The 57,671-nt window shown below is 60.6% G+C and carries 47 protein-coding genes and 1 pseudogene (1 of these 48 running past the window's edge); 27 read left to right on the top strand and 21 right to left on the bottom strand.

What is annotated here, in order from left to right; all coding sequences use genetic code 11:
* From PMI29_RS11790 to PMI29_RS11810, 5 genes are all read right to left on the bottom strand, one after another.
* Positions 1-1,398, bottom strand: the 5' portion of a protein-coding gene (locus PMI29_RS11790; protein WP_007999550.1) for an efflux transporter outer membrane subunit. 72 nt of this gene lie to the left of the window's left edge; 1,398 of the gene's 1,470 nt are visible here — the first part of the coding sequence; the start codon lies at positions 1,396-1,398; the stop codon falls past the left edge of the window.
* Positions 1,395-1,868: a MarR family winged helix-turn-helix transcriptional regulator gene (locus PMI29_RS11795; RefSeq protein WP_007999548.1), complete on the bottom strand. Its 474-nt coding sequence runs from the start codon at positions 1,866-1,868 to the stop codon at positions 1,395-1,397. Before PMI29_RS11795 ends, PMI29_RS11790 begins: the two co-directional genes overlap by 4 nt.
* A gap of 239 nt (positions 1,869-2,107) precedes the next feature.
* Complete coding sequence (locus PMI29_RS11800; protein WP_007999546.1) at positions 2,108-5,779, bottom strand: translocation/assembly module TamB domain-containing protein; 3,672 nt, start codon at positions 5,777-5,779, stop codon at positions 2,108-2,110.
* Positions 5,776-7,503, bottom strand: a complete 1,728-nt coding sequence (locus PMI29_RS11805; protein WP_033052487.1) for an autotransporter assembly complex protein TamA — start codon at positions 7,501-7,503, stop codon at positions 5,776-5,778. Before PMI29_RS11805 ends, PMI29_RS11800 begins: the two co-directional genes overlap by 4 nt.
* Before the next feature lie 65 nt (positions 7,504-7,568).
* Positions 7,569-8,219, bottom strand: coding sequence for a GNAT family N-acetyltransferase (locus PMI29_RS11810; protein WP_007999542.1), 651 nt, complete (start codon positions 8,217-8,219; stop codon positions 7,569-7,571).
* 310 nt (positions 8,220-8,529) lie between these two features.
* On the opposite strand from PMI29_RS11810, the gene xthA reads away from it, so the two are divergent.
* Entirely contained in the window at positions 8,530-9,342 is an 813-nt protein-coding gene (gene xthA, locus PMI29_RS11815; protein WP_007999540.1) for an exodeoxyribonuclease III, read from the top strand.
* A gap of 189 nt (positions 9,343-9,531) precedes the next feature.
* On the top strand, positions 9,532-10,872 hold the full coding sequence (locus PMI29_RS11820; RefSeq protein ID WP_007999539.1) for a phosphate ABC transporter substrate-binding/OmpA family protein: 1,341 nt from the start codon (positions 9,532-9,534) through the stop codon (positions 10,870-10,872).
* Between the two features lie 196 nt (positions 10,873-11,068).
* Here PMI29_RS11820 and PMI29_RS11825 read toward each other — a convergent pair whose 3' ends face one another.
* Positions 11,069-12,298, bottom strand: coding sequence for an acyl-CoA dehydrogenase (locus PMI29_RS11825; RefSeq protein WP_007999538.1), 1,230 nt, complete (start codon positions 12,296-12,298; stop codon positions 11,069-11,071).
* A 165-nt stretch (positions 12,299-12,463) separates the two neighbouring features.
* On the opposite strand from PMI29_RS11825, the gene PMI29_RS11830 reads away from it, so the two are divergent.
* From PMI29_RS11830 to PMI29_RS11840, 3 genes are all read left to right on the top strand, one after another.
* Complete coding sequence (locus tag PMI29_RS11830; RefSeq protein WP_007970503.1) at positions 12,464-13,393, top strand: LysR family transcriptional regulator; 930 nt, start codon at positions 12,464-12,466, stop codon at positions 13,391-13,393.
* Between the two features lie 205 nt (positions 13,394-13,598).
* Entirely contained in the window at positions 13,599-14,000 is a 402-nt protein-coding gene (locus PMI29_RS11835) for a MerR family transcriptional regulator (RefSeq protein WP_007980992.1), read from the top strand.
* 147 nt (positions 14,001-14,147) lie between these two features.
* The gene (locus tag PMI29_RS11840) at positions 14,148-15,047 is read left to right on the top strand and encodes a hydroxymethylglutaryl-CoA lyase (protein WP_007999535.1); all 900 of its coding nucleotides are present in this window, start codon (positions 14,148-14,150) and stop codon (positions 15,045-15,047) included.
* A gap of 692 nt (positions 15,048-15,739) precedes the next feature.
* Here the strand turns inward: PMI29_RS11840 and PMI29_RS11845 are convergent.
* Positions 15,740-17,437, bottom strand: coding sequence for an AMP-binding protein (locus PMI29_RS11845; protein WP_007999533.1), 1,698 nt, complete (start codon positions 17,435-17,437; stop codon positions 15,740-15,742).
* Between the two features lie 249 nt (positions 17,438-17,686).
* On the opposite strand from PMI29_RS11845, the gene PMI29_RS11850 reads away from it, so the two are divergent.
* The 4 genes from PMI29_RS11850 to PMI29_RS11865 all read left to right on the top strand — a co-directional run bounded on the left by PMI29_RS11850 (position 17,687) and on the right by PMI29_RS11865 (position 23,371).
* Positions 17,687-18,850, top strand: coding sequence for an isovaleryl-CoA dehydrogenase (locus PMI29_RS11850; protein ID WP_007999531.1), 1,164 nt, complete (start codon positions 17,687-17,689; stop codon positions 18,848-18,850).
* A gap of 12 nt (positions 18,851-18,862) precedes the next feature.
* On the top strand, positions 18,863-20,470 hold the full coding sequence (locus tag PMI29_RS11855) for a carboxyl transferase domain-containing protein (protein ID WP_007999529.1): 1,608 nt from the start codon (positions 18,863-18,865) through the stop codon (positions 20,468-20,470).
* 133 nt (positions 20,471-20,603) lie between these two features.
* Positions 20,604-21,416: a gamma-carboxygeranoyl-CoA hydratase gene (locus PMI29_RS11860; protein WP_007999527.1), complete on the top strand. Its 813-nt coding sequence runs from the start codon at positions 20,604-20,606 to the stop codon at positions 21,414-21,416.
* On the top strand, positions 21,416-23,371 hold the full coding sequence (locus PMI29_RS11865) for an acetyl/propionyl/methylcrotonyl-CoA carboxylase subunit alpha (RefSeq protein WP_007999525.1): 1,956 nt from the start codon (positions 21,416-21,418) through the stop codon (positions 23,369-23,371). The genes PMI29_RS11860 and PMI29_RS11865 overlap by 1 nt, the downstream gene beginning before the upstream one ends.
* A gap of 40 nt (positions 23,372-23,411) precedes the next feature.
* On the opposite strand, the gene PMI29_RS11870 is transcribed toward PMI29_RS11865, so the two are convergent.
* A complete protein-coding gene (locus tag PMI29_RS11870) occupies positions 23,412-24,059 on the bottom strand; it encodes a LexA family protein (RefSeq protein ID WP_007999523.1) in 648 nt (215 codons plus the stop codon).
* Positions 24,060-24,188: 129 nt separating this feature from the next.
* Here PMI29_RS11870 and PMI29_RS11875 point away from each other — a divergent pair, with 129 nt between their 5' ends.
* Together PMI29_RS11875 and PMI29_RS11880 are read left to right on the top strand one after the other, a co-directional pair.
* The gene (locus PMI29_RS11875) at positions 24,189-24,530 is read left to right on the top strand and encodes a DUF6124 family protein (RefSeq protein ID WP_007999522.1); all 342 of its coding nucleotides are present in this window, start codon (positions 24,189-24,191) and stop codon (positions 24,528-24,530) included.
* Positions 24,531-25,014: 484 nt separating this feature from the next.
* A complete protein-coding gene (locus PMI29_RS11880) occupies positions 25,015-26,166 on the top strand; it encodes a M14 family metallopeptidase (protein ID WP_007999520.1) in 1,152 nt (383 codons plus the stop codon).
* Between the two features lie 54 nt (positions 26,167-26,220).
* Here PMI29_RS11880 and PMI29_RS31225 read toward each other — a convergent pair whose 3' ends face one another.
* The 3 genes from PMI29_RS31225 to PMI29_RS11890 form a co-directional block, all read right to left on the bottom strand.
* A complete protein-coding gene (locus tag PMI29_RS31225) occupies positions 26,221-27,573 on the bottom strand; it encodes a hypothetical protein (protein ID WP_007999519.1) in 1,353 nt (450 codons plus the stop codon).
* Between the two features lie 167 nt (positions 27,574-27,740).
* Positions 27,741-28,286 (bottom strand): cytochrome b, encoded by a 546-nt coding sequence (locus PMI29_RS11885; protein WP_007999518.1) that lies wholly within the window; start codon positions 28,284-28,286, stop codon positions 27,741-27,743.
* Positions 28,283-29,368, bottom strand: a complete 1,086-nt coding sequence (locus tag PMI29_RS11890; RefSeq protein WP_007999517.1) for a catalase family peroxidase — start codon at positions 29,366-29,368, stop codon at positions 28,283-28,285. Before PMI29_RS11890 ends, PMI29_RS11885 begins: the two co-directional genes overlap by 4 nt.
* Positions 29,369-29,526: 158 nt before the next feature.
* Here PMI29_RS11890 and PMI29_RS11895 point away from each other — a divergent pair, with 158 nt between their 5' ends.
* Positions 29,527-30,033 carry a sigma-70 family RNA polymerase sigma factor gene (locus PMI29_RS11895; protein WP_033052485.1) on the top strand — a complete coding sequence of 169 codons (507 nt, stop codon included), beginning with the start codon at positions 29,527-29,529 and terminating at the stop codon, positions 30,031-30,033.
* On the top strand, positions 30,030-30,782 hold the full coding sequence (locus PMI29_RS11900) for an anti-sigma factor family protein (protein ID WP_007999515.1): 753 nt from the start codon (positions 30,030-30,032) through the stop codon (positions 30,780-30,782). Before PMI29_RS11895 ends, PMI29_RS11900 begins: the two co-directional genes overlap by 4 nt.
* Positions 30,783-30,790: 8 nt before the next feature.
* On the opposite strand, the gene PMI29_RS11905 is transcribed toward PMI29_RS11900, so the two are convergent.
* The gene (locus PMI29_RS11905) at positions 30,791-31,627 is read right to left on the bottom strand and encodes an IclR family transcriptional regulator (protein ID WP_007999514.1); all 837 of its coding nucleotides are present in this window, start codon (positions 31,625-31,627) and stop codon (positions 30,791-30,793) included.
* Positions 31,628-31,873: 246 nt separating this feature from the next.
* Here PMI29_RS11905 and PMI29_RS11910 point away from each other — a divergent pair, with 246 nt between their 5' ends.
* The 9 genes from PMI29_RS11910 (at position 31,874) to PMI29_RS11950 (ending at position 41,334) form a co-directional block, all read left to right on the top strand.
* Positions 31,874-32,899: an ABC transporter ATP-binding protein gene (locus PMI29_RS11910; protein WP_007999513.1), complete on the top strand. Its 1,026-nt coding sequence runs from the start codon at positions 31,874-31,876 to the stop codon at positions 32,897-32,899.
* A complete protein-coding gene (locus PMI29_RS11915; protein ID WP_007992817.1) occupies positions 32,896-33,765 on the top strand; it encodes an ABC transporter permease in 870 nt (289 codons plus the stop codon). Before PMI29_RS11910 ends, PMI29_RS11915 begins: the two co-directional genes overlap by 4 nt.
* Positions 33,766-33,771: 6 nt before the next feature.
* Positions 33,772-34,566 (top strand): ABC transporter permease, encoded by a 795-nt coding sequence (locus PMI29_RS11920; protein ID WP_007999512.1) that lies wholly within the window; start codon positions 33,772-33,774, stop codon positions 34,564-34,566.
* 7 nt (positions 34,567-34,573) lie between these two features.
* Positions 34,574-34,864 (top strand): (2Fe-2S)-binding protein, encoded by a 291-nt coding sequence (locus tag PMI29_RS11925; protein ID WP_007999511.1) that lies wholly within the window; start codon positions 34,574-34,576, stop codon positions 34,862-34,864.
* Positions 34,865-35,015: 151 nt separating this feature from the next.
* Positions 35,016-36,371: an FAD/NAD(P)-dependent oxidoreductase gene (locus PMI29_RS11930; protein ID WP_007999509.1), complete on the top strand. Its 1,356-nt coding sequence runs from the start codon at positions 35,016-35,018 to the stop codon at positions 36,369-36,371.
* Positions 36,368-37,483 carry an NAD(P)/FAD-dependent oxidoreductase gene (locus PMI29_RS11935; RefSeq protein WP_007999508.1) on the top strand — a complete coding sequence of 372 codons (1,116 nt, stop codon included), beginning with the start codon at positions 36,368-36,370 and terminating at the stop codon, positions 37,481-37,483. The genes PMI29_RS11930 and PMI29_RS11935 overlap by 4 nt, the downstream gene beginning before the upstream one ends.
* 18 nt (positions 37,484-37,501) lie before the next feature.
* Complete coding sequence (locus PMI29_RS11940) at positions 37,502-38,548, top strand: ABC transporter substrate-binding protein (protein ID WP_007999506.1); 1,047 nt, start codon at positions 37,502-37,504, stop codon at positions 38,546-38,548.
* A 266-nt stretch (positions 38,549-38,814) separates the two neighbouring features.
* On the top strand, positions 38,815-39,939 hold the full coding sequence (gene zapE, locus PMI29_RS11945; protein WP_033052484.1) for a cell division protein ZapE: 1,125 nt from the start codon (positions 38,815-38,817) through the stop codon (positions 39,937-39,939).
* Positions 39,940-40,020: 81 nt separating this feature from the next.
* Positions 40,021-41,334 (top strand): leucine-rich repeat-containing protein kinase family protein, encoded by a 1,314-nt coding sequence (locus PMI29_RS11950; protein ID WP_033052489.1) that lies wholly within the window; start codon positions 40,021-40,023, stop codon positions 41,332-41,334.
* 119 nt (positions 41,335-41,453) lie between these two features.
* Here PMI29_RS11950 and PMI29_RS11955 read toward each other — a convergent pair whose 3' ends face one another.
* Positions 41,454-42,158 carry a YebC/PmpR family DNA-binding transcriptional regulator gene (locus tag PMI29_RS11955; protein WP_007999500.1) on the bottom strand — a complete coding sequence of 235 codons (705 nt, stop codon included), beginning with the start codon at positions 42,156-42,158 and terminating at the stop codon, positions 41,454-41,456.
* Between the two features lie 225 nt (positions 42,159-42,383).
* Here PMI29_RS11955 and PMI29_RS11960 point away from each other — a divergent pair, with 225 nt between their 5' ends.
* Entirely contained in the window at positions 42,384-43,805 is a 1,422-nt protein-coding gene (locus tag PMI29_RS11960; protein ID WP_007999497.1) for a type VI secretion system Vgr family protein, read from the top strand.
* 3 nt (positions 43,806-43,808) lie between these two features.
* On the opposite strand, the gene PMI29_RS11965 is transcribed toward PMI29_RS11960, so the two are convergent.
* Positions 43,809-45,200, bottom strand: coding sequence for an FAD-dependent oxidoreductase (locus tag PMI29_RS11965; protein ID WP_007999495.1), 1,392 nt, complete (start codon positions 45,198-45,200; stop codon positions 43,809-43,811).
* Between the two features lie 69 nt (positions 45,201-45,269).
* On the bottom strand, positions 45,270-46,595 hold the full coding sequence (locus PMI29_RS11970) for an MFS transporter (RefSeq protein ID WP_007999494.1): 1,326 nt from the start codon (positions 46,593-46,595) through the stop codon (positions 45,270-45,272).
* 269 nt (positions 46,596-46,864) lie between these two features.
* Here PMI29_RS11970 and PMI29_RS11975 point away from each other — a divergent pair, with 269 nt between their 5' ends.
* Positions 46,865-47,737 carry a LysR family transcriptional regulator gene (locus PMI29_RS11975; RefSeq protein ID WP_007989132.1) on the top strand — a complete coding sequence of 291 codons (873 nt, stop codon included), beginning with the start codon at positions 46,865-46,867 and terminating at the stop codon, positions 47,735-47,737.
* A gap of 134 nt (positions 47,738-47,871) precedes the next feature.
* Here PMI29_RS11975 and PMI29_RS11980 read toward each other — a convergent pair whose 3' ends face one another.
* Positions 47,872-48,735, bottom strand: coding sequence for a LysR substrate-binding domain-containing protein (locus PMI29_RS11980; protein WP_007999488.1), 864 nt, complete (start codon positions 48,733-48,735; stop codon positions 47,872-47,874).
* Positions 48,736-48,844: 109 nt separating this feature from the next.
* Between PMI29_RS11980 and PMI29_RS11985 the strand changes: the two genes are divergently transcribed.
* The 3 genes from PMI29_RS11985 to PMI29_RS11995 all read left to right on the top strand — a co-directional run bounded on the left by PMI29_RS11985 (position 48,845) and on the right by PMI29_RS11995 (position 51,732).
* A complete protein-coding gene (locus PMI29_RS11985) occupies positions 48,845-49,954 on the top strand; it encodes a 2-aminoethylphosphonate--pyruvate transaminase (protein WP_007999485.1) in 1,110 nt (369 codons plus the stop codon).
* 150 nt (positions 49,955-50,104) lie between these two features.
* The gene (gene phnX / locus PMI29_RS11990) at positions 50,105-50,932 is read left to right on the top strand and encodes a phosphonoacetaldehyde hydrolase (RefSeq protein WP_007999483.1); all 828 of its coding nucleotides are present in this window, start codon (positions 50,105-50,107) and stop codon (positions 50,930-50,932) included.
* A gap of 239 nt (positions 50,933-51,171) precedes the next feature.
* A complete protein-coding gene (locus PMI29_RS11995) occupies positions 51,172-51,732 on the top strand; it encodes a cytochrome b (protein WP_007999481.1) in 561 nt (186 codons plus the stop codon).
* 31 nt (positions 51,733-51,763) lie between these two features.
* Here the strand turns inward: PMI29_RS11995 and PMI29_RS12000 are convergent, their stop codons facing one another.
* The 5 genes and pseudogenes from PMI29_RS12000 to PMI29_RS12020 form a co-directional block, all read right to left on the bottom strand.
* On the bottom strand, positions 51,764-52,690 hold the full coding sequence (locus PMI29_RS12000) for a 1-aminocyclopropane-1-carboxylate deaminase/D-cysteine desulfhydrase (protein WP_007999479.1): 927 nt from the start codon (positions 52,688-52,690) through the stop codon (positions 51,764-51,766).
* A gap of 182 nt (positions 52,691-52,872) precedes the next feature.
* The gene (locus PMI29_RS12005; protein WP_007999477.1) at positions 52,873-54,912 is read right to left on the bottom strand and encodes an NADPH-dependent 2,4-dienoyl-CoA reductase; all 2,040 of its coding nucleotides are present in this window, start codon (positions 54,910-54,912) and stop codon (positions 52,873-52,875) included.
* A 249-nt stretch (positions 54,913-55,161) separates the two neighbouring features.
* Positions 55,162-55,809 carry a hypothetical protein gene (locus tag PMI29_RS12010; RefSeq protein ID WP_007999475.1) on the bottom strand — a complete coding sequence of 216 codons (648 nt, stop codon included), beginning with the start codon at positions 55,807-55,809 and terminating at the stop codon, positions 55,162-55,164.
* A gap of 659 nt (positions 55,810-56,468) precedes the next feature.
* Entirely contained in the window at positions 56,469-57,044 is a 576-nt protein-coding gene (locus PMI29_RS12015; protein WP_007999473.1) for a hypothetical protein, read from the bottom strand.
* A 185-nt stretch (positions 57,045-57,229) separates the two neighbouring features.
* A pseudogene (locus PMI29_RS12020) lies at positions 57,230-57,671 on the bottom strand (calcium-binding protein); the annotation flags it as partial.

Here is a 57,671-nt window from a genome sequence, read left to right as displayed (position 1 = left end):
CTGCATCAGTTGGATCGACAGGTCGATCTGCTCGGCATTCAGGTTGGCCAGCTGACGCTGGGCCTGGAGCAATTGCTGCTCGATGCTGAGCACGTCCAGGTAGTTGCCGATGCCGGAACCGTAACGCTGGACCACGGTGTTGTAGGAATCCTGGGCGATGTCGGTGGCATGCTGCTGGGCAGCAATCTGCCGGCCGATATCACGCAACTGGTTGATGCTGTCACTGACATCCCCCAGCGCCCTCACCAGGCTTTTGTTGTACTGCGCCACGGCGAGGTCGTAATCGGCGTCACGCGAATCGAGGTCGGCGCGCAGGCGGCCACCGTCGAAAATCGGCACAGAGATCGTCGGTGCGATGTTGAAGAAGCGGCTGGCCGAACCAAACATCGCATCGCCCAACAAGGATTCGGCACCGGCAGCGGCGCTGAGGTTCAAGTTGGGGTAGAACCGGGTCTTGCCGGCGTCGATACTTTTGCTCGCCGCCTCGACCCGCCAGCGCGCGGCCACCAGGTCCGGGCGACGCCCGAGCAGTTCGGCTGGCAACACCGAAGGTAGCGCTACCGCGCTCGGTTGAAGAATGTTCGGGCGGGCAATTTCATTGCCGCGGTCCGGGCCTTTGCCGAGCAGCACCGCAAGGGCGATCTTCGCGCTGTTCAGGCGCTTTTCAGCGTCGATCAAATTGGCTTGGGAGGTGGCTTCCAGGCTTTCGGTCTGCTGGAACTGGTACTGGCTGTCGATCCCGGCAGTCAGGCGCCGCTGGCTCAGGTCGAGCATTTGCCGGGTGCGCTTGAGGTCTTCGCTGGACAGGTCGTAGACGATATGCGCCTGCCCCAGATCGCTGTAGGCCCGGGCGACGTCGGCGGCCAGTGTCAGTTGCGCGGCCTGCTGGTCAACTTCGGCAGCACGGGCCTGGCCCAGGGCGGCTTCCCAGGCATCGCGCTGACCGCCCCACAGGTCGAAGTTGTAATTGAAACTGGTGCTGATGTTGCGAATGGTGGCGAAAGCATCGCCCTGCCCGCGCGGGTCCTGGTCCCGGGCCAGGCGCGAGCGGCTGACACCGGCACTGGCATCCAGGGTCGGCATCCGCTCGGCGTCGGCGGCATAGGCCGCAGCGCTGGCCTGATGGGCACGGGCGTCGGCGATTTGCATGTCCGGGCTATCGCGCAGGGCCTCGCGGATCAGACCGTCGAGTTGCGGGTCGCCAAGGCTTTTCCACCAGTCGCTTTTCGGCCAGGCGGCCGGCGACAACGTCACGCCGCCGAGGGATTGCCCGGCCTTGAGGTTTTTCGCGTCGAGGCTGACACCTTCGGTTTTCAGGCCGCTGTAGCTGGCGCAACCGGCCAGGCTCATGGCCAACAGCACCAGGCTCAGGCCGGTACGCAAGGGTTTACTGCTCATTTGTCACCTACCCGCAGCAGCGTGATCGAGTCACCGGCTGCTACCAGAATCTTCTTCAGAATCATCTCCAGGGTTTTCAGCTCATCTGGAGTGATGGCGCCGGCCAGTTCATTCATGGCTTCGGCACCGATGTGCGGCAGCAGCCCGGCGAGCTTCTGCCCTTCTTCCGTGAGTACCAGCTGCACCTGGCGGCGATCCGCCTCGGAACGCTGGCGGGCGAGGAAACCTTTCTGTTCCAGGCGATCGAGCATTCGGGTCATCGAACCGCTGTCCAGAGACAGGTGGCGGCACAGTTCGCCCGGCGAGTCGACGCCGTACTGGGCCATGATGATCAACACCTTGAACTGCGCGGCGGTGATGCCGTGGGGTTCCATGTGGGTGTCGATGATCCGGTCCTTGAGCAGCGCGGCACGCCCGAGCAACAGGCCGAGATGGCAATTGTGGAAATCGTCTGGAGAGAAATGTTTCATCTGACTACCAATTAGCTGCCTAGGCAGTGAATGTATGTCGAGATGTTACTGCCTAGGCAGCCAATGTCAACGTAATAGTTAGCACGCTTGGTAAATAGTTGATAAATGGTGTCGGGTTTTGTGCTGCCCACACGGACGCCTTCGCGAGCAAGCCCGCTCCCACAGGGATCGCACTGGACCTTGTGGGAGCGGGCTTGCTCGCGAATGGGGCGACTCGGTCTTTTGTAGGAAATGCGGGCCTAGAAATCCCGCTTATAGAAGATGTCCAGCGAACTGGCCACGCCGCCAGCGGCTTCGAGGTAGACCTTTTTGCTCAGCTTGTAGCGCAAGGCAATGGTGTTGGCCGGTTCGAACACGCCAACGCCATAGCGCAGGCTGAGCTTCTCGGAGAGGTTGCCGCTGGCCACCACACTGGTGGCAGTCCCGCTGCCCTGGGTGTCGAGCTGGAAGTCCTGGATGCCCAGGTTCTTGGCCAGACCGCTGGTGACCCCGGAGCTGCCCATCAAGCCCAGACCGAGGGCAGCCTGGGCGAGCATGTTGTTGTCTTCGCCATTGCTGCTCAGCGGACGCCCGAGCACCAGATAGGACAGGGCCTGCTCCTGGCTCATGGCCGGTTCGGAGAAGATCTGCGTGGTCGGCTGCTCGGCGCTGCCACTCAGGCGGATGCCGGCGATGATGTCGTCGGTCTTGCGAATGGCTTCGATGTCCAGGTACGGCTGATCGATGGGGCCGGCAAACAGCAAGCGAGCCCGGCGCACCGAAAGCCGCTGGCCGTAGGCGCGATAACGCCCGTCGTTGAGCCATAGTTCACCACGGGTGTCCATGTTGTCGCCGATGTGCACATGCCCCTGCACATTCGCGGTCAGGCCGAAGCCGGCGAAGCTCAGCTTGTCCTCGCCGACCACCACTTCGATGTCCATCCTCATTGCCAGCGGCGGCTTGCCCTCCTCGGTCTGCTGACCGACGATCACCGTGTCATCGGAGACCTTGACCGTCGACGGCGGCAACTCGCGAATGGTGATTTCGCCCTTGGGCACCAGCACTTTACCGGCGATGGCCAACTCGTCGCCCTGCACCGAGATCTTCAGGTCCGGTGCCACTTCAAGCTTGGCGTAAGGCTCGACGGTGACCGGCAACTGCGAGCCTTTGAGCGCCAGGTCCACCACCAACGCCTGGCCCCAGGCGATGTTACCGTTCAAGCTGCCCTGCCCGGCCTTGCCGCTATTCCAGCCGCCGTTCAGTTGTACGCTTTCACCGGCGATGAGCGCCTGTACGTGCAGGTTTTGCAGCTCCATTGGCAACTCCGGTCCGGCCACTATGCCGTCACTCAGTTGCAGACTGCCATTGACCTGCGGCGCCAATAGCCCGCCGGAAATCGTGCCACTGCCATTCAAGCGCCCGGCCAGCTTCTCGACCATCGGCACGAATGGCCGCGCCACCGACAGGTCCAGCCCGCTCAAACGGAACGAGCCGCTCAACGGTTTGTTCTTCGGCAAGGGATTGAGCTGCGCCTGGACCATCAGTTCGCCGAGTTTGCCACCGACGAAGTTGAGCTCGGTGTCGATGCGTTTGGGCGTGAGTTTGCTGGTGAGTTTCAGGGTCTGGTACGGGAAATCCAGCCACTGGTCCTTTTCCTTGATGCGCAACGTGCCGCCGCCGGCATCGACGCTGATCTGGCCGTTCGGGCCATTGGCCGGCAGGTCCAGTTGCAGGTCGGCATTGAGCCGACCCTGCCAGGCGAAATCCTTCGGCAACCACTGGGCGAGGCTGTCGATCGGGAATTGCTTGAGGTGATAACGCAGCTTTGGCTCGGGCATCAGGCGCGAGTCCTCACCGCACAGGCTGGCCTGGCCGGAGGCCCAGCAGTGGGCGCCGAAGTTGATTTTGCCGTCCGCCAGGCGTTCGAGTTTCGCCGGCCCTTGCAGCTTCCAGTCCTGGCCACCGGCCTGGATATCACCGCTGGCCAGGCGGCCACGCCAATTGCCTTGGTCCAGCACACCGTCCAGACCCAGCGCCAGTTTCAGCTTCGGTCCTTGCAGGTCGAGGCTCAGTTTCTGGTTTTTTATGTCGCCCTGGCCACTGGCGGTCAGCGCGCCCAGTGAAGTATCGCCCGCCCGGATGCCGCTGCCCTTGAGGTCGATTTTCGCCCGTTGCGCACTGTCCAGAGTGGCGTCCAGGTTCAGGCTTTGCAGGCGATTGTCCTGGAATGCCAGTTGCGAGCCTTGCAGGTCAAGCTTGCCTTGCGGTGCCTTGAGCGTGCCGGCGACATCCACGCGGCCATTGAGCTGACCGCGCAGTTGTGGCCAGAGTTGGGCCAGACTCGGCAGCTTGAGATCGATCTGCCCAACGAGTTTCTGTTGCAGGCTACCTTTGCCGCTGATGCTGTTGTCGCCCAAGCGAACTTGCAGGGCGTTGAGGTTCCATTGCTCACCACGCCCATCGGCCTTGGCCTGGATCACTGCCGGTTGACCGCGCAGCTTGCCTTTGAGGTCCAGGTCGGCATTGAGGCTGAGCGTTTCATTCTTCATCTCGCCCTGGCTGCGCAACGGCCCGGCCAGCGTGCCCGGCAGCTCCGCGACCCAGTACGCCGGGTTGATCGCCGACAGGTCCAGCGCGGTGTCCCAGGCAATGCCGTCGGCGAATTGCAGGTTCAGGTGCCCTTCGGCCTTGCCTTGCCCGGCCTGGAGTTGAATCTGTTGCAGGTAGATTTTCGTCAGATCGCCCGCGAAAGGGCTGGCCAGGGTGAAGGCCCCGGCCGGACCATCCAGTGCGGCGTCGAAATGACCGAGGTACTTGCCGTCGGTATAGGACACCTCACCGTTGAAGCGGCGCAACGCCACTTCCGGCTCGTCGATCAATGGATAGAGGCGGTGCCAGGGGAAATCCAGCCAGTCGATTTTCGCCTCGGCGCTCAGGCCTTTGCTCCAGTCCACCTGCCCGGTGAGCTTGAGGCTTTGCTGGTCGTTGGCGGTCAAGTCCAGTGCGGCGATCTGCGCGCCCTTGGCGTCGACCTTGCCTTGCAGCGCCAGTGCGACCGGCCCTTGTTCTGCGGGCAACGTGGCTTTGCCTTGTAGCGCATAGCCGTTTTTCAGGTCACCCGTACCGGTGAGTTCCAGTTGATTGAGTTGCAGGGTGTCCGGCAGATCGGCACCGGGTTTGAAGCCGTCGGCGGTGATCCGCAGCTTGGCCGGCAGGTTTTCCACCAGCGGTTGCAGTTCGCCGGTCAGTTGCCCGTTGAGGTAGCCGCTGCTGTCGGCCTTCAGATTCAGGGTTTTCAGCAGGTCGCCGTCGATCTTCATCGCCAGCGCCAAGGGTTCAGGCGTCGACAATAGAGTCAGCTTACCTTCGGCATTGAGCGGCCAATTACCGCTTGGTTGCAACAGGCCGGACAGGTTCAGGCTCAGGTCATCGCGCTGTAACGATATCGCGTCGATCTTCAAACCGGCCGCCGTCCAGTGCGCCGCCAGTTGCAGCCCCTTGAGTTCTTCGCTGCCGTTGAACAGCAGGCGGCCGACCTTGATTTCTCCCAGCTCGATGGCCAACGGTAGCTTGAGTTCCGGGAGCGTGATCGGGCCGCTGTCTGGTTCTTCGGCACCCGGCGGGAACGTCAGGCTGACCTGATCGGCCTGCAATTGCTCGATGCACAAGGTCATGCGGGTCAGGCACATCGGCGACCAGGCAAAAATCACCTTGTTCAGTTCAACCCGGCTGGTGTCCTGCTGCCACAGCACCCGGTCGGCACTCCACTGCCCGCCCAGCCGGCCCTGGAAGTTTTCCAGGGTCAAACCCGGCACAAACCCCAACGCCCAGCGGCTGCCCGTCGCCGTGCCCAACACTGTGACCAGCGTCAGGACAACCAGCATCAACAGCGCCAGAATCGCCAACAGCGTTACTTTCAAACCACGCTTCACAGCTCGGGCCCCATGGAAAAGTGCAGTCGAATGCCGCCATCGTCGTCCAGCGCATGGGCCAGGTCGAGGCGGATCGGCCCCACCGGTGACACCCAGCGCACGCCGATACCGACCCCGGTCTTGAGGTTCGGCAGTTCGAGTGTATTGAAAGAGTTGCCCTGATCGACAAAGGTAGCGACCCGCCATTTTTCGGCGATCGAATACTGGTACTCCGCGCTGGCGGCGACCATGTAGCGACCACCGATGCGATCACCGTCGGAATTTTCCGGGGACAGGCTCTGATAGTCGTAACCGCGCACGCTCTGATCGCCACCGGCGAAGAAGCGCAACGATGGCGGCACCGATTTGAAGCCGTTGGTGGCACTGCCGCCGACCTGCACGCGCCCGAGGAAGCGGTGGTTGTCGAACACCGTGGTCAGGCCTTTGACCAATGCCGTGCCGTAGACCAGGTTGCTGTCGGAACCCAAACCCTCCTTGGCCACTTTGGATTCGAATTGCAGCCGATAGCCGTTGTGCGGGTCGATGCGGTTGTCACTTTTCAGGTACGAGTAGTTCACACCGGGCATCAGCAGATTACTGAGTCCCGAGTCGTCGCCGAGCTGATAATCCTCGCGCTGCCACTTGAGCGACACCACCCGCTGCCAGCCACTGGGCAACTTGCTGTGCCATTCGGGGCCGAGGGTCAGCAACTTGCTGTGGGTGTCGGTGCCGGCGATGTCTTCATTCTGATAGCCGCCGGCAAAACGCAGTTTGTCGGTCAGCGGTGGGTCCAGCGGAATGTCGTAGAACAGCCCGACGTTTTGCCGAGGCGCCGAGACTTCGGTCTCCCAGCCGTAACTGTGCCCCTGCGCGTTGACCCAGTGCCGGGTCCAGTTGGCCTTGGCCCGTGGGCCGACGTCGGTGGAGAAACCCAGGCCCAGGCCCATGGTCCGCGGCTTGCGGGTTTCGAGTTTGACGTCCACCGGGATCGCATCGTCCCTGGATGCCGTCGGCGCCGCGTCCACCCGCACACCTTCGAAGTAGCCGCTCGATTGCAGGTTCTGATTGAGTTCGGCGATCAGTTCCGAGTCATATGGCGCACCGGCCTTGAACGGCACCATGCGTTGCAGCAGCTCATCGTCGAACGGCGTATCGCCCTCGAAACTGACTTTGCCCAAGGTGTAACGCGGACCACTTTCATAGATCAGTTCGATATCGGCGACGCCGGCACGCGGGTCGACCGACAATTTTGAACGAGTGAAGTGGCCGCTGAAAAAGCCATAACGCGAAGCCTGATTCTGGATCAGGCGCTTCGCATCCTCGTAATGCCCATGATTGAGCACCGCGCCGGGCTTGAGCGCGTCGCTTTTGGGAACTCGAAAGGATTTGAGGGCGGCTGCCGGGCCGTCGACACGCACCGTGACGTTGCGCAAATGCACCGGCTCACCGGGGTCGACCGTCAGCACCAGGCGCGGGGCCTTGCCCCCCTTCACCTCGCTGTCGATGTGCGGCTGGTAATAACCCAAGGCCTGGGCCGCCTTGCGCGCCTGTTCTTCGGCGCCACGGCTGAAGCGCAGCAAGGCCTGCTCGTCACGATCGCCGAGGCTGCCGATATAGCCTTCTATATTGGCCTTCAGCTCATCATTGGACGGTTTGATCCGTACATCCAATTCACTTTGTGCCAGCGCTGCGCAGCTGGTCATCAGCATCAGCGCACCGCTGGTAATTCTTCCTGGAAACTTCATAGGCGCGGATGCTATCACGAGCTTGAGAGCGTGATAGAGCCTGGCACGCAAGGAAAGTTCGCCATTCAGGCCGTTGCCGTGTGCAACACCTGGGGATTGGGGTGAAAAAACACGTGCTCGCGAATCGGTCCTACGGCAACTTCACCGATCTCCTCATAGCCCTGACGCTTATAGAACTCCAGATAGCGAGGATTCCCGGTATCGAGGATCACACCCTGTGAGTTTTCATCCACGGCGCACCAGTTGTGCACGGCTTGCAACAGTTGCTCGCCGAAATGTTTGCCCTGGAACTGCGGATGAACCCCCAGCAATGGCAGGACGTGCACCGAGTCGTTCGGCACGCAGGCCTCCACGGCGGCGTGATATTCAAGGTAGCGACGGGTGCAGCGAAATCCCGTACTGAGCACCATGCGCAGGCGCCAGGCCCAACTTTCGGTGATGCCAAGACGACGTTGCGGCGGCGCGATCAGGGCGATGCCGATCAGGCGGTCGTTGACCAGCAGGCCGATGGCAGGCAGGTCCTGGAGAAAATGCTGGGTCACCAGTTCGCGCACAGTGGCGCGAACCCGTTGTTCGTAACCGGGACGCTCGGCTTCGAACAAATAGCCGAAGGTCGGCTCGTGTCGATAAGCCTGATACAGCAGTGAGCGCGCCTCAAGGGCGTAGCCGCTGTCGAGCATGTGAATATCGGCGATGGCGGTCGAGGTTTCGGGCATGACGGTTGATCTCCCCGGCACAGCTCGGGTGGCTGCGCTCTTGTTGTTGCGAGCTGATCGGCGCTGACACAGTTCCTTACAGATTCGCAATCAGTGTAGGCAATGAAATCGCCTTCGCGAGCAAGCTCGCTCCCCCAGGTTATGCGCCTGCCTTTGCTTTTGTGGGAGCGAGCTTGCTCCGGGCGGCGTTCCGACGATGATGCCATCACTGCCCACACAAGACTGACTGGCAAAACCGAATCATCTCACCCCACACTGGCCCGATTCCCACATGTCAGCTAGCATCGCCCTTTTGCCAGGACTGCCGACCATGAAGATCGTCTCCTTCAACATCAACGGGCTGCGCGCCCGTCCCCATCAGCTGGCGGCGCTGATCGAAAAGCACCAACCCGATGTGATCGGCTTGCAGGAAACCAAGGTCCACGACGACCAGTTTCCTCTCGATGAAGTCAGAGCACTGGGCTACCACGTGTATTTCCACGGGCAAAAAGGTCACTACGGCGTCGCCCTGCTCTCGCGCCAGGAGCCGCTGGCCTTGCATAAAGGTTTCGCCACAGACGAAGAAGATGCCCAGCGACGTTTCATCTGGGGCACCTTCGCCGATGCCAACGGCGTGCCGGTGACCATTATGAACGGCTATTTCCCCCAGGGCGAAAGCCGCGACCACCCGACCAAATTCCCGGCCAAGGAACGCTTCTACAGCGATTTGCAGCAACTGCTGGAAAGCCAGTTCAAGAACGACCAGCCACTGGTGGTGATGGGCGATGTGAACATTTCCCCGGAAGACTGCGATATCGGCATAGGTCCGGACAACATGAAGCGCTGGCTGAAAACCGGCAAATGCAGCTTCCTGCCGGAAGAGCGCGAGTGGATGGCCCGCTTGAAGAACTGGGGCCTGGTGGACAGTTTCCGTCACCTGAACCCGGACGTGACCGACACCTTCAGCTGGTTCGACTACCGCAGTCGTGGTTTCGAAGACGAACCCAAACGTGGCCTGCGCATCGACCTGATCCTCGCCTCCCACGGCTTGCTGCCGCGGGTGAAGGCCGCGGGGGTGGACTACGAACTGCGCGGCATGGAAAAACCTTCGGACCATGCGCCGATCTGGCTTGAGTTGAGCTGATCCCGAGACGTACGCAACACCAATGTGGGAGCGGGCTTGCTCGCGAAAGCGTCGGATCAGTCGACACATGTATTGACTGAAACACCGCATTCGCGAGCAAGCCCGCTCCCACATTAGAAAAGTGTCATTTTTCGGAAACCTTACTGACTTAATCTCCCGACACCTCCTTTGGCTATGTAAGGTGCCGGCATGATGCTGCGCGTGCTGTTCCTGTTGATGCTGTGCATGGGCTTGCCGCAGGTGGCTTCGGCCGGTGGATTACCGACACCCGAACACGGCCCGGTGCTGCGCATTCAGGGTTCCAACACCATCGGCGCGGCATTGGGGCCGGCGCTGGTCGAGGGCCTGCTGAGCGAACAGGGTCTGCGCAAGATTCACCGCGAAACACCGGACACTGCCAACGAACTGCGCATTGTCGGCGAAACCGTTCAGGGCCGTCGGGTCGTGGTGGAGCTGACAGCCCATGGTTCCAGCACCGGTTTCAATGCGCTCAAAGCCGCCAGCGCCGATCTTGCCGCCTCGTCGCGCCCGATCAAGGACAGCGAACTGACCAGCCTCCAATCCCTCGGTGACCTGAAAAGCCCAGGCGCCGAACAGGTCATTGCCATCGATGGCCTGGCGATCATCCTTCATCCGGACAATCCGCTGAACCAACTCGACACCGTGCAACTGGCGCGCATCTTCAGTGGCGAGGTGAAAAACTGGGAAGACGTCGGTGGCCGCGGCGGGCCGATTCATCTGTATGCGCGGGATGATCAGTCCGGGACCTACGATACTTTCAAGGAACTGGTCCTCAGTGGCCGAGGGAAAACCCTTGGCAGCACGGCGAAACGCTTCGAGTCCAGTGAACAACTGTCCGATGCGGTCAGTGCAGACCCGCAAGGCGTCGGTTTTATCGGTTTGCCCTACGTGCGCCAGGCCAAGGCCGTGGCCATTGTCGACGGTCAATCGCAAGCCATGCTGCCGCTCAACAGCCTGATTGCCACGGAAGACTATCCGCTGTCCCGTCGATTGTTCTTCTACCTGCCACCCAACGGAAAAAATCCCTGGGCCGATGCGTTGGTAGCCTTTGCCCAAAGCAACAACGGTCAGGCCATTGTGGCCGCCAACGGTTTTATTGCCCAAACCGTCCAGGCCATGGCCGTTACCCCCAATGCGTTGATGCCCGAGGGTTATCAGGCGCTGAGCCGACATGCTCAACGGCTGTCGGTGAACTTCCGCTTCGAGGAAGGCAGCGCCAGCCTGGACAACAAGGCCCGACAAGACTTGCGGCGGGTGCTCGACTATATGAAGCAGCACGGTAAAACCGAAGGACAGGTCACGCTGGTGGGGTTTGGCGATGCCAAGAGCGACCCGGCGCGCGCCGATCTGTTGTCGAAACTGCGGGCCATGGCGGTGCGGCGGGAGCTGGTGAAGAGCGGCGTAGTGTTTCGCGAAATTCGAGGATTCGGTGCCGAAATGCCGGTGGCGGCCAATAGCGCCGATGAAGGGCGGATCAAGAATCGGCGGGTTGAGGTTTGGGTGTATTGAATTGAGCGCCGAACAATGTGGCTGAGAGCTTACTGTGGCGAGGGGGCTTGCCCCCGCTCGGCTGCGCAGCAGTCGTGAACCATCCACCGCGTTGCTTCAGAGCAAACACGGTGGATGGTTTTAGGCCCGCTTCGCAGTCCAACGGGGGCAAGCCCCCTCGCCACGAAAGCTCACTGTTCACACAGTCTCTGCGGTGTCAGTGCCCGCTACGCATCATCTCTTTCGGCACATATTTGCCGATCTCGAATTTACCGATCGCCGCGCGGTGCACTTCGTCCGGACCGTCGGCCAGGCGCAGGGTGCGCTGCATCGCGTACATGTAGGCCAGCGGGAAATCGTTGGAAACCCCTGCCCCGCCATGGATCTGGATCGCCCGGTCAATCACCCGCAACGCAACGTTTGGTGCGACGACCTTGATCTGCGCGATCTCGCTGCGGGCCACTTTGTTGCCAACGGTGTCCATCATGTACGCCGCCTTCAGTGTCAGCAGGCGTGCCATGTCGATCTCCATCCGCGAATCGGCGATCTTGTCGACGTTGCCGCCCAGGCGCGCCAGGGGCTTGCCGAATGCCGTACGGCTCACCGAGCGCTTGCACATCAGTTCCAGTGCACGCTCGGCCATGCCGATCGAACGCATGCAGTGGTGAATCCGGCCAGGGCCGAGGCGACCTTGAGCGATTTCGAAGCCGCGTCCTTCGCCCAGCAGGACGTTTTCGTACGGTACCCGGACGTTTTCGAACAGCACTTCGGCGTGACCGTGGGGAGCGTCGTCGTAGCCGAACACCGGCAGCGGACGCAGGATTTTTACTCCGGGGGTGTCCACCGGCACCAGAATCATCGAGTGCTGGGCGTGACGTGGCCCGTCCGGATCGCTCAGCCCCATGAAAACCAGGATTTTGCAGCGCGGGTCGCAAGCGCCCGAGGTCCACCACTTCTTGCCGTTGATCACCCACTCATCGCCATCACGCACTGCACGAGCGGCCATGTTGGTGGCGTCGGAGGACGCGACATCCGGTTCGGTCATGGCGAATGCCGAGCGAATCTCGCCACGCAGCAATGGCTCGAGCCAGCGTTGTTTCTGCTCTTCGTTGGCGTAACGCACCAGCACCTCCATGTTGCCGGTGTCCGGTGCCGAGCAGTTGAAAGGCTCCGGCCCCAACAGCGAGCGGCCCATGATTTCCGCCAGCGGCGCGTATTCGAGGTTGGTCAGACCGGCACCGAGCTCAGACTCAGGCAGAAACAAATTCCACAGACCTTCAGCCTTGGCCTTGAGTTTGAGTTCTTCCATGATCGCCGTCGGCTGCCAGCGGTCGCCCTCGGCGACCTGACGCTCGAACACGGCTTCGGCGGGATAAACGTAAGTATCCATGAACGCTGTTACGCGCTCACGCAGTTCCTGAACCTTGGGCGAATAAGCGAAATCCATGAGCGAGATACCTTCTTGGGGGAGGTTGTTTAGATCATGCAATCGATGCTAGAACAGCCATGAAAATTTACCTAGCCTATTCTCGGCGTGTATAAACATTCATCACCGATATATGATCGGCTGATCATCAGGATCAGCCCGCCCACACAATAAGAGAGCCGCGTAATGAATCTGAGCAAGGTCGATCTCAACCTTTTCATCGTCTTCGACGCGATCTACACCGAAGCCAACCTGACCCGCGCCGGGCAGATTGTCGGCATCACCCAACCGGCGGTGTCGAACGCTCTGGCCCGCCTGCGCGAGACCTTCAACGACCCGCTGTTCGTGCGCACCGCCCAGGGCATGGTGCCGACGCCCATGGCGCAGAACATCATCGGCCCGGTGCGCAATGCGCTCTCACTGCTGCGCGTGTCGGTGCAGGAAAGCCGCATTTTTAACCCGCAGCAAGCGGTCAAGACCTATCGCATCAGCATGACCGACCTCACCGAAGCGGTGATCCTGCCGCCGCTGTTCCAGCGCCTGCGCCGCCTGGCGCCGACGGTGATCATCGAGAGTTTTCTGTCCAAACGCCGCGAGACCACCAAGGAACTGGCAGCCGGCCGCCTGGACTTTGCGGTGGATGCGCCGCTCAACACCGACCCGCAGGTGCGTCACGTCAAGTTGATGGAAGACCGCTACGTGTGCGCCATGCGCAAGGGGCATCCGCTGGCGGGCAAAGAGAAACTCACACTGGATGATTACCTGAGCCTGACCCACATCCATATTTCCAGCCGCCGCAGCGGCCTCGGCTATGTCGACCTGGCGCTGGGCAAGATGGGCATCCAGCGCAAGATCGCCCTGCGCTCCCAACATTACCTGATGGCCTCGCAAGTGTTGCAACAGACGGACATGGTCATGACCGTGCCGGAACGTTTCGCCCGCCGTAACGACCTGCACGCCTTTTATCTGCCGGTCAACGATGTGCCGCCGGTGGAAACCCACCTTTACTGGCACGAAAGCACTGACCAGGACCCGGCGAATCGCTGGATGCGCGAGCAGATGATTGAGCTGTGCCAGCAGGTGACGGCGCAGGAGAAAAAGCTCGAGAAGGTGTAAGGCTCGATACCGGGGTATCCCTATCGCGAGCAAGCTCGCTCCCACAGGGATCTGTGCAGGGCACCAGTTTTGTGTCCACTGAAGATCCAATGTGGGAGCGGGCTCGCTCGCGAAGGGGCCAGCAAGAACACTGAAAACTCACACCGCTTGACGTAAACGTCAACCTGCCATTAGCTTAGCGCCATGACCTTTTGCGAGCGCTTCCATGAGCAGCCAGACCTACAGTATTTCCGATCTCGCCCGCGAGCTCGACATCACCACACGCGCCATTCGCTTTTATGAAGAGCAAGGCCTGCTCAGCCCCGAACGCCGTGGCCAGGAACGCATTTACTCGCCCCGCGACAAAGTCAGCCTGAAGCTGATCCTGCGGGGCAAACGCATCGGTTTCTCGCTGGCTGAATGCCGCGAGCTGATCGAGCTCTACGACCCGTCCAGCGGTAACACCAAACAGTTGCACAGCATGCTGGCGAAAATCAGCGAGCGCCGTGAGCAGCTTGAACAGCAGTTGCTGGACATCGAACAGATGAAACTGGAGCTGGATACTGCCGAAGAGCGTTGCGTGCAGGCGCTGGAGCAGACCCTGAAAAGCCAGGAATCAATTCAGTAGATCCACACTATCCACTGTGGGAGCGAGCTTGCTCGCGATAGCGGAGTGTCAGTCACCAAAAATGTTGAATGTGATGCCCTCATCGCGAGCAAGCTCGCTCCCACAGGGTTTTCAGCGCATTCAGACAATCAGCACAGGTCGAAGCCCATGTCCCTCCCCTCCCACGTACGCATTGTCGAAGTCGGCCCACGCGACGGCCTGCAAAACGAAGCCCAACCCATCAGTGTTACCGACAAGGTGCAACTAGTCGATGCGCTGACCGCAGCCGGACTCGGCTATATAGAGGTCGGCAGTTTCGTGTCGCCCAAGTGGGTGCCGCAGATGGCCGGCTCCGCCGAGGTCTTCGCGCAGATACAGCGCAAACCGGGTGTAGTCTATGGCGCGCTCGCTCCCAACCTGCGCGGATTCGAAGATGCCCTCGCCGCCGGGGTCAAGGAAGTGGCCGTGTTCGCGGCGGCGTCCGAGGCGTTTTCCCAGCGCAACATCAATTGCTCGATCAGCGAAAGCCTGGCGCGTTTCGTACCGATCATGGAGGCCGCCAGGCAACATGGGGTGACCGTGCGCGGGTATGTGTCCTGCGTGCTGGGGTGCCCCTATGAAGGTAACGTCGCCCCGGAGCAAGTCGCCATGGTCGCCCGCGAGCTCTACGCCATGGGCTGCTACGAGGTCTCGCTGGGGGACACCATCGGTACCGGCACCGCTGGCGCGACCCGGAAAATGTTCGAAGTGGTATCAAAGGATGTACCCCGTGAAAAACTCGCCGGGCACTTCCACGACACCTACGGTCAGGCTGTGGCCAACATCTACGCCAGCCTGCTGGAAGGTATCTCGGTGTTCGACAGCTCCATCGCAGGTCTCGGCGGCTGCCCCTATGCCAAGGGCGCCAGCGGTAACGTCGCGACCGAAGACGTGGTTTACCTGCTAAACGGCCTGGGCATCGACACCGGAATCGATCTCGACGCCCTGATGCTCGCCGGTCAGCAGATTTGCACCGTATTGGGCCGCCCTACCGGTTCCCGCGTGGCCAAGGCCCGTAGCGCACAGTGAGTGCGCTGAGTGTGTCCGTGTGTTACCGCTGTGTCTGAAACGTGGGCGCAAGCGAGTAACACGGAAACAAAATGTAGGGTTTTGCCTGAGGCGAAAAACCCTACAAAACTCCAAAGCATTGATTTTAAAGGCTTTTAAAAAACTGGCACGGCTCCTGCTATATCTATCGCACAACAAGAATAAAAAAATTGCGGCAAACCTAATAAAAACAAGACGTAACGACTCTGACATAACAAAAACAACACGGCAGAGACGCAGCTAACAGATTTTTTTGGAGAAGATGTGCTTTTCAGGGTGCTTTTCGGAGTTACCCGCAACCGGACAGAGAATAATAAAACTACCTTCAGGTAGCTCCCGAATCGGTTGGATCGCTCAGCGAGAAAGTAGATCAGCGCTCAAAAAAATACGTTTGCTCTTGATCCCGGATGGGGATCGCCAAAAACAGCGGTAAAGGGCAACGGTTGCCAAAAACAACAACAGACCGACCCTCAATAATAAAAAAAGAGCACGCGCAACGAAAATTAAAGGGGAGCTTCGGCTCCCCTTTGTGCTGTCTGGGATTTGAGATTTCCGCAGCCCTTTGTAGGAGCGAGCTCGCTCGCGAAGAACACAAGGGCACCGCGTATTTCCAGACTGCACGCGTTATCGTTGACGTTCTTCGCGAGCAAGCTCGCTCCTACAGTCGGCCTTCGTCAGACCTGCTTGCTACGCAACTCCTCGATACTGATCTCGCGCATCCGGAATTTCTGGATCTTGCCGGTCACGGTCATCGGAAATTCCTCGACGAACTTGAAGTAGCGCGGCGTCTTGAAGTGCGCGATGCGCTCCTTGCACCAGGCTTGCAGCTCCTGCTCAGTGGCGCTATGGCCAGGATGGAACTTGATCCAGGCAACAATCTCTTCGCCGTAGCGCGAGCATGGAATCCCTATCACCTGCACATCCGCAACGGCCGGATGGGTGAAGAAAAACTCTTCCAGCTCCCGCGGGTAAATATTCTCGCCGCCACGGATGATCATGTCCTTGTTGCGCCCGGCAATGCACACATAACCCTCGTCATTCATGCTCGCCAGGTCGCCGGTGTGCATCCAGCCTGCCTGATCGATGGCTTCGGCGGTACCTTGCGGGTTGTTCCAGTAACCCAGCATCACGCTGTAACCACGAGTGCACAGCTCACCGATGGTGCCCCGCGGCACCAGGTTGCCCGCTTCGTCGATGATCTTGCTTTCAAGCTGCGGCTGGGTACGGCCGACGGTGGTCACGCGCAGCTCCAGGTCGTCTGACGGACCGGTCTGCAACGACACCGGACTGGTTTCCGTCATGCCGTAGGCAATCTGCACTTCGCTCATGTGCATTTCGCTGATGACCCGGCGCATCACTTCGATAGGACAGGTCGCGCCCGCCATGATCCCGGTGCGCAGGCTCGACAGATCGAATTCGGCACGTTGTGGTTGATCGAGCATGGCGATGAACATGGTCGGCACGCCGTACAGCGCCGTGGCTTTTTCGTCAGCCACAGTGCTGAGGGTCAGCAACGGATCGAACGCGTCGTTCGGATAAATCATCGTGCTGCCATGGGTGATGCAACCGAGGTTGCCCATGACCATGCCGAAGCAGTGATACAACGGTACCGGGATCACCAGGCGATCGGCTGCCGTCAGCCCCAGGCTTTCGCCGACCATGTATCCGTTGTTGAGAATGTTGTAGTGACTGAGGGTCGCGCCCTTGGGGAACCCGGTGGTGCCGGAGGTGTACTGGATATTCACCGGCTGATCGAAATGCAGGCTGTCCTGGCGCTCATGCAACTGCTCGACCGTGACGCTGCCAGCCAGATCGGCCAGTTGCGACCATGGCAGGAAACCCGATGGTGGCTGCGCATCCAGGCTGATGACGCCACGCAACTCCGGCAACCGCTCGCTGTGCAACTTGCCGATGGATTGCTCGGCCAACTCCGGCACCAGCCCTTGCAACATGGAGTGATAGTTCGAGGATTTGAAAGCCCCGGCACACACCAGCCATTGGCAGCCGGACTGCTTCAACACGTATTCAAGTTCGGAACTGCGATACGCGGGATTGATGTTGACCAGGATCACGCCGATTTTCGCGGTGGCAATCTGGCTGATGCACCACTGCGCGCAGTTCGGCGCCCAGATGCCGAGACGGTCCCCGGCTTGCAGCCCCAGCGCCAGCAATGCTCTGGCGTGCAGGTTCGCGGCCTCGGCCAACTGCCGCCAGGTGTAACGCAGCTGTTGATGGCGCACCACCAGCGCCTCCCCGTCCGGGTATTGCGCGACCGTGTTGTCGAACGCCTGGCCGATGGTCATCGCCAGCAAGGCTTTGTCCTGGGAACCACGGGTGTAACTGCGTTGCGGGCTTGCACTGGGTTGATCCATGACGACCCCTATTGTCTTTATTTTGTAGGAGCGAGCTCGCTCGCGAAGAACGTCAGGGCACCGCGTTTATCCAGACAACACGCGTTATCGTTGACGTCCTTCGCGAGCAAGCTCGCTCCTACAGAATCACCCAAGTTGACGTTAACGTAAAGGGTGATTGACAGCCATTCGTCACAGGCTTACGTTAACGTAAAGGTGAGAACCGAATCACGGTCCTCCCCACCCGACAAAAAAGCCAAAAGGTGACCCATGAGCTATCCATCCCTGAACTTTGCCCTCGGTGAAACCATCGACATGCTGCGCGATCAGGTCCAGTCCTTCGTCGCCAAGGAGATCGCCCCGCGCGCCGCTCAGATCGACATCGACAACCTGTTCCCCGTCGACCTGTGGCGCAAATTCGGCGACATGGGCCTGCTGGGCATCACCGTACCGGAAGAGTACGGCGGCGCTGGCCTGGGTTACCTGGCCCACGTGGTGGCCATGGAAGAAATCAGCCGTGGCTCAGCCTCGGTGGCCTTGTCCTACGGCGCGCACTCCAACCTGTGCGTCAACCAGATCAACCGCAACGGCAATCACGAACAGAAAGCCAAATACCTGCCGAAACTGATCAGCGGCGAGCACATCGGCGCGCTGGCCATGAGTGAGCCGAATGCCGGTTCCGACGTGGTCTCGATGAAACTTCGCGCCGACAAGCGTGGCGACCACTACGTGCTCAACGGCAGCAAGACCTGGATCACCAACGGCCCGGACGCCAACACCTACGTGATCTACGCCAAGACCGACCTGGAAAAAGGCCCCCACGGCATCACCGCCTTCATCGTCGAGCGCGACTGGAAAGGCTTCAGCCGCAGCAACAAGTTCGACAAGCTCGGCATGCGCGGTTCGAACACCTGCGAGCTGTTTTTCGATGACGTCGAAGTGCCGGAAGAAAACATCCTCGGCGTGCTCAATGGCGGCGTGAAAGTGCTGATGAGCGGCCTCGACTACGAGCGTGTTGTCCTTTCAGGAGGCCCGACCGGGATCATGCAGGCGTGCATGGACCTGATCGTGCCGTACATCCACGACCGCAAGCAGTTCGGCCAAAGCATCGGCGAATTCCAGCTGATCCAGGGCAAGGTCGCCGACATGTACACCCAACTCAACGCCGGCCGTGCCTACCTTTATGCAGTCGCCCAAGCCTGCGAGCGCGGCGAAACCACACGCAAAGACGCCGCCGGTGTGATCCTCTACACCGCCGAACGCGCCACGCAAATGGCCCTCGACGCGATCCAGATTCTCGGCGGCAACGGCTACATCAATGAATTCCCGGCCGGTCGTCTGCTGCGTGACGCCAAGCTGTACGAAATCGGCGCGGGCACCAGTGAGATCCGTCGCATGCTGATCGGTCGCGAACTGTTCAACGAAACCCGCTAAACGGAGCTGTCCATGGCTACCCTGCATACCCAGCTCAACCCCCGTTCAGCGGAGTTCGCCACCAACAGCGCGGCGATGCTCAAACAGGTCGACGCCCTGCACACCCTGCTCGCCCAAGTGGCGCAGGGTGGCGGGCCGAAGGCTCAGGAACGCCACACCTCGCGGGGTAAATTGCTGCCTCGCGAGCGCATCAACCGTTTGCTGGATCCGGGCTCACCGTTTCTGGAAATCAGCCAACTGGCGGCTTACGCAGTGTATGGCGAGGATGTTCCGGCGGCGGGCGTGATTGCCGGGATCGGCCGTGTGGAAGGCGTCGAATGCATGATCGTCGCCAACGATGCCACCGTAAAAGGTGGGTCGTACTACCCGCTGACGGTGAAAAAACACCTGCGCGCGCAGACCATCGCCCAGCAGAATCGCCTGCCGTGCATCTATCTGGTGGATTCAGGCGGTGCCAACCTGCCGCGTCAGGATGAAGTGTTTCCGGACCGCGAACACTTCGGCCGGATCTTTTTCAATCAGGCCAACATGAGCGCCCTGGGCATTCCGCAGATTGCCGTGGTCATGGGTTCCTGCACCGCTGGCGGCGCGTATGTACCGGCGATGGCCGACGAAGCGATCATGGTCCGCGAGCAGGCGACGATCTTCCTCGCCGGCCCGCCGCTGGTGAAGGCCGCGACCGGTGAAGTGGTCAGCGCCGAAGACCTCGGCGGGGCCGATGTGCACTGCAAGATTTCCGGTGTAGCTGACCATTACGCCGAGAGCGACGAACACGCCCTGGCCCTGGCCCGCCGCAGCATCGCCAACCTCAACTGGCGCAAGCTGGGTGAGGTTCAGCAACGCGCTCCGGTCGCCCCGCTCTACAGCAGCGACGAGCTGTACGGCGTGGTCCCGGCCGACGCCAAGCAACCGTTTGACGTGCGCGAAGTCATTGCGCGGTTGGTGGACGGTTCGGTGTTCGACGAGTTCAAGGCGCTGTTTGGCACCACACTGGTGTGCGGCTTTGCCCACCTGCACGGTTACCCGATCGCGATCCTTGCCAACAACGGCATCCTCTTCGCTGAAGCGGCGCAGAAAGGCGCGCACTTCATCGAACTGGCGTGCCAGCGCGGCATCCCGCTGCTGTTCCTGCAGAACATCACCGGCTTTATGGTCGGCCAGAAGTACGAGGCTGGCGGCATCGCCAAGCACGGCGCAAAACTGGTGACCGCCGTGGCCTGCGCCAAGGTGCCGAAATTCACCGTGATCATCGGCGGCAGTTTCGGTGCCGGTAACTACGGCATGTGCGGCCGCGCCTACGATCCGCGATTCCTGTGGATGTGGCCGAACGCACGCATCGGCGTGATGGGTGCCGAACAGGCGGCCGGCGTGCTGGTGCAGGTCAAGCGCGAACAGGCCGAACGCAGCGGCCAGGGTTTCAGTGCCGAGCAGGAAGCCGAGATCAAGCAGCCGATCCTTGACCAGTACGAGGAACAGGGTCACCCCTACTATTCCAGCGCGCGCCTGTGGGACGACGGTGTCATCGACCCGGCCCAGACCCGCGACGTACTGGCCCTGGCCTTGTCCGCGTCGTTGAACGCGCCAATCGAACCGAGCCGCTTCGGCGTGTTCCGGATGTGATTTTTTTGTTGCAGGAGCGAGCTTGCTCGCGATGGACGTTAACAATAACGCGTGTTTTCTGAAATAACGCGCCGCCCTGTAGCCCATCGCGAGCAAGCTCGCTCCTACACAAGAGCCGTGGAGACGGACGAATATGAGCGACTTCAACACCCTCGAACTGCTGAGCGATCCAAGGGGTTTTGCGACTCTCTGGCTCAGCCGTGAAGAAAAGAACAACGCCTTCAATGCCGAAATGATCCGCGAGCTGATCCTCGCCCTCGACAAAGTCGCGAGCGATGCCAGCCTGCGATTTTTGATCGTGCGCGGCCGCGGCAAGCATTTCAGCGCCGGTGCCGACCTGGCCTGGATGCAGCAATCGGCCGAACTCGATTACGCCACCAACCTCGATGACGCCCGGGAACTGGCGGAGTTGATGTACAACCTGGCCAAACTGAAAATTCCGACCCTGGCAGTGGTGCAAGGCGCAGCCTTTGGTGGCGCGCTGGGCCTGATCAGTTGCTGCGACATGGCCATCGGTGCCGATGACGCGCAGTTCTGCCTGTCGGAAGTGCGCATCGGCCTGGCGCCGGCGGTGATCAGCCCGTTCGTGGTGCAAGCCATTGGCGAGCGCGCGACACGTCGCTATGCCTTGACCGCTGAGCGCTTCGGCGGGCAACGGGCACGGGAAATCGGATTGTTGTCGGAGAGCTATGCAAGTGCCGAGCTGGAGCAGAAAGTCGGGCAGTGGATCGACAACCTGCTGCTCAACAGTCCGGCGGCCATGCGCGCCAGCAAGGATCTGTTGCGCGAAGTCGGTGACGGCTCACTGACCCCGGCATTGCGCCGTTACACCGAAAACGCCATCGCCCGCATCCGCGTCAGCCCTGAAGGCCAGGAAGGCTTGCGCGCCTTCCTGCAAAAACGTCCACCGAGCTGGCAAGCCGAAACCACCAAGGAGCCCCGCTGATGAGCACACCTGTCCTCACCACCCTGCTGGTGGCCAACCGCGGCGAAATCGCTTGCCGGGTGATGCGTACCGCCAAGGCGCTGGGCCTGACCACCGTGGCCGTGCACAGCGCCACCGACCGTGACGCCCGGCACAGCCGCGAAGCTGACATTCGTGTCGACCTCGGTGGCAGCAAAGCCGCCGACAGCTATCTGCAGATCGACAAACTGATCGCCGCCGCCAAGGCCAGCGGCGCACAGGCGATTCACCCCGGCTACGGCTTTCTGTCGGAGAACGCCGGATTCGCCCGCGCCATCGAAAACGCCGGCCTGATATTCCTTGGCCCGCCCGCCTCGGCCATCGACGCCATGGGCAGCAAGTCCGCCGCCAAAGCCTTGATGGAAACCGCTGGCGTGCCGCTGGTGCCCGGTTATCACGGCGAAGCCCAGGACCTCGAAACCTTCCGCGACGCCTGCGAACGCATCGGCTACCCGGTACTGCTCAAGGCCACTGCGGGTGGCGGCGGCAAAGGCATGAAAGTGGTCGAGGACGTCAGCCAACTGGCCGAAGCCCTGGCCTCGGCCCAGCGTGAAGCGCAATCGTCGTTCGGCGATTCGCGGATGCTGGTGGAGAAATACCTGCTCAAGCCACGTCACGTGGAAATCCAGGTGTTCGCCGATCAACACGGCAATTGCCTGTACCTCAACGAACGCGACTGCTCGATTCAGCGGCGGCACCAGAAAGTCGTCGAAGAAGCGCCGGCACCTGGCCTGAGCCCAGAGCTGCGACGTGCCATGGGTGAGGCCGCCGTGCGTTCGGCGCAGGCCATCGGTTATGTCGGTGCCGGCACCGTGGAGTTTCTGCTGGATGCGCGGGGCGAGTTCTTCTTCATGGAGATGAACACCCGCCTGCAAGTCGAACACCCGGTCACCGAGGCCATTACCGGCCTCGACCTGGTGGCCTGGCAGATTCGCGTGGCCCGCGGCGAAGCATTGCCGATGACGCAGGATCAGGTGCCGCTGGTGGGTCATGCAATCGAAGTGCGGCTGTATGCCGAAGACCCGGGCAATGATTTCCTGCCGGCGACCGGTCGACTGGAGTTGTATCGCGAATCCACGCAGGGGCCAGGGCGTCGAGTGGACAGCGGTGTTGAAGAAGGCGACGAGATCTCGCCGTTCTACGACCCGATGCTCGGCAAGTTGATTGCCTGGGGCGAGGACCGTGAACAGGCGCGTTTGCGCCTGCTGAGCATGCTCGACGAATTCGCCATTGGCGGGTTGAAGACCAACATCAATTTTCTGCGGCGCATCATCGGTCACCCGGCATTTGCCGCTGCTGAACTGGATACCGGCTTCATTCCGCGTTATCAGGAACAGTTGCTGCCGGCCCCCTCGGAGCTCAGCGATGGTTTCTGGCAAGCCGCCGCCCAGGCGTTTGCCCAGAGCCAGCCGTCTGTAACCCGCGCCGATGACCCGAGTTCGCCGTGGGCAGCGCATAGTGGGTTGCGTGCCGGCTTGCCGAGAGAAATCACCCTTCACCTGAGCTGTGAAGGCCAGGACCGGGCGCTGACGCTGGGTGACATCAATGCCCACAGCGCTCGGCTCAAGGGCGAGCAGCTGCTGACCGAGCAGGCTGGCGTGCGCCGTCAACACCGGGCAATACGCCGTGGCGAACATGTGTATTTGCAGTGGGATGGCGAGTTGCGTCGCATCGAGTCTTACGACCCGATCAGCGCCGTCGAGGCCAGCCACAGCCATCATGGCGGGCTGACCGCCCCCATGAACGGCAGCATCGTCCGCGTGCTGGTGGAGGCCGGGCAATCGGTCGAAGCCGGAGCGCAATTGGTGGTGCTGGAAGCGATGAAGATGGAGCACAGCATTCGCGCGCCCCATGCCGGGGTGATCAAGGCGCTGTATTGCCAGGAAGGCGAGATGGTCAGCGAAGGCAGTGCGCTGGTCGAACTGGAAGAAGCGTGAAATGAAGATTCGGTCCTGCGCATTGCCAGGACCGATCTGATCAGAACCTGGCTGTTGCCTGAACCACTACGCCGATGATTCGACATTCTTCGGTGTACAAGGCTTTCGGATACGTCGGATTGAGCGGGACCAGATAACGCTGCCCGCCCTCTTCGATGAGCTTGCGGAACGTGGCTTCGGCGCTGTCCGGCCACTGGGCAATGACCAGTTTGCCAGGCACTGCTTCCACCGCCGGGTCCACCAGGATCAACATGCCTTCCGGAATGCTGATGCCATTGGGTGCGGTCATCGCATCGCCTGCCACCCTCAACCAGAATGCCGGCCCCCGGGCGTGGTAATCGGACAGTTCATAGCGCTCCTTGCCGTACACCGGGACCTCGCCGTCGTGCACTTCGGCGGGTTCGCGCCAGCCACTGACCGGGTAGCGGAAGTACGGGTTGTACTTCTGTGTCAGAGGGATTTCGTCGTCGGTTGACGCCTGGGGTTCCCGGATCACCAGTGCCACTTCGAGAAACTCAAGGCCCAGTGCCCGCAAGACACGGTTCATGTCTTCGATGCCGGGTTCACGACGTTTGTTGAGCCAGTGGCCAATGCCGCCCTGGGACATCCCGAGGCGCTCGGCGAGTATCTCTTGAGTGATTTTGAGTTCACTCATCTTGGCCTTGACCAATTCAATCCATTTATCCATGTGCGGCACGATACGTGGGCGACTCCGGCCATCAAAACACAAATTGTAGTATTTAAATACTCGTCACAAATACAGTTCGTATTAGGATCAATTCACGGATCTGAATCTAACACGGAGCTTGCTATCGCCATGAGCCAACCCACCAATGACCTGCCGGACATGCACATCGACACCACCCTCACCTCGCCCCTGGACTCGGCGGCGGCACAACGCGCGTTGGACTATTACTTGAAACCAGCTGTTTCAGAGGAAGTGGTCGAGCCGCGTTTTTTTGATGTGAACCGCAATATCAGCGGCGAAGAGGCACTGGTCCATGCCTTGGACCTGTTGCGCTGTGCTGCCGCCACCGCTTACGAGTCAGCCAGTCACCTGCAAGGCGCAAGCCGCGACCTGGCGTTTTCGACGGTGCACATGATCGACATGGCCAAGGCGATGGTCGATCGATCGCTGGAGAAGTATGAAAACGGTTGAGGTGAGAACGCAGATCGAGAAGACAGGAAAGAACTTTCCTGTCGCAAAGGTAAAAACGTTTGACTTGCAAACGAGAATGATTATTATTGCACCAACTGATCGCGAGATCAGTCGATGGACCAGGTGACCTTAGGTCGGTCTCCTGGACTATCTCCTCATCAGGCTAATCACGGTTTTTGACCCGGCTTTTTGCCGGGTCTTTTTTTGCCAGTTTTTCTGGCTTTGGCTTCAGGCTAATGAAGTCTTTGGGTGCTGCAAATTCGAAGGCGCGGATGATATCAAAAGAGTGTCGGTTGGCAAGAGAAGCCCGGCATCATGGGTTGAAACCAGCGACAGATAGCACTTGAGAATCAATCGCACAGTCTCTAAGCTGCGGCAGCGTCAAGGAGGACGCCCCCACCTCTGCACCCCGCAATTTCCCTCGGTTTCACCCCACTCTTGCGTGTAAAGTAGCCGCCATAAAAATCATATTCAGGACCCGATTATGAGCGTGGCTAAATCCTCTTTCGACATCAGTGCCAACTTCGACAGTGGCAACATCCAGGTCATCGACATCAGCGATCCGCTCAAACCGCTTCTGGCCATTCGCCCGGACACACGCAGCGCCCATTTCCAGTGGTTCCACTTCAAGGCCAGCGGCCTGCACGTCGGCCAGGAGCATTGGTTTCGCCTGAACAATGCAAGCCAATCCTCCTACAACAAGGCCTGGACCGGCTATCAGGCGGTGGCGTCCTACGATCACGTCAACTGGTTCCGCGTACCCACCATTTTCGAAGGCGACTGCCTGCGTTTCAGCCTCGAAGCCGAGCAGACCCATGCCTGGTTCGCCTACTTCGAACCCTACAGCCGTGGCCGTCACGACTGGCTGATCGAGCAGGCGCTGACCAAGACCGGCACCGAACTGCTGGCCACCGGTAAAAGCGTCGAAGGCCGCGACATCCAGTTGTTGCGCAAAGGCACCGGGGCCGAAGGTCGACGCAAAGTGTGGATGATTGCCCAGCAACATCCGGGCGAGCACATGGCCGAGTGGTTCATGGAAGGCGTGATCGAGCGCCTGGAAAAACACGACGACCCTGTGCTGAACAAACTTCTGGCCAGCGCCGACCTGTACCTGGTCCCGAACATGAACCCGGATGGTGCTTTCCACGGCCACCTGCGCACCAACGCCATGGGCCAGGACCTCAATCGCGCCTGGCAGAGCGCCAGCCAGGAAATCAGTCCGGAAGTCCTGTTCGTACAGCAGCAGATGGAAAAGTACGGCGTCGATATGTTCCTTGATGCTCACGGCGATGAGGAAATCCCTCACGTGTTCACCGCCGGTTGCGAAGGCAATCCGGGTTACACGCCACGGATCGAAAAGCTCGAAGAACACTTCCGCAGCCATCTGAAACACACCACCAAAGACTTCCAGACCAAGCACGGCTACACCCGCGACGAACCGGGCCAGGCCAACATGACGCTGGCCTGCAACAGCGTTGGGCAGAAGTACGACTGCCTGTCGCTGACCCTGGAAATGCCGTTCAAGGACCACGACGACCACCCGAACGCGGAAACCGGTTGGTCGGGCAAGCGTTCGAAACAGTTGGGCAAGGATGTGTTGACTACGCTTGCCGATATGGTCGATATCTTGCGCTAATTCGACTACATAGCGACGTGGCCTGACAACAGGCCACGTCACTCACTTGAGCATTTATGGCGTTGTAACAACGGATTTGCTCGGCAGTGAAACCAGTTCAGTAAAGCTGACAGCCTTAACGAAGTACAGGGCCTCACCATAGATATTGGTTGCGGTAAAGGTTAACCCCGTACTGTCTCCAATTTTTTCTGGCAAAGGGCCCAGACCCTCAGCAAACTTCACACTGTATATTTCATATCGAACAGCTTTAGGTGATGCGTTCCAGCTAAAAGTAATTGTGTTAGCGGTTGAACCCGCTTTGGCAAAGTTTACTGGCGCCGTTGGTGGGGATTGGGGGGGAGCGTAAGAGGATAGCCGCACAGCATTTTCGCGCCATACACGCGCTGTATCGGCGGTTACAGCATTCCCTAACGGCAAACCATACTGATCCATGACGGCCGGTGTCGAATAATAAATTGAATTTGGACCGTGACATAAGATACTTCGCGACTTCCCATTAAAATATCCAAAATGATAGTTATTCACGCCGTCAACGTTGCAGTGACTACTGCCCGCGTTGTGGCCAATCTCGTGAGCGAATGTCGAAGCGCTACTCGATACACCTATCGCAGAGCCACCTGGTCTCCATCCCCATCCGATTGCCCCTCCCGGCACAATATAAGCAAAATTACCGTACGTAACATCCGGCTGAAACCTGGCCATACCCTCGGCAAAAATTGTACGTAATTTCCCAAGGGTTTCAGTTGTAATAGGATAATCATCTTCAACTACCTGAATACCAACCAGTCTCAATGAAACGTTGTCCACCAATGAGTTGCGCAACATCATATTAACCAACTCTATCTTGGCTAATGCATCGGCATACGCATCGCCCCCCGCTCTAATAACCCCTGCCTTGGAATACCCCATCAGTACATCTACAACAAAGTGCTCTGCTTGAGTTGAACCCACAGGTGCAGTAGTGACCTGTTCACTCGGATTGGGAACAGCGTCTTCAACACCGACATTAGTATCCGGCTCCGGAACAAAGTGACTTACCCCCTTACTATCAACATGCAAAGAACCGAATTTTCCTGGCTTATTGATTAACGCTGTCAAGCTTCCGTCAGCCGAACGAACAGTGACCAATGAACCCTCAGACTTATCCGGCATACGCAGCTTGCCACTCTCGACAGTATAACCATCAATAACCTTTGAACTTGAGCGTTCGAAAACCGCCGGCGCAATCAAATCCGCATACAACTCAGCTGTCGACTTACTGGCAACATTCTCGACAACCCGGCTTTTCGATTCCCCGGAATCAGTCGTCGGCGGATGCGTACAGGCACCGAGTATCACAGCCAGACACACTAACGACAGCCCGGAAAAAGCGCGTCGTTTGGAACGCACACCTGCAGTCTTGAACATGGCTCGTCTCCCTGAATGGCACGATCAGTGCTGTTTGACTGGCCCCCTTTGGGACCACTGCCGTCCTCGAGCATTGAACGTGCTTTTTCAGATCAGCGAAACTGTCAGAGTTGACAGGTGGGCAGGAGATCACTGTGTGACAAAAGCCAAACGACAGTCCTGCGAAATCAACTTCGATCCTTGCCCCGCAACATGCTGTCCAGCACTTCATCTCGCCGCACCCAGCCGTGAAACAGCGCTGCCGCCAAATGCAGCAACACGGTCAGAAACAGCAGATACGCCAGATACCCGTGCGCCTTGCGCAAAAACGCAAACACCTGCGCGTTCGCCGGCACAATCGACGGCAATTGAAGCGAGCTGCTGAGCATCACCGGTTCACCCGATGCCGAAATCATCGCCCAACCCAGCAGCGGCAAGACCAGCATCAAGGCGTACAGCAACACATGCGACGCCTTGGCCGCCAGCGCTTGCCAGCCCGGCAGGTCCGCCGGCAGCGGTGGCTGCGTGGTGGAAAAGCGCACCACCAGCCGCACGATCACCAACAGCAAAATCGCGATGCCCAAGGGTTTGTGCAAATGAATCAGCCATTCATGACGCTCGGACACCGAGGCAACCATGCCGGCGCCGATAAACAGCATGGCGATGATCATCAGCGCCATCAGCCAGTGCAGCAGGCGCGCCAGCGGGGCGAAGTGGTTCGGTTGGGTGCTCATTGCCGGGTCTCCTGTTTGGCGGCGGGCAACTGGCTGACTTCGCTGGTGCGACGCAGGTAGGAACTGGCGTAACCGGCTGAACGAGCGGCGAGCAGCGGGTCGTCGGAACCTTCGATCCCGGCAGGCAACACCAGCGGGTCGTAGTTGATGTCACGGCATTCGCCGTTGAGTTGCGGCTGAGCCTTTTCAAGCACCAGAGTGCCAGCGTTCAACACCTTGCGCCCTTCAGGCCAGGCCTTGCTGGCGTCGTTGACCGGATCGCCAGGGTTGGCCAGGGTGATGTTCAACTGCCAGCGCAACGGGCCTGCGGCGATTCGCTGAACCAGGTCTTTCTCCAGGAAATCACTGCCCTCCGGTGCTGTGGCCCCCGGTGCGTCCTGGGCCAGTGGCACCATGTTCCAGCGCACGGCCTGGCGTTGGCCGGCCGCGTTGACCAGGTAGAACGCATTGACGCTGTTGTAGTTTTCGGTCACGTAACTGGCCGACGGTTTGGCGGTTTTGATCCAGGTCAGGAACGGTGCGGCTTCCGGGTGTGAAGCAAAGAACGCTGGCACGGCCTTTGGGTCCGGTTTGCCGGTGGCCGGATCTGGCGACTGGGCTTTTTGCAATTGATAGAACGCCTCGGGCGTGCCCACCGGGAACACCGGCATGCTGTTCATCCCGGTGCGCCACTGCTGGCCGTTGGCCTGAGTGAAGCGCAAGGCCATGCTGCGGATCGGCACGGCACTGTCCGGCGCGTATGGATTGCCGGCGGGCAAGGCGAAACGTCCGACCACCGGCGTCCGCGCTTCGTTGAACACCTGAGCGGTGGAATAACTACGTACCTCTCCACTGCTCTCGAAATGCCCGATCACGCACACGCCTTTGGAATGGTTGCGACGGAAACCCGGATGCACGCCATTGTTGGTTTCCAGCACGTTGATCAGTTTCTTCGGGGTCAGGCGCTGTGGGTCAAAGGTGCCATTAACGTAGGCAAACGCCCCGGCCACTGCGGCAACGACCACGGCAATGCCAGCCAGACGCAACGTCAGGCTCGCCGCACTCAAGGGTGGCCGGGATGGCGGTGATGATCGATCTACCATGAAAGACTCCAGGGCCATCGGCCACAAGTGAGAAGAATCAAGCAGACGAACCACACACAGGTTTATTCCAGCGCGCGGTATTTATTTTTTCAGGCGTGGAATAACCTCGGGTGCCGGGCGTCTTCCTAGTCCCAAGCGTAGTGACTAGCCAGAACTTCATGAACGATATCGACGAACAACTGAGAGAAATTATTCCCGGATTGCGGCGATTTGCTGTGTCGTTGACGCGCAACTCCAGCAGCGCCGACGATCTGGTGCAGGCCAGTCTGGAGCGTGCGCTGTCGAGTTGGGGCGACAAACGTGCCGACGGTGATTTGCGCGCCTGGCTGTTCTCGATTCTCTATCGGCAGTTTCTCGATGCGCACCGCCGCACCCGGCGCTATGCGCGAATGCTCGATTTTTTTACCGGACGCGACGATGCGCAGCCTTCCGTGGAGCGCACTGTGATCGCCCAATCGACCCTCGACGCTTTCGATCGACTGCCCACCGAACAGCGCGCACTGCTGCTGTGGGTGTCAGTGGAAGGCCTGAGTTACAAAGAGGTCGCCGAGATTCTCGACGTACCCACCGGCACCGTGATGTCCCGCCTGTCCCGGGCCCGCCAGGCCCTGCGCCAACTCAGTGAAGGCGAAATCACCCGCCCTGCTCTGCGGAGACTCAAATGATCAGCATGCCCCCAAGCGAGCGTGACTTGCACGCCTACGTCGACCACCAACTCAGCGAGGACGACCGACGTCTGGTGGAGACTTTTCTCACAAGTAATCCGGAGGTTGCCGACCAAGTGCGGGCCTGGCAGCAAGATGCCCAGCAACTGCGCGCGGCCCTGAGTGGCGTGTTGCAACAACCGGCCAATCCGGAACTCGATCCGGCCATGATTCGCCAACGCCTGAAACGCCAATCGCGGCGACATCTGGCCAGCGCGGCCGTGTTGCTGATCGCGGTCAGCATCGGCGGCTTCAGTGGCTGGCAGGCCCGTGAGATGACTTTCACAGGTGCACAGCTGCCGATGACCGATGCGCTGCAGGCCTATCGTCTGATTGCCCAGCAAGGGATCCTGCCAGCCGACTACAAGGCCAGCGACGACGGCGACATGCAGGGCTGGCTCGACCGTTATTTCACCCAGGCCAATCGCTTGCCTGACCTGTCGGGGGCAGGCTTCAAACCGGCCAGCGGGCGCTTGCTCAGCACTGAACAAGGGCCGGCGGCAATGGTGGTCTACGAGAATCAGGGCGGGCAGAAAATCAGCTTCTACGTGCGCCCACCGGGACCGAAAAACTTCATGCTGCCAAGAGGCAGTCGCAGTGATGGCGACTTGCAGGCCGAGTATTGGTCGGGGGGCGGTTACAACTATGCGATGGTCAGCCCCGCGGATACGCCGGCGGCGCAGATGCTGAGGCAGACCGTGCAGTTTTAGCGATCTTTTCAGCTTTGTCCAAAAACTTGAGAAGGCCGCCGCAGCAGCGGGTCGAACGGATTGATCCGCGGCCCGATCAGCGCCGCTTCACGCTTGAGCATTTCCACCACCGTCGGCAAGCGATCCGGCCCCAGGCGGTCACTCACGGTCGCCACGCTCAACGCCGCCACCGCCCGCCCCTCACGATCGAGAATCGGCACCGCCACCCCGGCCATACCCTGCAGCACACCGGTGTTGCGCCCGGCGTAACCGAGCTTGCGCACGTTCTCGACTTCCGAGCGCAGGAACACCTCGTCATACAGATGGAAGTCCTTCAGCCGCGGCAAGTTGTAGTGGATCACTGTGTCGCGCTCTTCCGGCGGCAGAAACGCCAGGATCGCCAGGCTGCCCTGCCCCACGCCCAGAGCCACGCGTCCGCCGATATCGCCGGTGAAGGTACGAATCGGAAACGGCCCTTCGCTGCGGTCCAGGCAGATCGCATCGAAGCCGCTGCGCGCCAGCAAAAACAAGGAATCGCCCAGAGACGCCGATAGCCGCAGCAGCGCCGGGCGCACCAGTTCGCGCAGGTTGCCGCTGTTGCCCGCGCGGGCGGCCAGGGCGAAAAAGTCCAGGCTCAGGCGGTAGCGCTTGCTGCGCGCATCCTGCTCGACCATGCCCTCGTCCATCAGGTTGCGCAGCAGGCGGTGGGTGGTCGGTTGCGACAAACCGATGTGTTGCGCCAGTTGCGTCACGCGCTCCCCGCCCTCGACGGTATCGCCCAACGCACGCAGCACCGCAAACAGTCGTGAGACGGCGCCGACACCGACGTCATTTTTATTTTCATTCCGTTCAGTGGAATCAGACATGGATTTTCTCGACGATTAATTTACTCACCGAATGAAACTGAAAATAGTCATCGCTTCAGTGAAATAGGCCATTGAGCCCATCCTAGTCTTCGTCCTAATCTGCGTCCAGACAGGGGCGATTCGAACAACAGCGGCAGCCGACTCAAGTCGAGCGCCAACGCACCCCGGAAACATTTTTTCGTATCTGCCCATACAAAAAAGCGCGCCTTCGGGCGACGCATAACAATCTCAGGTGGAGGCGCACTCATGGCTTTTGTGCAACTTGAAAAACTCGGCAAACGCTACGGTGAAATCGACGCCGTGGTCGCCACCGACCTCTCGGTGGAGAAAGGTGAATTCGTTTCCCTGCTCGGCCCTTCCGGATGCGGTAAAACCACCACCCTGCAAATGATCGCCGGGTTCGTTGAAGTCACCAGCGGGCGTATCGTCCTGGACGGTCGTGACATCACCCATGCCAAGCCCGCCAGCCGTGGCCTGGGCGTGGTGTTCCAGAGTTACGCGCTGTTCCCGCACATGACCGTCAAGGACAACGTCGCCTTCGGCCTGCGCATGCGCAAGGTGCCGAATGCCGAGATCCAGCAGCGGGTTGAGCGGGTACTGAAACTGGTACGCCTGCACCAGCACGCAGAGCGCTACCCACGGGAGCTGTCCGGCGGCCAGCGTCAGCGTGTAGCTCTGGCTCGGGCTTTGGTGATCCAGCCACCGGTGCTGCTGCTCGATGAACCGCTGTCCAACCTCGACGCCAATCTGCGCGAAGAGATGCAGTTCGAGATCCGCCGCATCCAGCGTGAGGTCGGCATCACCACGCTGATGGTCACCCACGACCAGTCCGAAGCCCTGTCGATCAGCGACCGAGTGGTGGTGATGCAGGCCGGACGCATCACCCAGATCGACGCGCCCTACACCCTCTACGAACACCCGCGTACCGAGTTCATTTCCGGGTTCGTCGGCAAAGCCAACCTGCTGCCCGGTGAACGCGACACGGCCGGTGTGGTTCAGGTGTGCGGACGTGGCGATGGCGACCTGACCCTGAGCCTGCGTCCGGAGAAAATCGATCTGCGCGAGGCTGGCGTTGGTCGCCTGCAAGGCAAGGTCAGCAGCCGTTTCTTCCTCGGCAGCCAATGGCTGTACGGCGTGTCGACGACCCTGGGCGAACTCTGCGTGGTGCGCCGCAACGACGGCTCGGCACCATTGAGCGAAGGCACGGCGGTCGGCCTTGACTGGGACGCGGCGCTGTTGCGGGTACTGAGCGTCGACGAGGTGACGGCATGAGTGCACTCGCTGCCATTCGCCTGGGGCGTCAGGGTTACCTGCTGTCGGCACCTGCCCTGGCGTTGTATGTCAGCCTGCTGGTGATCCCGCTGATGCTGACGCTGCTGCTGTCGTTCAACGTCTTCGACTACGGCTCGGGGATCAAGGGCGACGCCTACACCGTCGAACACTACGGCAGCCTGCTGGGCGATCCGTACTTCTACGAGATCTTTCTGCGCACCCTGTGGATCAGCGCCCTCACCACATTGCTCTGCGTGCTGATCGGGGTTCCCGAGGCGTACATCCTCAGCCGCATGGGTGCGCCGTGGCGTTCGATTTTTTTGATCCTGATCCTCACTCCGCTGCTGATCTCGGTCGTAGTACGCGCTTTCGGCTGGAGCCTGCTGCTCGGCGCCGATGGCCTGGTCAACCAGACCCTGCAAGCCTTCGGCGGCTCGCCGATGAAGCTGCTCTACACGCCGTTCGCGGTGGTGATTGCGTTGGTTCACGTGATGCTGCCGTTCATGATCATTCCGGTGTGGACCTCGCTGCAGAAACTCGACCCGGCCGCCGAACAAGCCGCGCTGTCGCTGGGCGCCGGTCACTTCACGGTGATTCGCCAGGTGGTATTGCCGCAGATCATGCCCGGCATCCTGTCTGGCACCCTGATCGTATTCGGCCTCGCCGCCAGCTCCTTCGCCATTCCCGGCCTGCTCGGCGGACGTCGCCTGAAGATGGTCGCCACGCTGATCTACGACCAGTACCTGTCGGAACTCAATTGGCCCATGGGCGCGGCCATCGCCGTGGCTCTGCTGCTCATCAACCTGCTGATCATGCTGTCGTGGAACCGCATGATCGAAGGCCGCTACAAGAAGTCATTGGGATAATTCGTCATGTCCAGGAACGGTTCTTTCGCCCTGCTGTTTCACACCCTGGTGGTGCTGTTCATGCTCGCACCGCTGATGGTGGTGTGCCTGGTGGCCTTCACTCCGGAGAACACCCTGAGCCTGCCGACCACCGAGTTTTCCCTGCGCTGGTTCCGGGCCGTGTTCGAGCGCGCCGACTTTGTCGATGCCTTCTACAACAGCCTGATTCTGGCGTTCAGCGCGGCCAGTCTGGCGACACTGATTGCCGTGCCGGCGGCGCTGGCGATCACCCGCTTCGAATTCCCTGGCCGGGACTTTTTCAATGGGCTGTTTCTGTCGCCAATCATCATTCCGCACCTGGTACTGGGTGTGGCGCTGTTGCGCTTGTTTGCGCTGATAGGGGTCAACGGCAGCTTCGCTTGGCTGATCTTCGCTCACGTGTTGGTGATCACGCCGTATGTGCTGCGCCTGGTGCTGGCCTCGGCCATCGGCCTGGATCGCAGTGCCGAACACGCCGCGCAATCCTTGGGTGCCGGGCGTTTCACGCTGTTCCGGCAGATCACTTTGCCGATGATCCTGCCGGGGGTCGCCGGTGGCTGGCTGCTGGCATTCATCAACAGTTTCGACGAAGTCACCCTGTCGATCTTCGTCACCTCGCCGGCCACGCAAACCCTGCCGGTACGCATGTACGTCTACGCCACCGAATCCATCGATCCGATGATGGCGGCGGTGTCGGCGCTGGTCATCGCGCTGACCGCGCTGACCATGATTCTGCTCGACCGGGTCTATGGCCTGGATCGGGTTCTGGTAGGCAAACAATGAGGACGCCATGGCTCTGCTGAAACGACTGGCCGAAGGCGACCGCCCGGTCCTGGACTTTACGCTCGACGGCCAACCGGCCAGCGGCTTGCTCGGCGACACCGTGCTGACTGCGGTGCTGACCTGCAGCGATCACCTGCGCGGCAGCGATTTCAGCGCCGAACCCCGCGCCGGTTTCTGCCTGATGGGCGCCTGCCAGGACTGCTGGGTGCGCCTGGGCGATGGCCGCCGGGTACGTGCGTGCTCGACGTTGCTAGAAGCCGGGCAACACATCAACCGCGAACCGGGGCGGTGCCTGTGAACACTGCAAATCCCTGTGGGAGCGGGCTTGCCCGCGATATCGGGCTGTCAGCCAACATCAATGTCGAATGTGCCACCGCCATCACGGGCAAGTCGAATCGTCGCACCGCCGCTCCCACAGGGGTTCGGCGTTGTTCAGAAATGAGGTGCGCATGAAGTCCATAGTCATCATCGGCGCCGGCCCTGCCGGAATTCGCGCGGCGCAAACCCTGGTCGCCCACGGCGTTCCCCCGGTGCTGCTGGACGAAGCTGCACGCGGTGGCGGACAGATTTATCGGCGTCAACCGGCCAACTTCAAGCGTTCGCCAGTCAAGCTGTATGGCTTCGAAGCGCGCAAGGCCGGTGCGTTGCACCAGACCATCGACGAGTTGCGCGAACAGCTCGATTACCGCCCTGAAACCCTGGTGTGGAATGCCGAGGACGGCGCCCTCGACACCTTGCAGGACGGACGTGCCGCACGACTGGAATTTTCCCGGGTGATCGTCGCCACCGGCGCCACCGACCGGATTTTGCCGGTGCCGGGCTGGACGCTACCCGGGGTCTACAGCCTCGGCGCGGCGCAGATCGCCTTGAAGTTTCAGGGTTGCGCCATCGGCGAGCGCGTGGTGTTCGCCGGCAGTGGCCCGCTGCTGTACCTGGTCGCGTATCAATACGCCAAGGCTGGCGCCAAGGTGGTCGCGGTACTCGACAGCTCCCCCTTCAGCGCCCAGGCTCGCGCCCTGCCCGGCCTGCTGTCGCAACCGGCCACACTGGCCAAAGGCATCTATTACCGTGGCTGGCTGACCGCCCACGGCATCCCGGTGCATCAGGGTGCAACCTTGAAACACATCGAGGGCGAACAACGGGTGCAGGCGCTGATCTGGTCCGACGCAAAGGGCGAACATCGACTGAACTGCGATGCCGTCGCCTTCGCCCACGGCCTGCGCAGCGAAACCCAGCTCGCCGACCTGCTCGGCTGCGAATTTGCCTGGAACCCGCTCAATCGCGCCTGGCTCCCACAACGCGATCGCGCCGGGCGCAGCAGCGTCGCCGAGGTGTACCTGGCCGGTGACGGCGCCGGGATCATGGGCGCCGACGCCGCGGAAATGGCCGGCGAACGCGCCGCATTGGCGTTGCTCGAAGACATCGGCTACCTGAACCCGACGCAGCGCACCGCACAGCTTGAACAGGTGCTGGAACGCATCGGTGATTTTCGTCAGGGCCTGGAACGCGCCTTCGCCTTTCCCGAGAACTGGGCCGCCGGCATCGCCGATGACGTGATGGTCTGCCGCTGCGAAGAAGTCCGCGCCGGCGATATTCGTGAAGTGGTGCGTGAGGGTCACTGGGAAATAAATCGGGTCAAGGCCCATTGCCGGGTCGGCATGGGCCGCTGTCAGGGGCGGATGTGCGGCGCGGCGGCAGCGGAGATCATCGCCTGCGAAAGCCAGCGCGCTGTGTCCGACATTGGCCGGCTGCGCGCCCAGGCCCCCATCAAGCCGCTGCCCTTTGGCCTGGAGATCGACGCATGATCGAAGTCGACGCAGTGATCATCGGCGGCGGCATTGTCGGTGCTTCGGCGGCGCTGTTTCTCGGCAAGGCCGGGCGTCGCGTGGTGCTGCTGGAGCGGGACTTCTGCGGTTCGCATTCCAGCGGCGTCAACTACGGTGGCGTCCGCCGCCAGGGCCGACCGTTGTCGCAATTGCCGCTGTCGCAACGTGCCCACGCCATCTGGGCGCAGCTGCCGCAATTGATTGGCATCGACGGCGAATATCAACGCAGCGGCCACCTGAAACTCGCCCGCAGTACAGACGATTTGCGTGCCCTGCAAGACTACGCTGCCAGCAGCCAGGGCTTCGGCCTCGACTTGCAGGTGCTTGACCGCACCGAGCTGCGCAGCCGTTTTCCATGGGTGGGAGACGTCGCGGTAGGCGCCTCGTATTGCCCGGATGACGGTCACGCCAATCCGCGTCTGGTGTCCCCTGCGTTCGCCCGGGCGGCGCGGCGCCACGGTGTGCAGGTACATGAGCAATGCACGGTCACCGCCGTGGAACACGACGGCCAGCGCTTTTGCGTACGCACGCAAAACGGCCTGCAGTTGCACGCACCCTGGCTGCTGAACTGCGCCGGGGCTTGGGCGGGCAGCATCGCCGCGCAATTCGGCGAACCGGTGCCGATGCATTCCGGGCACCCGGCAATGCTGGTCACCGAACCCCTGCCGTTGGTGATGGATGCCAGCACCGGCGTCGAGGGTGGCGGCATCTACGCGCGACAGGTCGCCCGCGGCAATTGCGTGTTGGGTGGCGGCCAGGGTTTTGCCCTGGACGACGCCCGCGCCCGCCCCGGTCAAGGCGCCGTGCTGGAAATCCTGCGCCAGGCCGTTGAGCTCTATCCGTTTCTTGAAGGTGCCCAGGCGATTCGTACCTGGAGCGGCACCGAGGGTTACCTGCCTGATCGCCAGCCGGTGATCGGCCACAGCCGTACCCAGCCCGGTCTGTTGCATGCATTCGGCTTTGCCGGCGCCGGTTTCCAGATCGGCCCGGCGGTGGGCCAGGCGCTCACCGAGATCATCTGTAGCGGCGCGTCAAAGACGTCGCTGGATGCGTTTTCCATCACCCGGTTTCACTCCATCTCCGTAGCTTGATAGAGGAAGGTCGCGCCAATGAAAAACCTCAAACGCAACGCACTGCTCGGTTTGTCCTGCATGAGCGCCCTGCTCACCATCACCCCGGCCCACGCCGAACCGACGCTTTACCTGGGCATGAACGGCGGGACCATGGAGCGGCTTTACGCCGACAAGGTACTGCCGGCTTTCGAGAAGGCCAACAACGTCAAAGTGGTGATCGTGCCCGGCACCTCCGCCGATATCCTGGCCAAGGTCCAGGCCAGCAAGGACAACCCGCAGATGCATGTGATGTTCCTCGACGACGGCATCATGTACCGCGCCATCGCCATGGGCCTGTGCGACAAACTCGAAGACAACCCGGCCCTGGCGCAGATTCCCGACAAGGGGCGGATCAAGGATCAGGCGGTGGCCGTCAGCCTCGGTGTCACCGGGCTGGCCTACAACACACGCCTGTTCAAGGAGAAAGGCTGGAGCGCGCCGACCTCGTGGATGGACATGGCCGACCCGCGCTTCAAGGACAAACTGGTGTTCCAGTCGATGGCCTCCTCCACCTTCGGCCTGCACGGTTTCCTGATGTTCAACCGGATTCAGGGCGGCAGCGAAACCAACGTCGATCCGGGGTTCAAGGCTTGGCCGAACACAGTTGGGCGCAACGTACTGGAATACATCCCGAGTTCGGCGAAGATTTCCGAAATGCTCCAGACCGACGAGGCGGCGCTGTTTCCGCTGACACCGACCCAGGTTACCGCCCTGAAGCTCAAGGGCATGCCGGTGGAATACGCACAACCGAAGGAAGGCGCCGTGGTGCTCAACGTCGCTGAATGCGCCATCGCCAACAACACGCAACCGCAACTGGCGCAAAAACTCGCCGCGTTCCTGCTCACCCCCGAAGCCCAGGCCGCCGCGCTTGAGGACGGCGACCAGATTCCTTCCAACCCCAATACCCCGACCTCCGAGCGAACCCGTGGGCAGGTCGAAGCGATGAAACAATACCTGGAGACCGCAATCGCGGTGGATTGGGATCAGGTCAACGAACAGCGCCCTGCGTGGAATGCACGGTGGAATCGGAGTATCGAGCGATAGGCGACTGACACGACTGCGCTTCACAAACGACGCCCCCTGTAGGAGCGAGCTTGCTCGCGATGGACGTCAACGATAACGCGTGCTGCCTGAGTGCCCGCGCTATCCAGAGTTTTTCGCGAGCAAGCTCGCTCCTACAGGCCCTTCCAAGTGACCGGTCGGAACCGCTCCGACGCGCACTGACACAACTGGAAGCAAATTCTCTGCTCTGGTTACACTATGGCGCCCCGGCTCGGGGAGCCTGCCCGCACACCAGAGGTGACATCTCAGTGGCCGTTCGACCGCCCAATCGTTCGCGAATCAAATCGCGCTGGCAATCGTTGCGTCGCCTTCTCGGCAAGGCACCGGCCGCCGGCAGCGCCGAGGCAGGCGAGGTTATCCACGACTACTTTCGCCACCAGGCCCATTCCCGGGGCTACACCCTCAGCCACAGCCAACAACGCGTGATCGACTGCATGGCCCGGCATGCCTGCATGCTGATGGGCGCTTCGACGAAATCCCTTCCCGGCCTTTACCTGCATGGTGCCGTGGGACGCGGCAAGAGCTGGCTGCTCGACGGTTTTTTCCGGGCCGTTCCCCTGGCGCAAAAACAACGCCTGCACTTCCATCAGTTTTTCGCCCAATTGCACCAGGGCATGTTCAAGCACCGCGAACAGGCCGACGCCCTGGCGGCTACCCTCGATGAACTGCTCAAGGATTGCCGGGTGCTGTGTTTCGATGAGTTCCATGTGCACGACATCGGCGATGCGATGCTCATCACCCGGTTGTTCAAGGCACTGTTCCAGCGCGGCATCCTGTTGCTGGTCACCTCCAACTACCCGCCCGCAGGCCTGTTGCCCAATCCGCTGTACCACGCCCGCTTCAAACCGGTGATCGACTTGATCAATGCGCGCATGCAAGTGATGGAAGTCGGCGGGCCGCACGATTATCGCAGCCAGGTCCGCAGCCACGCGCAACAGCTGTTCACCCAAGGCCGTTATGTGTGGCCGGCCAGCGCGCTGCAGCGGCACTCATTGAATCTGCCGGATCGCGGTGCCCCGCCGCTGTCGCTCCCCGTGGGCACCCGACACTTCCAGGCGCGTTTGTGCGATGAGCGCCGCATCGGTTTTACTTTCGCCGACCTGTGCGACCAGCCTGTGGCCGTGATGGATTACCTGGAGCTGTGCCGCCGCTTCGATAGCTGGATCATCGATGACCTGCCGCGGCTCGGTGATTGCTCGATTGCCGCCCAGCAGCGTTTCATCAACCTCATCGACGTGCTCTACGACCAGGACAAGCACCTGACGCTGCTCGGGCAGCACGCCTTGCGCGAAAGCCTGGACGGCGATGCCATAGATCTGGCACGCACCCGCAGTCGATTGGGGCAACTGGTGGAAGTCAGCGAACCGGCCTGACAGATCACCGGTCTTTCCCGCTATCATGTCGCGCATTTCCGGGGCCACACGCCCTTTCCTTGATCAATGGCGAATCTGTTCATGCATACCCTTGCTCAATTGCGTGCCGGCGAGTTGTCGGGCATCACGCGGCTGGATCTGGTCGACGGCCTCACCGAATTCCCTCGGGAGATTTTCGATCTGGCGGACTCGCTGGAAGTGCTCAACCTCAGCGGCAATGCCTTGAGCGCCCTCCCCGAGGACTTGCATCGCCTGACCCGTTTGCGCGTGCTGTTCTGTTCCGATAACCGCTTCACCGAGTTGCCGGCCTGCCTGGGCCAATGCGCCGCTCTGACGATGATCGGCTTCAAGGCCAACCGCATCGCCCACGTGCCCGCAGCGGCGCTACCACCGCTGCTGCGCTGGCTGATCCTGACCGACAACTGCATCGAGACGCTGCCGAGCGAGTTGGGAGAGCGGCCATACCTGCAAAAGCTCATGCTCGCCGGCAACCGCCTGCAGGCATTGCCGCAGTCGATGCGCAATTGTCATCGGCTGGAGCTGATCCGCATCGCCGCCAACCAGTTGACCGAGTTGCCGCAATGGTTGCTGGAATTGCCGAGCCTGACCTGGCTGGCCTATGCCGGTAACCCGCTGGAAACCGAAGCCGATGCCGCGGCCCTCGACGCGACACCGCGCATTGACTGGTCGACATTACGCCTTGAGAAAAAACTCGGCGAAGGTGCGTCCGGGGTGATCCATCAGGCTGTTTGGCAACCGGCTGAGCAGCCGCCCATGGCCGTTGCGGTGAAGCTCTACAAGGGTGAAATGACCAGCGATGGCTCACCGCTGCACGAGATGAACGCCTGCATCACCGCCGGCCTGCACCCGAACCTGATCCGCGTCGAAGGGCGGATTGTCGATCACCCGCAGCAAACCACCGGGCTGGTGATGCAACTGATCGCACCGAGTTACCGCAACCTCGCCGCACTGCCGAGCCTGGCGTCGTGCAGCCGCGACATCTACCCCGACGACTTGCGCTTGAGTGCCACGGTGGCGCTACGCATTGCCTCGGGGATTGCCTCGGTGGCCGAGCACCTGCACGGCCATGGCATCACCCACGGCGACCTCTACGGGCACAATATTCTGTGGAATGAACAGGGTGATTGTTTGCTGGGGGACTTTGGCGCGGCGTCGTTCCACGGGATTTCCGACAGCCTTGAAAGCCGTGCCTTGCAGCGGATCGAGGTGCGGGCGTTCGGGGTGTTGTTGGGGGAGTTACTGGCGCGGATCGACTCGGGGTTGAGCGATGAACGGCGTGGAGTGCTGGAAGATCTGGAGCGGCGTTGCTGTCAGCCGCAAGTGCTGGCGCGGCCGGGGTTTAGCGAAGTCGTGGAGCAACTGAAAAATCTGTGACCGCTGCGCGGTCATTCGCGAGCAAGCTCGCTCCCACAGGGACAGCGCTAAACCTGTGGGAGCGAGCTTGCTCGCGATGACGGTCTGACAGACAACAGAACCGTCATTGACACAAAGACTTAACCCGCCAACCCGACAAACATGTCCTGCACGTCGTCATGGTTATCGAGGCCTTCGAGGAACGCTTCGACTTCAGCCATCTGCTCATCGCTCAGGCCGCTGACCGGGTTTTTCGGCTGGTAGCCCAGTTTTGCCGACAGCACGGTGAAGCCTTGTTCCGGCAGGGCTTTCTGTACCGCGTCGAGGTCGGTCGGCTCGGTCAGGAACAGGGTTGCCCCCTCTTCACCCGGTTCGAAATCCTGCGCACCGGCTTCGATGGCGGCCATTTCCGGGTCGGCGTCCAGGGTGTCCGGCGACGCTTCGATCATGCCGACATGGTTGAAGTCCCAGGCCACCGAACCGGAAGCGCCCAGTTGGCCCTTGCGGAACGCCACGCGGATCTCGGCGACGGTGCGGTTGATGTTGTCGGTCACGCATTCAACGATCAACGGCACCTGATGCGGGGCGAACCCTTCATAGGTCACGCGATGGTATTGCACGGTCTCGCCCAATAGGCCCGCGCCCTTCTTGATGGCGCGATCCAGTGTTTCCTTGGGCATCGAAGCTTTCTTGGCCTGTTCAACCACCAGGCGCAAATGCGCGTTGGTAGCAATATCGGCACCGTTGCGCGCAGCAATGGTGATTTCCTTCACCAGTTTGCCGAAGATCTTGCCCTTGGCATTGGCTGCCGCTTCTTTGTGTTTAACCTTCCACTGTGCGCCCATTTCTCACTCTCTTATCTGTGGCATCTGTGGCGCCGAGACATCTATTGGCCGACGCATTGCGCAAGTTTATACGGCCTAAAGTTGGCAATCGACCAAAAAATCCCGACTGGCATCGACATCTTCACCAGCGGTTGTAGGGGGATTCTGAAATGCCGCTTTAACGTGTCCGCAATGCACCGGGGTTTCGTACGCTTTGCACCCTATTCAACGGCAGCAGCGTGTTCGATGCACAACGACAAGGAAAGTCCCACCACCCTGACGCTTCTCGATGACGACCTGAGTTTCCAGGTAGTCCGGTTCAGCGGTCATGAAGCACTCAACCAGCCCTATCGATTCGACATCGAGGTTATCGGGCTGGCACCGGCCCTGAACCTCGAACGATTGCTGCACCAGCCGGCGTTCCTCGAATTTGGCCACGAACAAGGCATACATGGCGTGTTGCACAGCGCCGGTTGTGAACATCGAAGCGCACACCGGGTCGCTTACAAATTGGTGTTGGTGCCCAGTATTCAGGCGCTGGATCAGCAACGCTGCCGACGGGTTTTCCAGCGCGCCAGCGTGCCCATGATCCTGCGCCGGTTGCTGGAGGAACATGCGCTGCCCGCCGGCAGTTATCGCTTTGAACTGGCAACCGGGCACTATCCCCTGCGACCTTTTTGCATTCAGTACGAAGAAACCGACCTGGCGTTGCTACAACGGTTGTGCGAGGAAGAAGGCATTCATTATCACTTCGAGCATCAACGCGACGGCCATGTGCTGGTGCTGGCAGATGACAGCCTGAGTTTCCCCCAGGAACCGCTGTGCATGCCGCTGCGCAGCGACTCCCTCGATGAACACCACGAACCGGTGATCAGCGAATTGTTCCAGCGCCATGACGCTCCGCGCTCCCCCGTGCGCCCAAGTGCCAGGAATCCTGGTGCACCGGACATCAGCGACGGCGCAGCCAATCACTTGTTCGCCCCGCCGAAACACTTTCCCGCTCGCGAACAACAACATCGCGACCAGCTCAGCCGTCGCCAACTGGAACGCCTGCGCTGCCGACACCTGCAGATCCACGGTCAAAGTAACCAGGGTGCATTACGCAGTGGCCGGATCGTTCAGGTGGCCGGGCATCCGCTGGCGAATTTCAACGATCAATGGCTGGTCACCGAAATCCGCCATCAGGGGCGTCAGTCATCCATTCTGCTCGACGACGCACCGCGCACGACGCCGGGTTACCGCAATCAATTCAGCGCCATCCCTTGGTCGACGGTGTTCAGGCCTGCGCTCAAACAACCCAGGCCGAGTATCCCCGGGTATCAGCCCGGCCAGGTGTGCGGCCCGGTCGGGCAACCGGCGACGGTGGATGAGGATGGCCGGGTTCAAGTGCAACTCTGGCCCGCCACACAATCAGCCGCAGAGGCATCCGATGGCCTGTGGCTACCGCTGGCGCTGACCACCACCGAGGACTGGATCGATCCGACCCGCCTGCCCGTGGCTGGCAGCGAAGTACTGGTGATTTTCCTCGACAGTGATCCGGATCGCCCGGTGCTCTGCACGGCCATGGGCCCTCGGCCACAACCTCGCCACCCTCGTCCGCGCGAGCCCCGTGGCGATACCCGCCTGCTGTTCGACTGGCTGCTCAACCGCTCGGACCTTGCGCCCTGATGCTCAACCCTTGTCGGCCTTGCCGGCCGCAGCGGCGAACTTCGCCAGACGCACGTCCAGATGCCGTGGCCGACGCCCGTGATCCTCCGCTCGCTCCTTGCGGCGGATGGCGTTGCGCACCATCAGCGAACCGATGTAGCGAATCGGCTCCGGCGGGAAAAACCCCAGCGGCCCGTTGACCAGCGGCGAGCGGGTCCAGGGGTTGTCCAGGCCCTGGACCATCGACGCCAGAATCTGCCCGCCCATATGGCATGGCCCGACACCGCTGCCGGAGTAGCCGAAACCGTAGAACACATTGCCACTGGCGCTCATCTGCCCGAAAAACGGCAGCCCGGTCACCGAACGATCCGACGGACCATTCCAGGTCGCCTCGACCTTGACGTCGGCAAACGCCGGGAAGAAATCCGTCAGGCTGTTCTGCAACAGACCTGCATAGGGCGAAGGCTGATCAAACACCGGCAGCATGCGTCCGCCATAAGCGAAGGTATTGCCGCCCTTGCCGAGCATGATCCGGCCGTCGGGGGTGTTGTGGTAGTAGTGCACGAAAATCCGCGAATCGAGCACCGTGACACCGCTGGTCAAGCCGATTTCATCGAGCAAATCCGGCCGTGGCTCGGTGATCAGCATGTCGCTGGAAACGATCGCCACGCTGCGTTCGAACTGCGGGAACGCCCGGGCCATCCAGGCGTTCATCGCCAACACCACGCGGTCGGCGCGAATGGTGCCGTTGCGGGTTTGAATGCCCGCCGGCCTGCCCTCTTCCAGTCCGGTCATCGCGGTATTTTCGTGAATCCTCACACCCAATTGCAGGGCGACCCGGCGCAGCCCGCGCACCAGTTTGCCCGGTTGCACACTGGCCGCGGCCGGGGAAAACCAGCCTTCCAGGTGTTTGCTGGAGCCAGCCATGCGCTGCACATCGGCCACCGGTCGCTGGGTGAAAGAGTTGATGCCGTTGCGCTCCAGCGCGGCGATGACCGCATCGGTCGAGCCGCATTGGGCACGATTGGTGGCGGTGTAGAGCGTACCGTCGAGGCGGTAATCGGCGTCCACCGCATATTGTTCGCAGAAGGCACCGATGGCATGGATGCTGCGCTCGGACTCCTTGACCAGGCGCACTGCCTCTTCGACGCCGAACAAACGCTCAAGGGTGAAATACTTGGCCGACCACGACAATGCACAACCACCATTGCGTCCACTGGCCCCGGCACCACAGATATCCGCTTCGATCAGCAACACGTCGAGTTCGGGGTTTTGTTCCTTGAGCATGATCGCGGTCCATAACCCGGTGTAACCGCCGCCGACGATGCACACGTCGGCGCGGCTGTCGCCTTCCAGTGGCGGACAGGTTTCGGATGCATCAGCCTTCAAGGCCTGGTCCAGCCAAAAGGGTCTCATGGGTCAATCTCCAGTCAGTGGCCCACACGCCGGCCTGCCGCAGACGCAGCAGGCCGCGAGGGACAGGATTCAGGAACGCAGGGGTTTGACGGTCATCGCTTGATTGGGTACGTAGGCGAAGTGAGTACCCAGGCCGCCAGGGCGGCTGTTCCAGTGCGGGATCAACACCAGTGCGGAGAACATTGCGCAGCCGGCGAAGACGATGAACACGGTAACGGTGTCGAAGTAGCCCGGCAGCAGCCCGCCGAGAATCGCCCCGACCGAGCCACAGCCGTTGACGAACCCGGCCGCCGTCGCACCGGCCTTGGCCGTGCCGAAGTCGATGGCGGCAGCGCCGCTGATCATCGAGTCAGGTCCATAAAGGGTCAGGCCCATGACGAACAGCAATGCCACCACCAGGATCACGCTGCCGGTGTGCAGGGCCCCCATGAACAGCGCCAAAGACACGGTCAGTGCCAACAGGCTGAGCACACAAGCGGGCATGCGCCGGGCGCCGAACAGTTTGTCCGAGGCCAGGCCGATCATGATCGGCCCGAGCAACCCGGCCAGCTCGAACGAAGTCGGAATGATCGCCGCACCGACCTTGCCCACCGAAGGCATCTGTTCGAAGACGATCACCGGCCCCCACAGCAGGATCGCGTAACGCGCCGGTTTCAGCATGAAGTACGCCAACCCCAGCACCAGCACTGTTCGGTTGCGCAGGATTTCCTTCAGCGGCTCCCAGATGCTGATTTTGCTTTGGGCAAGGGTTTCTTCCGCCGTCAGTTCCGGCTCTGGCTCCACGGCCGGCAAGCCCACGTCTTCCGGTTTGTTGCGTTGAAAAATAAAAAACAGCACGGCGACCAGCCCAACCACCGCCGCACTGGAAACAAACGCCGCATGCCAGGTGCCGATGAGCGTATACGCCCACCACCCGGCAAACGGCGACGCCACGAGACCGCCAAAGGCGTAGCAGGAACTCCACAGGCCCAATACCCGCCCGCGTTGTTCGGAGGGGAAGAAACTGCCGAGGTTCTTGCACAGCCCCGACCAACCGGTGGACTGCGCCAGGCCTTGTATCAGCATGCAGGTAGCGAAAATCGGTAATGTTGCGAAGTTACCCATCACCAGCGCCGCGCCAGCGGAAATCAGCAACCCGCCAAGCACCACCACCCGCGGCCCGAAGCGGTCGGCCAGGATGCCCCAGGTGAATTGTCCGACGGCATACGCCGTCAGGTAGATGGCGTCGAGGTTGGCCATGGCCATTTTGTCGAGCATGAAGGTCGGGTCTTCGGCGATGCCGAGCTTGGCCACCGAGAAGGCTTTGCGGGTGAAGTAGAAAGCGGCGTAGGCGAGCCAGGTGATCGCGAAGATCTGCACGCGCCAACGCTTGATGGTGCCGATGTGCTTGTTCATTGTGGTTCTGACCTCAGGGTGTGAGTGTGCCGGCAGAATTGGAAGAAAACGCCTGTGTTTTTTATTGTTGAGCACTGCGAAATCACCTTGTCCCTGTGGGCGATTCCGGTCAGATGAGTCCTGTAGTTGCACGCACAGGCTCATGGCACCCGCTGCTGTTCGATTGACCAGTCACCGGGGCTGAGGTGGATAAAAACAATTACTGATTAATAAGTGAAATCGATTTATCGTATTTCAAAAATAAGCTCAGCTTGTTACTGGAGATTCCCATGTCGGTTTCCCACGCCCAGCTCAAAGCGTTCCACGCCGTGGCGGTCCATGGAAGCTTTACCAAAGCCGCCGAGCGGCTTTTTCTGACGCAACCGGCGATTTCCGACCAGGTGCGCAAACTCGAAGAGCGCTACGGGGTTTTGCTGTTTCACCGCAACAAGCGTTCGGTGCGCCTGACCGATCTGGGTGAGCGCCTGCTGAGCGTTACCCAGCGGCTTTTTGTGATCGAGGCGGAAGCCCAGGAGCTGCTTCAGGAGTCCCAGGCCTTGCAGACCGGCAGCCTGATTCTGGCGGTGGATGCACCGGTGCACGTGCTACCGCAGATCGCGCGGTTCTGCGAACGCTATCCCGGGATCAGCGTGAAGATCGAAACCGGCAACACCGATGAGTCGCTGTTTCGACTGTTCAACTATCAGGCCGACCTGGCGTTGCTGGGCCGTGACGTCAGCGATGAACGGCTGATCTCCCTGCCCCTGCGTAACGACCCGATGGTGGCGTTCGTGTCGCGCAATCATCCGTGGGCCGACCGCGAATCCATTACCCTCGCGGACCTCGACGACACGCCACTGGTGTTGCGGGAAATCGGTTCGGTGACGCGCCAGACCCTGGAGGAAGAAATGGCCGGCGCCGGGTTTCGGATTCGTCCGGCGATACAGGTCGAAGGCCGGGAAGCGGCGCGTGAAGCGGTGGTGGTGGGAATTGGAGTTGGCGTGGTGTCCGCCGCCGAGTTCGGTGCGGATTCCAGGGTGTGCGCGTTACCGATTACCGACTGTAAACGGCGATTGACCGAGACGCTGGTGTGCTTGCGCGAGCAGAGTTCGCGGCGGCTGGTGGCGACTTTTCTGCAGATGGTGCGCGAGAGTCTTGCGTAGGCAGGTTCGGCCTCTTCGCGAGCAAGCTCGCTCCCACAGGGATTTATGCTGCTCGCCGATTTTGTGTACGACACAGAACACTGTGGGAGCGAGCTTGCTCCGGGCGGCGATCCGATGATGGCAGACGACTCGGTCTACCTGACAGGCGCCAACCCCAAAAACGCCTGAATCAACCGCAAATCCCGCCGCCGCTCCATGCAACCGATCATGTGCCGATTCACCAACCCCTCGCCAATGATCGGCACCGCCGCCACCCGCGGGTCGTGGCTGACCTCCACCGACGACACCACCCCTACCCCCAGTTCGGCGGCCACTGCCTCGGTCACCGCTTCGCGGCTGTCCAGTTCCAGCAGCACCCGTGGATTGACCTTGGCCTGGGCGCAAGCCTCGTCGAAGGTGCGCCGGGTAATCGAACTCGGCTCGCGCAGCACCATGATCACCTGATCCAGCTCCTTGAGCTGTACGCCTTTGGCCATCTGCGCCCAGGGATGCCCGTCGGGTACCAGCGCGCAAATCCGTGATTCGTTCAGCGCCTGCAGATGCAAGCCCTTGCGCGGCTCGATTTCGGTCAGCACCGCCACGTCAGCATGCTCGGACAACAACGCCGCCAGGGTTTCCTGGGCGTTGCCCAGGCGCAGGTTCACCGTGATCCCCGGATAGCGCGCGCGCAGGCTGGCGAGCATCGGCATGACCATGTGCGGACCGTCCGCCGCCACCTCCAGACGCCCGGTGAGCAATTGCCGATTGGCTTCGAGCATCACCTGCGCCTCTTCGGCCAGGCCAAACATCGCCCGGGTGATTGCCGCCAGTTTGGTGCCCTCCTCCGTCAGTTCCACCCGTCGGGCGGTGCGACGCAACAAGGTGATCTGGTAGTGCTCCTCCAGGGCCTTGATGTGCCCGGTGACCGCCGGCTGGCTGATGAACAGCCGCGCCGCCGCCCGGGTAAAGCTGCCTTCCCGGGCCACGGCATCGAAGGCGCGGAGCTGAAACAGGTTCATGAATAACCCTCACTGATGGCTGGCATAACAACAAACAATTTGATTGATAACTCGGCAAATTGCAATTTAGGCCACGTAGCTTCATCCCATCGATTGCGAGGACACGAGAATGAGTACTGCCGCACCCATCCTGCTCACCCCCGGCCCGTTGACCACTTCGCCCCGCACCCGTCAGGCGATGATGATCGACTGGGGTTCATGGGATGACCGCTTCAATCAACTGACCGCCAGCCTCTGCGAGCAACTGCTGGCGATCATCAACGGCGCCGCCACTCACCACTGCGTGCCCCTGCAAGGCAGCGGCACCTTCGCGGTGGAGGCCGCGATCGGCACCTTGGTGCCTCGGGACGGCAAGGTTCTGGTACTGATCAACGGCGCCTACGGCAAACGCCTGGCGAAAATCTGTGAAGTGCTGGGCCGCGCCTTCAGCACCTTCGAAACCGCCGAAGACGAACCGACCACCGCCGCCGACGTCGACCGCCTGCTGCGGGCCGATAACGGCATCACCCATGTCGCCCTGATTCACTGTGAAACCAGCACCGGCATTCTCAATCCGCTGCCAGAAATCGCTGACGTCATTGCACAACACGGCAAACGCCTGATCATCGACGCCATGAGCTCGTTCGGCGCGCTGCCGGTGGACGCGCAACAGGTGCCCTTCGATGCACTGATCGCCGCCTCGGGCAAATGCCTGGAAGGCGTGCCAGGCATGGGCTTTGTCTTCGCCCGCAAAGAATCCCTGGCCAGCGCCGCCGGCAACTCGCATTCGCTGGCGATGGACTTGCAGGACCAGCACGCTTACATGGCCAAGACCGGCCAGTGGCGCTTCACCCCGCCGACCCATGTGGTCGCGGCGCTGCACGAAGCCCTGCTGCAGTACAACGAAGAAGGCGGCTTGCCGGCCCGGCACGAACGTTACGCCGCCAACTGCCAGGCACTGATGGAGGAGATGGGCAAACTGGGGCTGCGCAGCTTCCTGCCGGCGGCCATTCAGGCGCCGATCATCGCCACCTTCCATGCCCCGAAAGATCCGCGCTACCAGTTCAAGGAGTTCTACGAGCGGGTCAAGGCCAAGGGTTACATCCTCTACCCCGGCAAACTGACCCAGGTCGAAACCTTCCGCGTCGGCTGCATCGGTCATGTCCAGCCAGCCGAAATGCGCGAAGCCGTAGCGGCGATCGCTGAAGTACTGCGCGAGATGGAAGTCCTCGACATCTAGATCACACCGCATTCCCCTGTAGGAGCGAGCTTGCTCGCGATGAGGCCCGGTCAGTCGACACACCTGTTGAATGAAAGACCATCGCGAGCAAGCTCGCTCCTACAGTAAAGCTGCTCTTCAATAGCCAGTTATTACAGGATTCAGATCACCATGAACTACACCAACCCAACCAAACTGCAAGCCGCCATCCTCGACTGGGCCGGCACCGTGGTCGACTTCGGCTCCTTCGCCCCGACGCAGATTTTCGTCGAGGCCTTCGCCGAGTTCGACGTCCAGGTGTCCATCGAAGAAGCCCGTGGCCCGATGGGCATGGGCAAGTGGGACCACATCCGCACCTTGTGCGATCAGCCCGAAGTTGCCGAGCGTTATCGCAAAGTGTTCGGCCGCACGCCGACCGACGATGACGTCACCGCGATCTACCAGCGCTTCATGCCCCTGCAGATCGAAAAAATCGCCGAACACTCGGCGCTGATTCCGGGGGCGCTGGAGACCATTGCCAACCTGCGCCAGCAAGGGATCAGGATTGGCTCCTGCTCCGGTTACCCGAAACAGGTCATGGACAAAGTGGTCGAACTGGCCGCCACCAACGGCTACGTCGCCGATCACGTGGTCGCCACCGACGAAGTCCCGAATGGCCGCCCATGGCCGGCCCAGGCGCTGGCCAACGTCATCGCCCTGGGCATCGACGATGTCGCCGCGTGCGTGAAGATCGATGACACCGTGCCGGGCATTCTCGAAGGTCGCCGCGCCGGCATGTGGACCGTGGCGCTGATCTGCTCGGGCAACGCCCTGGGCCTGGACTACGAAGGTTATCGCGCGCTGGGCAGCGACCAACTGGACAGCGAGCGCAAGCGCATCCACGCCATGTTCGAAGGTTCGCGCCCGCACTACATGATCGACACCATCACCGATCTGCCGGAAGTGATCGCCGACATCAACAAGCGTCTGGCCAACGGCGAAATGCCGCAATCGAGCTAAAAAACGCAACTCCCCCCCCTGTAGGAGCGAGCTTGCTCGCGATGGTGTGTCAGTCGACATCAACGTATCTGACACTCCATCGCGAGCAAGCTCGCTCCTACAGGTTTTTCTGTCCAGGACATGAACGAGGGCATTCAGCGACCAATCGCCTCAGGCAATCCCGGTGAAACAGGATTACAGTTAAAGCACACCGTCGGACAAGAACGGTGGCTTTAAACCGGACCTCTGAGGAACACCGTATGCCGTGGAAAAATTCCGCCTCGCGCTACAGCACCGTATCGATCGCGCTGCATTGGTTGATGCTGGTCCTGCTGGTGCTGGTTTACGCCTGTATCGAGTTTCGCGGGTTCTTTCCCAAGGGCAGTGGCGGGCGCACGCTGATCGTCGAATCGCACTTCATGCTCGGCCTGACCGTATTCGTTCTGGTCTGGCTGCGATTGTTCGCACGCAGTCTAGGCCCGGCGCCGGAGGTCTTCCCGGCCTCGCCGCACTGGCAAACGACGCTGGCCAGGCTGATGCACTGGGCGCTGTACATTTTCATGATCGCCACGCCGATTCTCGGGTGGCTGGTCGTCAGCGCCAAAGGCAATCAGGTGATGTTCTATGGTTTCGACCTGCCGATGCTGATCGCGGAAAACAAGGACCTGGCCAAACAACTCCAGGACTGGCACGAGCTCGGCGGCACTATCGGCTATTGGCTGATCGGCCTGCATGCCGCGGCCGCGCTGTATCACCACTATGTGGTGGGCGATAACACCTTGCTGCGGATGATGCCCAAAGGCGGAACCCGCGATACCTGAGGCCAGCTCCCACACTGGATCGCAGCGCCACTCAGTTTTTTGAACTCAAACCCCGCCACCCCTGCAAGCCGCCGGTGTGGATGAAGATCAGTCGCGTACCTTGGGCGAATCGGCCCGCTTCGACTTGCTGCTTGAGTGCCAGCAGTGCTTTGCCGGTATACAGCGGTTCCAGGGGGATGCCGCTGGCCTGCCCGGTCTTTTCGATGAAGTCGAGCAGCAGCGGATCAACCTTGGCAAACCCGCCGCGACTTGCCTCGAACAGCTCATACGCCGCATCGACCAAACCCGCTTCCTGCACGATCATCTCGACCTGCTGCGCCACACCATGATCGTCAGGCACCGCCAACGCCCCGTAAACCGGATGATCACCCGCTTCGGCCAGCACCAGCCCCGCGAGGGTCGTGCCGGTGCCGCAGGCCAGCCACCAGCCGTCGTAATCACTCCAGCCCAATCCAGCCAGTTGCGCATCAACCTGCGCCCGCAACTGCATGCACCCTCGTGCGCCGGGTAATCCGCCTCCACCTTCAGGCACCGGATGCAACGTCGGGTACCGTGCTTGCCAGGGCTGCCAAAAACCCGCTTCATGTCGCGCCCGATAGCCGCCGTAACCCAGCCAGTGCAACTGCATGCCGAACGCCTGCAAATCCCTCATCGTTGGCGTTTCCTGAGGATGCCCGCGCAACAGGCCGACGGTGGAAAAGCCGAAACGCTTGCCGGCCGCCGCCAACGCGTGGAGGTGATTGGAGTGCGCCCCACCGAGACTGATGATGCCTTCGGCACCGATGCGCTCGGCGGTCTTCAGGTGCTCGATGAGCTTGAACCATTTGTTGCCGCTGATCAGCGGGTCGATCCGGTCCAGACGCAGAATCGCCACTTCGATGCCGGCGTGAGCAAGCCAGTCGAGATCAAGGCGTTCGAGAGGGGCCAGGGGTAGCCAGGTGTCGGGAGGGAGAAGCATCAATGCCGGCTCTAGGTGAAGAGCCGGCATCTTAACAGCCATGCGGACGCTATCGCGGGCAAGTCGAATCGTCGCACCGCCGCTCCCACAGTGGATTTGTGTCGCTCACAAAACTCATGAACAACGCGATAACTGTGGGAGCGAGCTTGCTCGCGATGGCCATTGGCACGCTGAACCTGCTATTACAACTGCGCCGCCAACCGCGACCCCTGATTGATCGCCCGCTTGGCATCCAGCTCCACCGCGACGTCCGCGCCGCCGATCAGATGCACGTTCTGCCCCGCCGCCACCAGGCTTTCATGCAATTCACGCAGCGGATCCTGCCCGGCGCAAATCACGATGTTGTCCACCGGCAGCACCTGCGGTTCGCCGGTTTCACCGATGCGGATGTGCAGGCCTTCGTCGTCGATCTTCAGGTATTCAACGCTGTTGAGCATCTGTACCTGCTTGTTCTTAAGACCCGTACGATGAATCCAGCCGGTGGTCTTGCCCAGGCCGTCGCCGACCTTGGACTTCTTGCGTTGCAGCAGGAACACCTCGCGGGCCGGCGCATGGGGCGCAGCCTTGATACCGGCAACACCACCGCGTGCCTCAAGGTGCGTATCGATACCCCATTCCTTCCAGAACGCGGCGCGATCCTGACTGGTAGCGACACCTTCATGAACGAGGAACTCGGAAACGTCGAAACCGATACCACCGGCACCAATCACCGCGACACGCTTGCCGACCGGTTTGCGCCCCAGGATCACATCCAGGTAGCTCAACACCTTGGCGTTTTCCACTCCCGGAATCGCCGGCACGCGCGGCGCAATACCGGTGGCCAGGATGATCTCGTCGTAGCCGCCCTCGAGCAGCGAGGCTACGTCAACGCGGGTGTTCAGGCACACCTCGACGTTGGTGGTCTGCAACTTGCGGTTGAAGTAGCGAATGGTCTCAAAGAACTCTTCCTTGCCCGGAACGCGCTTGGCGATGTTGAACTGACCGCCGATTTCGCTGGCCGAATCGAACAGCGTCACCTGATGGCCACGCTCGGCGGCCACGGTCGCGGCGGACAAACCGGCAGGGCCGGCACCGACCACGGCGATTTTCTTCAGTTGCTGCACCGGCAGGTAATTGAGTTCGGTTTCGTGGCAGGCACGCGGGTTGACCAGGCAACTGGTCAACTTGCCGCCAAAGGTGTGATCGAGGCAGGCCTGGTTGCAGCCGATGCAGGTGTTGATTTCATCGGCGCGACCTTCAGCGGCCTTGTTGACGAAATCCGGGTCGGCGAGGAACGGCCGCGCCATGGACACCATGTCGGCATCGCCCTCGGCGAGAATCTGCTCGGCGACTTCCGGGGTGTTGATACGGTTGGTGGTGATCAGCGGAATAGTGACCGAGCCCCGCAGCTTGGCCGTGACCTTGCTGAACGCCGCACGCGGCACTTTGGTGGCGATGGTCGGAATCCGCGCTTCGTGCCAGCCGATACCGGTGTTGATGATGGTCGCGCCGGCCTGCTCGATGGCCTTGGCCAGTTGCACGATTTCTTCCCAGGTGCTGCCACCTTCGACCAGGTCGAGCATAGACAGACGGAAGATGATGATGAAATTCGGGCCAACTGCTTCACGCACGCGACGAACGATTTCCACTGGCAGGCGCATGCGGTTTTCGTAGCTGCCGCCCCAGCGGTCGGTACGGTGGTTGGTGTGGGCGGCGAGGAACTGGTTAATGAAATAACCTTCGGAGCCCATGATTTCCACACCGTCGTACTCGGCGGTTTGTGCCAGTACCGAGCAGGTGACGAAATCGCTGATCTGCTTCTCGATGCCTTCCTCGTCCAGTTCCTTGGGCTTGAACGGGTTGATCGGCGCCTGGATCGCACTGGGCGCGACCTGTTTCGGGCTGTAGGCATAACGACCGGCATGGAGGATCTGCATGCAGATCTTGCCGCCTGCGTCGTGCACGGCACGGGTGACGATACGGTGCTTGAGCGCCTCTTCTTCGGTCGTCAGCTTGGCCGCACCGGAATACACGCCGCCCTCGTCGTTCGGGCCGATACCGCCGGTGACCATCAGGCCGACACCGCCACGGGCACGTTCGGCGAAGTACGCCGCCATGCGTTCGAAACCACCCGGCTTTTCTTCAAGACCGGTGTGCATCGACCCCATAAGGGTGCGGTTGCGCAGCGTGGTGAAACCCAGGTCCAGCGGAGCCAACAGGTGCGGGTATTGAGCGGCGGTCATCGGTAACTCCACATCGAGCGATCACGGAAAGTGCAGGAGCTCTACGGCCCCCGTCAGTCATGTTCGACAGACTAAGAGTCGCGACGCTGTCGCTCAATGACTGTAACTGACAACTTAATGATCGAAATGAGCAGCTACTACTCAATACTAAAACGACCTTCCGGTGCAGGTCCGGGTTGAAACCTGCTCCAGGAAGGTCGCACCTTTCGGACTTTGGACAAGCCCGCAAGGTTTACGCGCAGAACCGGCTTAGCATGCGCCTGCTACCGTCCGCTGAGGTGCAACGTAGTCGTCCTGTTGCTTCGCTCGCTGAGTCAGCGCCAGCATCGTCAGGAACCCGAGCCCAATCAGTACCGGATAAGCCATCAACAGTTCGGAAAGGGAGTACTTCCAGGCCAAAGGGCGCCCGACACCCAGCATGGCGGCATACATCCAGGACACTGCCGACAACGAGCCGCAGGCTAACGCCAACATCCGAGCACTGAATCCGAGATTGAGCAACGAACCTGCCTTTTGCAGGGCTGGCAGTACCAGGCGATGCAACAAGACGCCGTTGTAACTCAATAACGCAACAATAATGACTTTGGCTTGAAGCTTTGGATTCATGAAGTATTCGACACCTTTATCCAGGTAATCGATACCGACAACAGCGACACCCGTTACCCACAGAGCTATCAGTGCAACGATGACAGACTTCTGAAGGCTTTCCATGTGAGCATTATCATGCTCAGTGAATACTTTTCGCCTTAACAGGTCTTTAACCATAGCGACATCACTGGTCAACACCAAACCAATGGCTACACAACACGCCACCAAATGAACGTAAATAACACCCAGACGTAAAAACTCCAGGAATTGTTTATTTTCCAGCAGGCTCATAATTGTATTTATCGCCACGGTATTCTCTCCACCTTATTCGACAGTACAGATCGACTAATTGACAGGATCCTTAATTATTAAAACCCTGTGCGACCTTACTTCTAAAAGATAAGCCAAATCATGGACTCGGCACTGTTAACCTCATTGATTCGCCTGGCAAATCAATGACCGGCTTTTTTATCACCTCCCTGATTTTCAGATAAAAACCCCCATTTGCACTCACTGCATTTGAGATTCAACTTCCACTTCTTTTTTGCGATTGCTGGGGCAGGTCATGGCTGACGTGCTTGGGAATCAGAGGCCACAGACGCTGCAATGTTCACTTTCCGAGCAAGCCACCGACAAACGGTGCGTAGCGCAAGTGCACATGAAGCGACCGTAATGAGTCAACTTTCACGCTATGCCACACCACAACTGGCCTGCTTGACTACATGAACTTTTATAAGTGCATATTGGATCCGCTAGTTGTTATACATCTGACAACACGCACAATAGCGAGCGACTCTCATCCAGAGCAAAGTCTCACTGCGGAGTCCACCGTAATCCGGGCACCCTTTCAGGCTGGCAACGACGCAGGATTAATTGAAACAATCAGGGTACGAACCAGGTTACTTGATCGTCAGCGAATGGAAGTTTGGGGCGCGGATCAAACTGGAATACGAGGACCTGTGTCATGTTCAAAACCCGAAGTAAACAAATGCCGTAGCTGCCGCTATACCCCATGCGGCCAACGCCATGACTGTTGAATTGTACGGTAATCGGGATTCGCTCAATTGCTGCAAGCCGGGCTTCGAAAAACCGGTCTGGTCATAACGGCAATCCATGATAGCCCGGTAGGTATATCGGAGGCCGACTAACAGAAACAGGGTAATCAGGCCGAGGACAAGTCCATGCCTGATAGGCGGTTTAACCAATGGCGCAAGGTGATTCTGTGCGCAGGCAACGCTATAGACTTGCGCAACGGTGATTAGTTGATAGTCCGTCGAAGACCGCTTCTGGCCATTCTGGATCGCCGCCAGTTGCTCCAGATCCAACACCTGATACTTCCAGAGCGTTGACGAACCTTTGCGGCAGAAGGTAAACGCAGCAGGACTTGAGACGGCGATAATAAAAGCGTCGTTGATGTCCAGTTTTTTCAGCGTTTCCGTGGCTGACCTGGTGAAGTCCAGGTCGAAGACCGAAGTAACCCCGGTAGCAGAAGCCGCGACCGCAACCAAAAGGCTGCTCAAGACGCAGATGGCTGAAATGTTCAAGGCAGGGTTTCCTTTTTCCATTGTTTCTTTGATTTCGCAGTTCGGTTCCAACCTGCTTTGATGAGTTCCAGTACGCTGCTGGCACCCCGATAGCTAATGGGCAATTGAATGGAAGGAGAAAGGGAGGGCATCCATTGCCCTCCCCTCCGCTGTCCACGCTCCCTGCGACAGTACCGACCAGGACCTCAAGTGGCCAGAATGAAGTCCGTCTGATCAACGGCCGCGCTGTTGACGCCGACAAGACGGATGGAGTCCGCCCCGAAGCCAACCACCGTGTCTGCCCCGTCAGCCGCTATGCTCACGTTGGCAGCGAACGTCGCGCTGGTGATCCCCAGCCCCGTGACATTGAGCAAGTCCTGCTCTGCAGCCAAATTGGCTCCGAAGTTCAGGATCGTATCGTTGCCGAAACCCGCGGCAGCAAACACGAAAGTATCGTTGCCGGCGACGCCGCCACTCATCACGTCGTTACCGCCACCGCCGATGAGAACGTCGTTACCCGCACCACCCACGATCGTGTTGGCCAGCCCGTTGCCGGTGCCCGCGAAGTTGCCGCTGCCGCCGAAAAGCAGATTTTCGACGTTGGCACCCAGGGTGTAGCTCGCGAGCGAGGTCCAGACCGTGTCAATA

The organism is Pseudomonas sp. GM49, assembly GCF_000282355.1.
GTDB lineage: Bacteria > Pseudomonadota > Gammaproteobacteria > Pseudomonadales > Pseudomonadaceae > Aquipseudomonas.
The sequence above is the reverse complement of the archived record's forward strand: the minus strand, read 5'-3'. Positions and strand labels throughout refer to the sequence as shown.

Excerpts from the sequence above, each read along its gene's own strand:
- PMI29_RS11795 (WP_007999548.1), bottom strand. The coding sequence starts at position 1,868 with ATGAAACATTTCTCTCCAGACGATTTCCACAATTGCCATCTCGGCCTG.
- PMI29_RS11805 (WP_033052487.1), bottom strand. The coding sequence starts at position 7,503 with ATGAAGTTTCCAGGAAGAATTACCAGCGGTGCGCTGATGCTGATGACC.
- PMI29_RS11810 (WP_007999542.1), bottom strand. The coding sequence starts at position 8,219 with ATGCCCGAAACCTCGACCGCCATCGCCGATATTCACATGCTCGACAGC.
- xthA (WP_007999540.1), top strand. The coding sequence starts at position 8,530 with ATGAAGATCGTCTCCTTCAACATCAACGGGCTGCGCGCCCGTCCCCAT.
- PMI29_RS11820 (WP_007999539.1), top strand. The coding sequence starts at position 9,532 with ATGATGCTGCGCGTGCTGTTCCTGTTGATGCTGTGCATGGGCTTGCCG.
- PMI29_RS11825 (WP_007999538.1), bottom strand. The coding sequence starts at position 12,298 with ATGGATTTCGCTTATTCGCCCAAGGTTCAGGAACTGCGTGAGCGCGTA.
- PMI29_RS11830 (WP_007970503.1), top strand. The coding sequence starts at position 12,464 with ATGAATCTGAGCAAGGTCGATCTCAACCTTTTCATCGTCTTCGACGCG.
- PMI29_RS11835 (WP_007980992.1), top strand. The coding sequence starts at position 13,599 with ATGAGCAGCCAGACCTACAGTATTTCCGATCTCGCCCGCGAGCTCGAC.
- PMI29_RS11840 (WP_007999535.1), top strand. The coding sequence starts at position 14,148 with ATGTCCCTCCCCTCCCACGTACGCATTGTCGAAGTCGGCCCACGCGAC.
- PMI29_RS11845 (WP_007999533.1), bottom strand. The coding sequence starts at position 17,437 with ATGGATCAACCCAGTGCAAGCCCGCAACGCAGTTACACCCGTGGTTCC.
- PMI29_RS11850 (WP_007999531.1), top strand. The coding sequence starts at position 17,687 with ATGAGCTATCCATCCCTGAACTTTGCCCTCGGTGAAACCATCGACATG.
- PMI29_RS11855 (WP_007999529.1), top strand. The coding sequence starts at position 18,863 with ATGGCTACCCTGCATACCCAGCTCAACCCCCGTTCAGCGGAGTTCGCC.
- PMI29_RS11860 (WP_007999527.1), top strand. The coding sequence starts at position 20,604 with ATGAGCGACTTCAACACCCTCGAACTGCTGAGCGATCCAAGGGGTTTT.
- PMI29_RS11865 (WP_007999525.1), top strand. The coding sequence starts at position 21,416 with ATGAGCACACCTGTCCTCACCACCCTGCTGGTGGCCAACCGCGGCGAA.
- PMI29_RS11870 (WP_007999523.1), bottom strand. The coding sequence starts at position 24,059 with ATGGATAAATGGATTGAATTGGTCAAGGCCAAGATGAGTGAACTCAAA.
- PMI29_RS11875 (WP_007999522.1), top strand. The coding sequence starts at position 24,189 with ATGAGCCAACCCACCAATGACCTGCCGGACATGCACATCGACACCACC.
- PMI29_RS11880 (WP_007999520.1), top strand. The coding sequence starts at position 25,015 with ATGAGCGTGGCTAAATCCTCTTTCGACATCAGTGCCAACTTCGACAGT.
- PMI29_RS31225 (WP_007999519.1), bottom strand. The coding sequence starts at position 27,573 with ATGTTCAAGACTGCAGGTGTGCGTTCCAAACGACGCGCTTTTTCCGGG.
- PMI29_RS11885 (WP_007999518.1), bottom strand. The coding sequence starts at position 28,286 with ATGAGCACCCAACCGAACCACTTCGCCCCGCTGGCGCGCCTGCTGCAC.
- PMI29_RS11890 (WP_007999517.1), bottom strand. The coding sequence starts at position 29,368 with ATGGTAGATCGATCATCACCGCCATCCCGGCCACCCTTGAGTGCGGCG.
- PMI29_RS11895 (WP_033052485.1), top strand. The coding sequence starts at position 29,527 with ATGAACGATATCGACGAACAACTGAGAGAAATTATTCCCGGATTGCGG.
- PMI29_RS11900 (WP_007999515.1), top strand. The coding sequence starts at position 30,030 with ATGATCAGCATGCCCCCAAGCGAGCGTGACTTGCACGCCTACGTCGAC.
- PMI29_RS11905 (WP_007999514.1), bottom strand. The coding sequence starts at position 31,627 with ATGTCTGATTCCACTGAACGGAATGAAAATAAAAATGACGTCGGTGTC.
- PMI29_RS11910 (WP_007999513.1), top strand. The coding sequence starts at position 31,874 with ATGGCTTTTGTGCAACTTGAAAAACTCGGCAAACGCTACGGTGAAATC.
- PMI29_RS11915 (WP_007992817.1), top strand. The coding sequence starts at position 32,896 with ATGAGTGCACTCGCTGCCATTCGCCTGGGGCGTCAGGGTTACCTGCTG.
- PMI29_RS11920 (WP_007999512.1), top strand. The coding sequence starts at position 33,772 with ATGTCCAGGAACGGTTCTTTCGCCCTGCTGTTTCACACCCTGGTGGTG.
- PMI29_RS11925 (WP_007999511.1), top strand. The coding sequence starts at position 34,574 with ATGGCTCTGCTGAAACGACTGGCCGAAGGCGACCGCCCGGTCCTGGAC.
- PMI29_RS11930 (WP_007999509.1), top strand. The coding sequence starts at position 35,016 with ATGAAGTCCATAGTCATCATCGGCGCCGGCCCTGCCGGAATTCGCGCG.
- PMI29_RS11935 (WP_007999508.1), top strand. The coding sequence starts at position 36,368 with ATGATCGAAGTCGACGCAGTGATCATCGGCGGCGGCATTGTCGGTGCT.
- PMI29_RS11940 (WP_007999506.1), top strand. The coding sequence starts at position 37,502 with ATGAAAAACCTCAAACGCAACGCACTGCTCGGTTTGTCCTGCATGAGC.
- PMI29_RS11950 (WP_033052489.1), top strand. The coding sequence starts at position 40,021 with ATGCATACCCTTGCTCAATTGCGTGCCGGCGAGTTGTCGGGCATCACG.
- PMI29_RS11955 (WP_007999500.1), bottom strand. The coding sequence starts at position 42,158 with ATGGGCGCACAGTGGAAGGTTAAACACAAAGAAGCGGCAGCCAATGCC.
- PMI29_RS11960 (WP_007999497.1), top strand. The coding sequence starts at position 42,384 with ATGCACAACGACAAGGAAAGTCCCACCACCCTGACGCTTCTCGATGAC.
- PMI29_RS11965 (WP_007999495.1), bottom strand. The coding sequence starts at position 45,200 with ATGAGACCCTTTTGGCTGGACCAGGCCTTGAAGGCTGATGCATCCGAA.
- PMI29_RS11970 (WP_007999494.1), bottom strand. The coding sequence starts at position 46,595 with ATGAACAAGCACATCGGCACCATCAAGCGTTGGCGCGTGCAGATCTTC.
- PMI29_RS11975 (WP_007989132.1), top strand. The coding sequence starts at position 46,865 with ATGTCGGTTTCCCACGCCCAGCTCAAAGCGTTCCACGCCGTGGCGGTC.
- PMI29_RS11980 (WP_007999488.1), bottom strand. The coding sequence starts at position 48,735 with ATGAACCTGTTTCAGCTCCGCGCCTTCGATGCCGTGGCCCGGGAAGGC.
- PMI29_RS11985 (WP_007999485.1), top strand. The coding sequence starts at position 48,845 with ATGAGTACTGCCGCACCCATCCTGCTCACCCCCGGCCCGTTGACCACT.
- phnX (WP_007999483.1), top strand. The coding sequence starts at position 50,105 with ATGAACTACACCAACCCAACCAAACTGCAAGCCGCCATCCTCGACTGG.
- PMI29_RS11995 (WP_007999481.1), top strand. The coding sequence starts at position 51,172 with ATGCCGTGGAAAAATTCCGCCTCGCGCTACAGCACCGTATCGATCGCG.
- PMI29_RS12000 (WP_007999479.1), bottom strand. The coding sequence starts at position 52,690 with ATGCTTCTCCCTCCCGACACCTGGCTACCCCTGGCCCCTCTCGAACGC.
- PMI29_RS12005 (WP_007999477.1), bottom strand. The coding sequence starts at position 54,912 with ATGACCGCCGCTCAATACCCGCACCTGTTGGCTCCGCTGGACCTGGGT.